Source organism: Thioalkalivibrio sp. HL-Eb18 (assembly GCF_000364985.1).
GTDB lineage: Bacteria > Pseudomonadota > Gammaproteobacteria > Ectothiorhodospirales > Ectothiorhodospiraceae > Thioalkalivibrio.
Genome location: NZ_KB822974.1, coordinates 1 through 57,671, shown reverse-complemented (window position 1 = coordinate 57,671; position 57,671 = coordinate 1). Strand labels below are relative to the sequence as shown.

Sequence of the window (57,671 nt, the reverse complement as noted above, 5' to 3'; positions counted from 1 at the left end):
CCGCCGAGGGGAACGTGGTCTGCAAAACGCCAGCGCGACGGGCCGCTGCGTTATCATTCGCGGCATGACTGAACGCCTGCCCTGCCATATCACCGTCGCCGCCGTCATCGAGCGGGACGGGCGCTTCCTGTTCGTCGAGGAGACCGACGACGGCCGCCATGTACTGAACCAGCCTGCCGGCCATCTCGATGCCGAGGAGGACCTGGTCGAAGCGGTGATCCGTGAGGTCCACGAGGAGACCTGTCTGGACTTCCAGCCGGAGGCCCTGCTCGGCTGCGACCTGCTCGCGCTCGCCAATGGCGCGGTAACGCTGCGCGTCGCGTTCTGCGGCACGGCAAGCGACCCCAGCCATCCGCCGGCCCGCGATCCCGCCATCCATGCCCTCCACTGGCTGACCCCGGACGAGGCGCGTCGCGGCTGGCCGCTGCGCAGCCCGCTGGTCCTGCGCACCATCCGCCGCTATCAGGATGGCATGCGCCTGCCGCTGGCGGCGGCCGGCTCGCTGGTTCATGCGGAGGGGCCGTGAGCGGCCCCGAGCGGGTCATCGTGGGCCTGTCGGGCGGGGTGGACTCGGCCGTGGCGGCCAGCCGCCTGCTGGAGGCCGGCTATCGCGTCGAAGGCCTGTTCATGAAGAACTGGGAAGATGACGATGACGCGGAGTACTGCGCCGCCGAGGCCGATTTTGAGATGGCCCGCGAGGTCGCGGCCTGTCTCGAGATCCCCCTGCACAAGGCGAACTTCGCCGAGGACTATCGCCAGCGAGTGTTTCGCCACTTCCTGCACGAATACGAGGCGGGCCGGACGCCGAATCCGGACATCCTGTGCAACCGGGAGATCAAGTTTCGCTCGTTCCTGGATCACGCCCGGCAGCTGGGCGCGCAAAGGATCGCCACCGGCCACTACGCCCGTGTGCGCCACCTCCCCGGCCACAGCGAGCTGTGCATGGCGGCGGATGCCAACAAGGATCAGACCTATTTCCTGCACACCTTGACGCAGGAGCAATTGCGCCCCGCGCTGTTCCCGCTGGGGGACATCCCCAAGGATCAGGTCCGGGCGCGTGCTCGCGAGCTGGGGCTGCCCAACCACGCCCGCAAGGATTCCACCGGCATCTGCTTCATCGGCGAGCGCCGCTTCCGCGATTTCCTGGCGCAATACCTGCGTGCGCCGGAGGGCGAGATGTGCACGCCCGAAGGTCAGGTCGTGGGGCACCACCAGGGCCTGATGTTCTACACCCTGGGGCAGCGCCAGGGACTCGGCATCGGCGGAATCGACGGGTTTCCCGAGGCCCCCTGGTATGTGGTGGACAAGGATCTGGGGAGCAATCGGCTGATCGTCGCGCAGGACCCGCGGCATCCGCTACTGATGAGCCCCGATATCGAGACGGAGGCGGTCCACTGGATTCATCGCGCGCCCGAGCCGGGGCGGCCGGTCATGGCGCGTCTGCGTCATCGCCAGCCCTTGCAGCCCTGCCGGCTGGAACCCGTCGATGGGGGCCGTCTGCGCGTTCGCTTCGAGACCCCTCAGCGTGCGGCCACGCCCGGTCAGTCGGCGGTTTTTTATGACGGCGACATGTGTCTGGGAGGTGCCGTGATTGCCATCCGCCGCACACTGGCCGGTGAGTCAGAAGCCCCGGTTCCGGTATAGTAGGCGCGTTTTCCGTATCCACCCACTCACGCCTGCTCCGGGAGCCCTCCCGCTTGGACCGTAACGACCACAACCGCACCCTGGCGCTGGCCGCCCTCTTCCAATGCGCGAGTCTGGTCAAGGACCTGGCCTGGCGCGGCAGCTGCGACGAGTACGAATTCGAGATCCTGATTGGCAGCCTGTTCGCGTTCGACGCGGAGAAGCCCGAGGATGTCTACCGCGGCGCTATTAGCTTGCGCCCGGGCCTGGAGCGGGTGCAGAGCCAGCTGCAAAATGGCGGCAAGCCACCGGATATGGAGATCACCCGCTACGCGGTGGGCCTGATTTTTCTGGAGCGCAAGCTGCAAAAACGCCCGGACATGCTGCAAAAGCTGGGCGACGGGCTGCAAGGTGCCCAGCGGCAGGTAGACTATTTCACCATCACGCACGAGAGCGTGATCGCCCGCCTGGCCGAGATTTACAAAGAGACCATCTCCGAGCTGGGCCCCCGTATCGTCGTCCAGGGCGAGCAGAATCATCTTTCCAATCCCGAGATCGCCGCGCGCGTGCGCGCCCTGCTGCTGGCAGGCATCCGTGCCGCCGTGCTCTGGCGCCAGGCGGGTGGATCTCGGTGGAAACTTCTTCTGGGCCGCAAGCGACTGATTCGCCAAGCGGACCATATCCTTCAACGACTGAACACCTGACAGCGGATAACGCATCATGAGCCACGCAGAACCGAAAAAGACCGAAAACCTCTCTGCCGGCGGCCGCGAGTGCCGTTACGTGCCGATTACCGATGACCCGCGCGCCCGGGACCTGCCCTACGCGCTGAAGATCCTGCTCGAGAACCTGATGCGCTTCGAGGACGAGCGCACGGTCCGGCGCGCCGATATCGAGGCGCTGCTCGACTGGGACCCGAAGGCCGAGCCCACCCAGGAAATCGCCTTCCGGCCCGCCCGCGTTCTGCTGCAGGACTTCACCGGCGTGCCCGCAGTGGTCGATCTCGCGGCCATGCGCGATGCGATGGAAGCCCTCGGCGGCGACCCGAAAAAGATCACGCCGCTGCAACCTGCTGAGCTCGTGATCGACCACTCGGTACAGGTCGACGAATACGGCAGCGCAAACGCGATGAACCTCAATGCAGAGCTCGAATATTCGCGCAACCGCGAGCGCTACAGCTTCCTCAAGTGGGGCCAACAGGCGTTCGACACCTTCAAGGTTGTCCCGCCGGACACCGGCATCGTCCACCAGGTCAATCTTGAACACCTGGCGCGCACCGTGTTCGTCGAGGACCGCGACGATGGCAGCTGCCTCGCCTATCCCGACACGCTGGTGGGGACCGACTCGCACACTACGATGATCAACGGTCTTGGCGTGCTGGGCTGGGGTGTGGGCGGTATCGAGGCCGAGGCCGCGATGCTCGGCCAGCCGATCTCCATGTTGATCCCGCAGGTGGTGGGCTTCCGCATGACCGGCCGACTGGCCGAGGGGGCCACGGCGACCGATCTCGTGCTGGTGATCGTCGAGATGCTGCGCAAGAAGGGGGTGGTGGGAAAATTCGTCGAGTTCTTCGGTGACGGCCTGGCGGATCTGCCGCTGGCCGACCGTGCCACCATCGCCAACATGGCGCCGGAGTATGGCGCGACCTGCGGCATCTTCCCGATCGACGACGAGACCCTGGAGTACCTGCGCCTGACGGGGCGCGAGGCGGGGCACATCGAGTTCATCGAAGCCTACGCCAGGGCCCAGGGCCTGTGGCGCAACGATAACGCCCCGATCGCCCGCTACACCGACATGCTCGAGCTGGACCTCGCCACGGTCGAACCAAGCCTGGCCGGCCCCAAACGCCCGCAGGACCGCATTGCGTTGAGCCAGGCCGGAGCCGAGATCAGCCGCCACCTGGATACCATGCTCAAGGAACGTGACAGCGGCGCCGACGAACCCGAGGATGCCGAGCGCTTCGCGGCCGAAGGCGGCCACACCGCGGTGGGCGTGGAGCACCAGGCCGAAGAGCCTCATCACACGGCCATCGAGATGAACGGCGAGACCTTCACCCTCGACCACGGCGATATCGTGATCGCGGCGATTACCTCCTGCACCAACACCTCGAACCCGTCGGTCATGCTGGGGGCCGGCCTGGTCGCCCGCAAGGCCCGGGAACTGGGCCTGCAGGTCAAGCCCTGGGTCAAGACCTCCCTGGCCCCCGGCTCCCGTGTGGTCACGGACTATCTGCAAAAGTCCGGGCTGCTGGAGGACCTGGAGGCATTGGGCTTCCACGTGGTCGGTTATGGCTGTACCACCTGTATCGGCAACTCCGGGCCCCTGCCCGAGCCAATCAGCGAGGCCATCATCAAGGATGACCTGATCGTCAGCGCCGTCCTCTCTGGCAACCGCAACTTCGAGGGGCGTATCCATTCGGAGGTGCAGATGAATTTCCTGGCGTCGCCGCCCCTGGTGGTGGCCTATGCGCTGGCCGGGCGCAGCACGCTGGATTTGTACAACGACCCGCTGGGCGAAGACGCGCAAGGCAATCCGGTATTCCTGAAGGACGTGTGGCCGACGACCGAAGAGGTCCATCAGGCGGTCCAGGCGCATGTCGGCGCCCGGAGCTTCACCACCGCCTATGGCGACCTGTATACGGGCGAGGACCGCTGGCGCAACCTCGAGGCGCCTACCGGCGACCGCTTCGAGTGGCAGGACGACTCCACCTACGTGCGCAACCCGCCCTACTTCGAAGGCATGGGCATGACGCCCGAGCCGCTGACGGACATCCAGGGTGCCCGTGTTCTGGCCCTGCTGGGCGACTCGGTGACCACCGACCACATCTCGCCGGCGGGCTCCATTGCCAAGGACAGCCCGGCCGGACGCTACCTCGAGGAACAGGGCGTGAAGCCCGCCGACTTCAACTCCTACGGCTCGCGGCGCGGCAACCACGAGGTGATGATGCGCGGAACCTTCGCCAATGTCCGCCTGCGCAACCTGCTGGCGCCCGGTACCCAGGGTGGCGTCACGGTGCATCTGCCGGACGGCGAGCCGATGTCCATCTATGACGCCGCGATGCAGTACAAGAAGGAAGACACGCCGCTGATCGTCATCGCCGGGCAGGAGTACGGTACCGGCTCCTCGCGCGACTGGGCCGCCAAGGGCACGCTGTTGCTGGGCGTAAAGGCGGTCATCGTGGAGAGCTACGAGCGCATCCATCGCTCCAATCTGGTCGGAATGGGCGTTCTGCCGCTACAGTTCCTGCCGGGTGACAATGCGGCCAGCCTGGGCCTCACGGGGCGCGAGACCTTCTCGATTACCGGCGTGAACAACGGCGAGGCCCGCGAAGCAACCGTCACCGCCGTTGCCGATGACGGCGAGCGTACGACCTTCAACGTCCGGGTTCGCCTGGATACGCCGCAGGAAGTCGACTACTACCGCCACGGCGGCATCCTGCCCTATGTGTTGCGCCAACTCGCTCAATGAGACTAAGGTCATAGCATGACGCGGCGGGTACCCATAGAGGACGTGAGGTCCGGCCATACACTGGCGACGGCGGTCCATGATCGTTCCGGGCGGCTTCTGATTCCCGCTGGCATGGTCCTCCAGGACAAGCAGATTCGCGTACTGCTGTCCTGGGGGATCACGGCGGTGGAGGTGCTCGAGGAGGGTGCGGACGACGTCCCGATATCCGCCCCCCAAGATGCAGGAGGGCCCCCTGCCGCCGAACCCACCCCCCAGATGGAGGCTCGTGCCGACGAGATTCTCTCCGAGCGATTTCAACACTGCGCGGTAGAGGATCACCCCATGTCCGGCATCTACCGTCTGGCTCGGCAAGCCCTGCTCGATGACCTGTGCCGCTACGCTCCGAAAAGGCAGAGCGAACAGGCATGACCGTCGACGAATTCCTCGCTACGGATGATGCCCTGTGCAGCTTCTCCGGAAGCTACAACACCATCTTCATTCGCCTGAGCGACCCAACGGCCAATGTCGCGGCCATCACCGAGGCCGTCGAGCTCGACCCCACCATCGCGGCCAAGACGCTCAAGGTCGCGAATTCCTCGCTGTATGGCTTCCCGGAACCGATCGACACGCTGCACCGGGCTGTCTCCATCATCGGCCTGCAACAGATGCGCCAGATCGTGATGTCGACCGTTGTGATCGAGCATTTTCGTGGTGTGCCGGTCATCGGCGTGGACATGGAGTCCTTCTGGCGTCACAGCTTGGCCGTCGGCGTGCTGAGCCGCTCGATCGCACGCTTCCGGCGCGAGGCCAATATCGAGCGACTCTATCTCTACGGGATCATGCATGACCTGGGGCGCCTGCTGATGTTTCTGCATCTGTCCAGTCGCACCGAGGAGCTGATCAATATCCGCGAGCGGGAACGGATGCTGCTGTTCGAAGCCGAGACGGAGTTCCTTGGTTTCGACCATGCGACCATTGGCGCGGAGTTGATGGAGCACTGGAACATGTCCCCGGCACAGGTGGAGGCCACCCGTTTCCATCATGCGCCGCGTGACGCACAGGCCTTTCCGGTCGAAACCGCGATCGTCCACGTGGCCGACAGCATCGCCAATGCCTTGCGGCTGGGCTCGTCGGGCGAACGCTTCGTTCCGCCCGTGGAGGCGGAAACCTTCGACCGCATTGGCCTGGAGATGGAGACCTACGAGGCCGTGATCGGCGATGCCCGGAAACAACTCGGACAGATGCAGGCCATCCTGCTGGACTGACGAGGGACGGATGAGCGCACGGATGCAGGTAAAGGACGACCCGGCATGAGCCCTTCGTACAAAACGCCTGAAGAGGTCAATGCGCTGCACGAGCGCATCCGTTTCCTCGAGGAAGCGCTGGAGGCGAATGCCTACGCGATGGACGTGCTCGCCTCGACCACCGCAATCTTTGGCGACACCGACCGCAATCGCAGCCCCGACCTGATCATCCAGAGCAGTCTGGAATCCATACGGCGTCTGCTGCCGGCCCGCGACATGGCCGTCTACATACTCGACAGCGAGTCATCGTTTGATCTCGCCTATCAACTGCATCCTCAAGAGGATGAATACGACCTCGCGGATGCCGTCGAGGTTCTGATTCAGGAAGGTACCTTCTCCTGGGCGCTGCACCAGAATCATCCCGTCTGTCTGCCTTCGCGCTTCGAGGGCGAGAACGTGTTGCTCCATGTCATCTCGACCCGAACCCGCATTCGCGGCATGTTTGCCGCCCGCTTTCGCCAGAACGACCTCCAGCGCCACGAGATGACCCTCTCGACCCTGACCATGGTGCTGTTCAACACCGGCTATGCTCTGGAGAGTGCCGACCTCTTCCAGATGATGGACCGTCGACAGAAGGCCTTGCAGCGGATTACCGAGCACCAGTCACGCGAACTGCTTCATCACCAGTCGCACGACTCGCTGACCAACCTCCCCAACCGGATGCTGTTCAGTGACCGCCTGTCGCAAGCCATTCACCGCCACCAGGGAACCGATCATCACATCGCCTTGATTCTGCTGGATCTGGACAACTTCAAGCGCCTGAACGACTCGCTAGGCCATCGCGCCGGCGACGAGCTGATCCGCAAGGTGGCGCAGGATCTCGGAAAACTGCTGGATCGCAGTCGCGACCGGTCGGGTCGTCCCTTGCGCGCGACCCTGTCGCGCCTGGGGGGCGACGAGTTCGGCATCCTGGTGGAGGATCTACAGGGTCTCGAGGGCTGTGTACGACTGGTCACCGACGTCGTGCGCACAACCGCGGTGGAACGCACGATCTTCGATCGGCCGGTGGTGACCAGCGCGTCCTGCGGGATCGCCGTGTTCCCCTACGACGGAGAAGACTCCGATGTCCTGCTCAGCAATGCCGATGCGGCCATGTACGAGGCGAAGCAACGTGGCCGCAACGGCTTCCGCTTCTACACCCAGGACCTGAATTCCCGGACCTTCCACCATTTCGAGCTGGAAAAGGAACTGGGGACTGCCATTGAGCAAGATCAACTGGTCCTGCACTACCAGCCAAAGGTCGACCTGCATACGGGCGATATCCTGGGCGCAGAGGCGCTCATCCGCTGGCAACACCCGAAACTTGGGCTGTTACCCCCCAGCCACTTCATCGAGCTGGCGGAGGATATGACCCTGATCGAGGCCATTGGGGAGTGGGTGCTGCGCCAGGTCTGCCGGGACCTCAAGCGGCTGCCCTCGCAGGGCCGGGATCACGGCTTCCGTGTCGCCATCAACGTCTCCGCTCGGCAGCTTCGCCAGCCTGACCTCGCCGGAGACTTTCACGCCATCCTGCAGGCCGCGAACGTCGCGCCCGAGTGCATTGAACTGGAGCTGACCGAAACCACCATCATGGATGACCCGAAAGGCGCTGCCCGTATGTTCGGTCGTCTGCGCGAGATCGGCATGCGGTTGGCTGTGGACGATTTCGGTACCGGCCATGCCTCGCTGATTCAGCTGAAGAAGCTCCCGGCGGACACCCTCAAGATCGACCGTTCCTTCGTCCAGGACCTCGAGCGCAGCAACAGCGACGCGCGGATTGTCCAGGCCATCGTCCAGATGGCGCATACCCTGGGGCTGAACATCATCGCCGAAGGCGTCGAAACCGAGCGCCAGGCCGAAATCCTGCGAGAATTCGGCTGCAACGAGGCACAAGGCTACTTCTTTGCGCGCCCCATGGCCTTTAATGACTTCCATGCCCTGCTCCAGGACCAGGCCCGCCTCCCGCGCACTGGGTAAGCCTTACCCGCCTGCACTCTCCGGGCCCGTCAGTTGCGCCGGATCGAGCAGCACTTGCAGCCGCTCGCGCGGGATATCCGTCCGTTCCGCCGCAACGTCCAGGATTGGCCGCCCGGTGGCATAGGCCTCCTTGGCGATACGCGCGCCGGCCTCGTATCCGATCTCGGCATTCAGGGCCGTCACCAGGATCGGATTACGGTCCAGCGCGGCCCGCAGGTTGTCCTCGTTCACGGTGAAGCCCGCGATTGCTCGATCCGCCAGATGGTTGGAGGCCCGTGCCAGCAGGCCCATCTGAGTCAACAGGTTGTCAGCAATCAGCGGGAGGCCGACGTTCAGCTGGAAATTGCCCCCGGCGCCGGCGGCCGCGATCGCCGCATCCAGACCGGTCACCTGTTGCGAGGCCATGATCACGGCCTCCGGGATCACCGGGTTCACCTTGCCCGGCATGATCGAGCTGCCGGGTTGCAGGGCCGGCAGGGCGATCTCCCCCAGCCCCGCCAGGGGACCGGAGTTCATCCAGCGCAGGTCGTTCGCGATCTTGGTCAGCCCCACGGCAACGGTCCGCAACTGGCCCGAAAGCTCCACCGCGGTGTCCTGACTGGCCAGCGCCGCAAAGCCATTGCCCTCATGCACAAACGAAAGGCCGGTTCGCTCGGCGAGGCGACTTGTTACACGCTCGCCGAACGCCGGGGGTGCATTGATACCGGTGCCCACCGCCGTCGCGCCGATCGCCAGACGCTGAATACGCACGCGGGTATGTTCCAGACGATCCACGTCCAGTTCCAGTTGGCGGCGCCAGCCGGAGAGTTCCTGCCCCAGGGTCACGGGCATTGCATCCATCAGGTGTGTGCGCCCGGTCTTGACCAGGGCCCCCACCTCGCGCTCGCGCCGGGCGATCGTGGCAATCAGGTGGCGCAGTGCAGGCACCAGTTCCTGTTCCAGCGCCAGCGCCGCCGAGACATGAAGCGCGGTCGGGATCACGTCGTTGGAGCTCTGCGAGCGATTGACGTGATCGTTCGGATGGACCTCTTCCCCACTACCCGACGCGATCCGCGCGAGCACCTCGTTCATGTTCATGTTGGTGCTGGTGCCCGAGCCCGTCTGATAGACGTCGACGGGGAAGGCATCTGAATGCTCGCCCGCGGCGATCGCCTCGGCCGCCGCCACAATCGCGCTGGACACACCGTCCGGGAGCTGCCCCAGTTCCTCGTTGGCCTCGGCACAGGCCGCCTTGGTCAGCGCGAGGGCCCGAATGAACACCTGCGGCATGGGCCGGCCGGCGATCTGAAAGTTGTCGATGGCACGCTGGGTCTGGGCGCCCCAGAGGGCATCTCTGGGGACTTCCACCGGTCCGAGGCTGTCCTGCTCCTGGCGGGTCGGGGGGTTCGACATGCACTCCTCCAAATGATCGGGCGTAGCTTTGTATTATACTGCGCCGCGTCAATCGACCGTCCGATGGGTGCATTCCCATGCCCCTGACGGACCCATGCAATCCGACTCGAGTGCACCATGTCCCTGAGCCCCCTGTCCGCGATCAGTCCCGTCGATGGCCGCTACGCCCGCCACACCCGCGACCTGGCCCCCTATTTCTCCGAACAGGGTCTGATGCAGGCCCGGGTAAGGGTGGAAATTGCCTGGCTCAAGGCCCTGGCCACCGAGCCCGCCATCCCCGAGGTCCCGCCGCTAACCGCAGAGGCGGAGGCCTTTCTGGACGAGATCGCCCTGGAATTCGACGAAGTCGCGGGTGCCCGGGTGAAGGAGATCGAGGCCACGACTAATCACGACGTCAAGGCCATCGAGTACTACATCAAGGAGCAAATGCGCGGCCGTTCCGATCTGCAAAGCCAAATCGAGTTCGTGCACTTCGCCTGCACCTCCGAGGACATCAACAACCTCGCCTACGGGGTGATGGTCCGCGAAGCGCGCAATCACGTGATGCTGCCGGCGCTCGATGCGGTGCTGGCGCCGCTGCGCGAGCTCGCTCAGCGCTTCGCCGATCAGCCCCTGCTGGCCCGGACTCACGGTCAGCCGGCCTCGCCCACGACCATGGGCAAGGAACTGGCCAACGTGGTCCACCGTCTGGAGCGGCAGCGCGCCGCGATCGCCGCCAACGAGTGCCTGGGCAAGATCAACGGTGCGGTGGGCAACTTCAATGCCCACTACGCGGCCTACCCGGAGGTGGACTGGCCGTCGCTCTCGCGGCGCATGGTGGAAAGCCTGGGGCTGGTCCCCAATACCCACACCACCCAGATCGAGCCGCACGACTTCCTGGCCGAGCTGTTTCATGCCTTCATGCGCCTGAACACGATCCTGCTGGATGCCTCGCGCGACATCTGGGGCTATATCTCGCTGGGCTATTTCAAGCAGAAGGTCGTGGCCGGCGAGGTCGGGTCCTCGACCATGCCGCACAAGGTCAATCCGATCGACTTCGAGAACGCCGAGGGCAACCTCGGGCTCGCCAATGCCGTGTTCGATCACCTGGCGAACAAGCTCCCGGTCTCGCGCTTTCAGCGTGACCTGACCGATTCGACCGTGCTGCGCAACATCGGCATGGGTTTCGCCTGGTCGCTGATCGCCTACAAGGCCTTCCAGCGCGGTCTGGGCAAGCTGGAGATCGAACCCGGCCGGCTGGACGAGGATCTCGACCAGAACTGGGAGGTGCTGGGCGAGGCGGTGCAGACGGTGATGCGCCGCTACGGGATCGATTCTCCGTACGAAAAACTGAAGGCCCTGACCCGTGGCCAGCGCATCACGCCGCAGGCGCTGGCCGAGTTCATCGACGGCCTGGAGATCCCGGACGAGGCCAAGCAGCGCCTGCGCGCGCTGACCCCGGGACGCTACACCGGGATCGCCAGCCAGCTGGCTCGCGACGAGTAAGGCGTGCCCGCCCAAGACCCGAATCAGGGCCTGGAGCTACTGGGCGGGCTCTCGCCGGCGGAGTTTCTGCGCGACTACTGGCAACAAAAGCCGTTGCTCGTACGCGGCGCAGTATCGGGCTTCGCCAACCCCATCGAGCCCGACGATCTGGCCGGGCTCGCCTGTGATCCGGATGCCAGCGCCCGACTCGTACTCGGCGACACCGACCACGGCGACTGGGCAGTCGAATACGGCCCGTTCGAGGAAGATCGCTTCGCCTCCCTGCCCGATCGCGCCTGGACGCTGCTGATCAGCGATGTCGAGCGCTTCTGGCCCGAAGGGCACGACTTCCTGGCCCGGTTCGACTTTGTCCCGCGCTGGCGCCGCGACGACCTGATGATCTCCTACGCATCACCCGACGGCTCGGTCGGGCCCCATGTCGATGCCTACGATGTCTTTCTGTTCCAGGCGGCCGGGCGGCGGCGCTGGCAGATCCAGTCACCACCGGGACCGCTGGACTGCCACGACGACCTGCCGCTGGCGATCCTGCGCGAGTTTGAACCAACCGAGAGCTGGGACCTTGAGCCCGGCGACCTGCTCTACCTGCCCCCCAACCTGCCCCACTACGGTCTTTCACTGGATGACCAGTGCATGACCTGGTCGATCGGTTTTCGGGCCCCGACCTACCTCGACCTGCTGACCGGGTTCCTGGAGGAACGGGCCAACCGGGTTGGCGAAGCGCCCCGATACAGCGATCCCCAGCGCCCGGTGTCCGCCTACACGAGCGAATTGCCGTCACACGACCGCACCCGACTGCGTGACATCCTGCGCGAGATGCTCGCGGCCGACGACACGGAACTGGATGCCTTCCTCGGGCGCTTCCTGACCCGCCCGGTGGGGAACGTCGAACTGCATACAGGTGATCCCCCCGCCGAAGCGAGGGAATGCCGTGTTCACCCGGGTATTCGGCGCCACTGGCTGCAGACACCGGCCGGGCCGATCCTCTGCGCCGCCGGCCACAGCTATCCGGCATCCGGCCTGGCTCCAGGGGATCTGGAACAGCTGTGTGCGACGGAGATCGTCAATCCCGAGCAGTGGGAACACCATTGGCCGGCGGTTCACGACATGCTTCGCGACGGGCTGCAGGAAGGCTGGCTCGAGCCCGCTGACGGCCCGAACTAGCAATCAATCAGGCACAGACGCGCAGGCATGGCTCCGCCGCACGCTCGATCAGCTCCGGTCCGGCATCCGCCCGGTGCGCGCCCTCGGTCAGGATACGCCGCCACTGGCGCGCCCCCGGCTCGCCGTGAAACAACCCCAGCACATGCCGTGTGAGCCGCGCCAGCGGTACGCCCGTGGCGCGCATCTCGCGGGCCATGTCGATCAGACCCTGCAGCACGGCCTCGCGCGTCACCCCACCGGTCTCGTCGAAAAACAGACGGTCGACCTCGGCCAGCACCCAGGGCTGGTGGTAGGCCAGCCGCCCGAACATCACCCCGTCTACCCGCTCGAGATAGCCGTGTGCCACACGAACATCGTCCAGGCCGCCATTCAGTACGATGGTCAGTTCCGGGAATTCCGCCTTAAGGCGGAACACGCGCTCGTAGTCGAGCGGCGGAATATCGCGGTTGTCCTTGGGGCTCAGGCCTTGCAGCCACGCCTTGCGGGCATGCACGATGAAATGCCGGCAGCCGCCTCGCGCCACGGTTTCGACAAAGTGGCGCAGATCGGCCTCGGAATCCTGTTCGTCAATCCCGATACGATGCTTGACGGTCACCGGAACATCGACGGCATCCTGCATCGCGCGCACCATCCGGGCCACCTGCTCCGGCTGCGCCATCAGGCAGGCGCCGAACGTGCCCGACTGCACGCGGTCGGAGGGGCAGCCCACGTTCAGATTGATCTCGTCGAAGCCTCGCTCGGCCGCGATTCGTGCAGCCCGAGCGAGGGTATCGTGATCCGATCCACCGAGCTGCAGCGCCAGCGGGTGTTCGGCCGATACATGGCCCAGCAGCCGGTCGCGATCGCCGTGGATCACCGCGTTGGCGTGTACCATTTCGGTGTACAACAGCGCGCGCCGGGTCAGCAGCCGATGGAAACGCCGGCACCAGGAGTCGGTCCAGTCCATCATCGGGGCCACCGAAAAACGCGGATCGGGAAAACGCAACGATTCAGTCACGGCGCCCCCGCCCTGCGGGTGGTGCCCGGAATGCCAAGGAATGAATACGCATGTCGGAAAACGAAACGCCGGAAACCTTTCTGGACAGTGTCTCACACATGGTCGATCGCGCCATGCATTTCCTCGAGTTGCCCGAAGGTGCGATGGATGCGATCAAGGCCTGCGACTCGGTCATCCAGGTGAGCTTTCCGATCCGCTTTCGCGACCGCATCGAGGTCTTTACCGGCTGGCGTGCCGTTCACTCCTCCCACCGTCTCCCGGTCAAGGGAGGGCTGCGGTTCTCCCCCACCATGGACCAGGAACATGCAGAGGCCCTCGCCGCCCTGATGACGTACAAGTGCGCGATCGTGGATATCCCGTTCGGGGGTTCCAAGGGCGGGCTGCGTATCGATCCACGCCAGTATGACGAGTGGGAGATGGAGCGGATCACCCGCCGTTTCGCCCACGAACTGATCCAGCGCGACTACATCAGCCCCGCGCAGAACGTGCCGGCGCCGGACGTCGGGACCTCGCAGCGCGAGATGGCCTGGATCATGGAGACCTATCGCGAACGCCACCCGGAGGACGTGAACCACAGCGCCGCCGTGACCGGCAAGCCCGTCGACCTGGGTGGTATGCGCGGGCGCCTGGAAGCGACCGGGCGCGGCGTGCAGTACGCCCTGCAGGCCTTTTTCCGCGAGGGCAATGCCGCCCGCGAAGCCGGCCTGGAAGGCGGCCTGGGCGACCAGCGCATCATCGTGCAGGGCTTCGGCAATGTGGGCTATCACGCCGCGCATTTCCTGCAGAACGATGACCACGCGAAGATCGTCGGTGTGATCAAGAGTGATGGTGGGGTCTACTGCGAGGACGGTATCGATGTCGATGCCCTGAACGATTACGTCCGCCGCTCCGGGACCATGGAAGGCTTCGCCGGGGTGGAATTCGAGCGCAATGGCAATCGGATCATGGAGCGCGAATGCGACATCCTGATTCCGGCGGCGCTTGAGGGCGCGATCCATCGCGAGAATGCACCCAGCATCCAGGCCCGCCTGATCGCGGAGGCTGCGAACGGACCGGTGACCTTCGAGGCCGACCGCATCCTGCAGGACCGCGGTATCACCATCCTCCCCGATGTGTTCGTCAATGCCGGCGGGGTCGTGGTCTCGTACTTCGAGTGGGTGCGTAACCTCGCCCATATGCGCTTTGGACGGCTCGAGCGGCGCTACGACCAGTCCCAGGGTCAGCATCTGGTCACTGCGATCGAGATGTCCGCGGACCACAAGCTGCCGGACTGGATACGCGAGTCCATCGTGCGCGGCGCAGAGGAGATCGACCTCGTGCGTTCCGGCCTCGACGACACCATGCGTGAGGCCTTCAGAGAGATGTACGAGACCCGCGAGGTGGAGAGCAATGGGGAGGTACTGGATTACCGCACAGCGGCCTATCTGATTGCCCTGCGCAAGATCGTGCGGGCCCGCAGTGACCTGAAGCTGATTTGACGGACGTCCGGGCGCCGTCGGCCCGGTCAGCCCCGCTCCGCCTCCGAGGCCAGCAGTTCCTGCAACCAATGGCCGCCGCGGTCCGCCTTGGTACTGAGATAGCGCAGGTTGTGCGGATTCAGCGTGCCGTGGACGGGCTCGCGGCCCACTACCCGGATGCCCCCGGCGCGCAGGGCCTCGATCTTCGCGGGGTTGTTGGTCAGTACGCGCACCGTGTCGATGCCGAGAAACTCCAGCATCTCCACGGCCGCATCGTAACGGCGTCCATCAGCCTCGAAGCCCAGTTGGCAGTCGGAATCGATCGTGTCCAGACCCGCCGTTTGCATCGTGTAGGCGCGCAGCTTGTTCGCCAGGCCGATACCCCGCCCCTCCTGGGCCAGATACAGCAGCACCCCGCCACCACTCTCGTTGATCGTCTTCACGCCGAGGCGCAGCTGATCGCCGCAATCACAGCGCAGGCTGCCGAACAGGTCGCCCGTCAGGCAGGCCGAATGCAGCCGTACCGGAACGGCATCCGGCCATTCGTTTGGCTCGCCGATAACCACCGCCACATGTTCCAGGATCCCGTTTCCCTCCCGGAACAGCATGAACCGGGTCACGGGGGCATCCGCGAGGGGTACCGGCGCCTCGCTCACGTAAGCCAGTTCCAGGCGTGGGTGATGCGCAACCGCGCGTGCCTCGCGCTCGCCCACATCCAGAAACATCCCGTCGGCGAGCGCCGAGTGGATGGCCTCGGGTACCGGTTCGGGCACGCGCGCCGATACGACGGCCGGCAGCAGACGACCGGCGCGGGCCAGCTCCAGCGCCGCGACTTCCGCGGGCTCGGCGGGACGAACCTCCGCCTGATCCAGGGCATGGGCCGGGTGCTCCCCCTCGTTCGAGGCCTCCGGGGCACTGGCCAGGGTAAACAGGGCCTCCGGGTCAGTTCCGGACGCAAATTCCAGCGCGACGCCTTCCCAGCCCTCGGCCAGCGGTTGCGGCCAGCCCATTGCGGACGCGCGGTGGGGCGTTAGAATCAGACGTGGGCGACCGCCGGTCATATGCGTCAGGCGATCCAGCAACACCGGGGTCAGACCTTCAACGGCGGCTACCAGTACACTGGATTGCTCGCCGCTTAGCAAAACCGGATGGCCCCGGCGAAGGTCGAAAATCCCACGATCGGCGTTGTGCATCAGGTCCTTCCCAATGGAGTGTTTCTTATGACCAGCCCGCAGGACGCGAATTCCACCTTGTCCAGCCGCGACCCGTCGCCCCTGTTTCCCCCAAGCCTATCGCATGTGCCCCTGGAGGGTCGCGAAACCCGGGTTTTTCAGGCATGACTGCCTATCCGGTGACCGAGGAAGAGGCCTGGCGCTGGCTTCTGGCCCAGCGTGCCGATCCGGGCTGCTGTCCCCTGCCCGGCCCCCTTGCCCCGGCGGCGCACGACCTGCTCGAGCTGTACGGCCCGATCATCGAGGCGGAGAGTATTACCGTAGCGCAACTGGGCCAGAGCCTCGACGGCCGTATCGCGACGCAGAGCGGGCACTCCCAGTACGTGACCGGGCCCGAGGACATCGAGCACCTGCACCGCTTGCGTGCGTTGGTGGACGGCGTCGTGGTGGGCGCGGGCACCGTGGTCGCCGACGACCCGCGTCTCACCGTGCGCAAGGCCGAGGGCGTCCATCCGGTACGTGTCATCCTCGACCCGGACGGTCGCATACAGCCCAACGCCCGCGTCTTCCAGGACGGCGAGGTGAAAACGCTGGTCGTTCACGCCGAGGGCCATGGCCCCTGCGATATGCCCGACAACGTCGAATGCATGGTGATGCCCGTCGATGCCGATGGCCGCTTTGCGCCGCCCACGCTCCGCGACCGCCTGGCGGCCGAGCATGGCCTGCATCGACTGCTGGTCGAGGGCGGAGGCCGGACGGTGTCGCGCTTCCTCGCCAGTGACACCCTGGATCGCCTGCATCTGACGATCGCACCGATGCTGATCGGCTCCGGGCGCCACGGCATCACTCTGCCCGAGATCGACACCCTCGATCAGGCCCTGCGCCCACCCTGCCGCATCTTCCGACTGGGTGGCGACACCCTTTACGACCTGGACCTGCGCAGCAAGCCCTGAACGTTTCAGGGCCGCTCACCGCAGCGCTCAAAGCGCCCCGGGTAGCCTGGCGCCGGGCTAGGCGAGGTTGTCACGGATCGCGCGGGAGACCGCGTCCAGCTCCGCCGGGACCTTGGTCGGCTGGACCACACTCTGTGCGATGGCCGTGTCGGGATCCTTCAGACCGTTACCCGTGAGGGTGCACACCACGGTGGAACCCTCTCGAATCTTGCCCTCGCGGATATCGCGCAGGGCACCGGCCAGCGAGGCCGCCGAGGCGGGCTCGCAGAACACGCCCTCTTTTTCGGCCAGGAGCTTCTGAGCAGCCAGGATCTCGTCGTCCTGACACTCGTCGAACCAGCCGCTGGATTCCTCGCGCACTTTCCAGGCCATGTCCCAGGACTGCGGGTGTCCGATGCGGATCGCCGTGGCCACGGTGTCCGGGTCGTCGACCATCGCCCCGCGCATGAACGGCGCGGAGCCCGCCGCCTGGTAGCCGACCATGTGCGGGCGATTGCCCACCATGCCACCACCCGCATACTTGCAGTGGCCCTTGCAGTAGGAGCAGGCATCGGTCACATCGTCGCTGCTCTTGGCGGCCATTTCGCTGTAGCCGATCCAGTGCGCGGTGATGTTGCCCGCGTTGCCCACCGGCAGGCAGTGATAGTCCGGGGCGCGGCCCAGTTCCTCGACGATCTCGAAGGCCGCGGTCTTCTGGCCCTGCAGACGATACGGATTGACCGAGTTCACCAAGGTCACCGGCGTGTTGGAGGCGACCTCTTTCACCAGGCGCATGCCATCGTCAAAGTTGCCTTCAATCTGAATCACGGTGGCACCGTGCATCATCGCCTGCGCCAGCTTGCCCATCGCGATCTTGCCATCGGGGATGACGACGAACGCGGTGATCCCGGCCCGGGCCGCATAGGCGGCGGCCGCGGCGGAGGTGTTGCCGGTGGAGGCGCAGACAATCGCGCGCGAGCCCTCTTCCACAGCCTTGGTGACCGCCATGGTCATGCCGCGATCCTTGAACGAACCGGTCGGGTTCAGGCCCTCGAACTTCACGTAGATCTCGACCTCTCGCGCCAGATCGCGCGGGATGTTGTTCAGGCGGATCAGCGGCGTGTTGCCCTCGCCCAGCGAGATGATGCGCGTGTCGTCGTGCACCGGCAGGCGGTCGCGGTAGCGCTCGATCAGTCCGGTATAGCGGTGTCCAAAGGCCATGGGTGTTCTCTTTGTCGTTGCGAAAGGAGAGGCTTTAGCGCCCCAACCCTTCCATGCGGATGCGGGTAATTGGGGTCAGCAGGTGGTCCAGTGCCTCGAGCGCGGCGATCGCCTCGTTCATCGCACCCTCTCGGACCTTGTGCGTCAGCATGATGATCGTGGCCTCGCCGCGCTCCGGATCCGGCTCGCGCTGCAGAATCGCTTCGATACTGATGCCATGCTCGCCCAGGATGCGGGTGATATCGGCGAGCACCCCCGGACGGTCCTGGGTACGCAGGCGCAGGTAGAACGACGTCTCCACCTCGGACAGATCCAGCACTGGCTTGTCCGACAGGGCATCCGGCTGGAAGGCCAGATGCGGGACCCGGTTCTCGGGGTCCGTGGTCAGGGCACGCACGACGTCGACCAGATCGGCCACCACCGCGGAGGCGGTGGCCTCGGCACCGGCACCGGCTCCGTAGTACAGCGTCGGGCCCACCGCGTCGGCATTGACCAGCACCGCGTTCATCACGCCGTCGACGTTGGCGATCAGCCGACGTTCCGGGATCAGCGTCGGGTGCACGCGCAGTTCGTAGCCCTTGTCGGTGCGCCGCGCAATGCCCAGATGCTTGATGCGGTAGCCCAATTCGGCGGCGAAACCGACATCCTCGCGGGTGATATTGCTGATCCCCTCGACCGCCACCCGGTCGAACTGCAGCGGGATACCGAAGGCGATGGACGCCAGGATCGCCAGCTTGTGGGCAGCATCGATGCCCTCCACGTCGAAGGTCGGATCGGCCTCGGCATAGCCCAGCGCCTGCGCCTCGGCGAGCACATCGTCGAAGTCGCGGCCCTTGTCACGCATCTCCGTCAGGATGAAGTTGCCAGTCCCGTTGATGATCCCGGCGAGCCACTCGATCTGGTTGCCGGCCAGGCCCTCGCGGATGGCCTTGATAATCGGGATGCCCCCAGCCACCGCGGCCTCGAACGCGACCATCACGCCCTTTTCCTGGGCGCGCTGGAAGATGGTGTTGCCGTGCAGGGCGATCAGGGCCTTGTTCGCGGTGACCACGTGCTTGCCGGCGTCGATCGCGGCCAGCACCAGGTTCAGCGCCGGATCGGTGCCCCCCATCAGTTCGACGACGACCTCGACCTCCGGGTCGTTCACGACCGCCGCGGGGTCCGTGGTCAGGCGGATCTGCGAACAGTCGCAATCACGCTCACGTTCGATATCGCGCGCGGCAGCCGCGACCACCTGGATTCCACGGCCTGCCCGGCGCGCGATCTCGATTCCATTACGGTCCAGCACATTGACGGTGCCACAGCCAACCGTGCCCAGCCCCAGGATTCCAATCTTTACCGGCGTCATAAAAGCCTTGTCTTGTCTGCGTGCGGGCGCTACCGCCCGAATGAATGCCTGATTGCTATTCGCCTCGAGCCGGCTCGGCCGACTCGGTGGTCGCATCCGCCAGGATCGAGTCGGCGCGGAACATGGCCTTGATGCCGCGCAGGGCCTGCCGCGTGCGCTGCTCGTTCTCGATCAGGCTGAAGCGCACGAAGTCGTCGCCGTAGTTGCCGAAGCCAACGCCCGGCGAGACCGCGACCTTGGCATCACGCAACAGCTTCTTGGCGAACTCGAGCGACCCCATCTCGCGATAGGGCTCCGGGATCGGCGCCCAGACGAACATGGTCGCCTTCGGCTTCTCCACATGCCAGCCGAGCTTGCCGAGTCCCTCGCACAGCACGTCGCGGCGAGAACGATAAAGCTCGCGAATCTCGTCGACGCAGTCCTGGGGGCCCTCCAGCGCGGCGATCGCAGCGACCTGGATCGGCGTGAAGGTGCCGTAATCCAGATAGGACTTGATACGCGCCAGGGCGGCCACCAGCGTCGGGTTGCCGCACATGAAACCGACGCGCCAGCCCGGCATGTTGTAGGTCTTGGACAGGGTATAGAACTCGACCGCGATATCCTTCGCACCCGGCACTTCCAGTATCGACGGAGCCTTGTAGCCATCGAAGCTGATCTCGGCATAGGCGAGATCGTGCACGATCCAGATGCCATGCTCCTTGCAGATCGCGACGACCCGCTCGAAGAAGTCCCGGTCCACACATTGCGTGGTCGGGTTGGCCGGGAAGTTCAGGATCAGCATCTTCGGCCTGGGCCAGGAATCCTGAATCGCCCGCTCCAGCTCGGCGAAGAAATCGACGTCCGGCGTCAGCGGCACATGACGGACGTCCGCCCCGGCGATCACGCAACCATAGGGATGGATCGGATAGGCGGGATTCGGAACCAGCACCGCGTCCCCGGGCCCCAGGGTGGCAAGCGCCAGATGCGCGAGACCTTCCTTGGAACCGATGGTCACGATCGCCTCGGTCTCCGGGTCCAGGTCCACATCGAACTCGCTCTTGTACCAGCGCGTGATCGCCCTGCGCAGCCGCGGAATGCCCTTGGACACCGAATAGCGATGCGTATCGCCGCGCTGGGCGGCCTCGCAGAGCTTGTCGACGATGTGGCGCGGGGTCGGCTGATCCGGATTGCCCATGCCGAAGTCGATAATGTCCTCGCCGCGGGCACGCGCCTCGGCCTTCAACTGATTCACGATGTTGAAGACGTAGGGCGGGAGGCGCTCGATACGGGGAAAGACGTCGGTCACAGGTCAGGTCCTGGTTGGGCCAAGCGAGCCGGCAGCAGGTCGGGGGAGACGCCGCGGAATCCCCTTGAATACCGCACCGGAAAGCGCGCCAAAGTATAACCCGGGCCCGCCTCTGTCAACGAATCGGGCACCAAACTGGCCACCCTGCAACTGCCTGATCTTGAGCCTGCCTCGCGCCCGGAGTAGCGTGTAGCGCATGCTGTTTTCAGAAGTCACCAGCGAAGAGTCCTACATTGTGACCGGATACGAGTCGGGCGCCGTGGGAATCAATCAGGTCGGGTACACCCGCAGCCTGATCGTACGGCCGAATGCGCTGCAGCAGGACTGGCCGGTCGATACCATCGATGCGCTGGCGGTCGAACACCTGCAATCCGTGATCGATCATCCCCCGGAGGTCCTGCTGATTGGTACCGGCGAGGTACAACGCTTTCCGGACCGGGCCGTATGGCGCCATTTGCGCAGCGAAGGATTCGGCGTGGAGATCATGGATACCGCGGCTGCCTGCCGGACCTACAACCTGATCATGGCCGAGGGTCGCGAGGTGGCGGCCGCCTTGATCATCGACGGCGGCGACTGAATCCGGCCTCAGGGCGCATCGCCATCAGGAATTGGGCAGCACTTCGTCGCCCTTCATCCCGCGCGATTCAAGCAAACGCCGCAAGCGCTTCAGGGCATCCATCTGAATCTGGCGCACCCGCTCCCGTGTCACGCCGATCTCGGCCCCCACCTGCTCCAGGGTCGAGCGCTCGAATCCATGCAATCCGAACCGTCGCACCAGCACCTCGCGCTGCTTGTAATCCAGTTCACCCAGCCACTCGTCCACCAGGTGCTGAATGTCCTGATCCTCCAGCAGCGACGAGGGCTCCTGTGCATTCACGTCCGCCAGGATATCCGTGAGGGAACGCTCGCCGTCCGGGCCGGGCGGCAGGTCCATGGAGGTTGAGGGCTCGGACATTGCCCGCAGCTTCTGGATCTCGGCCACGGGCTTGCCCAAACGCTGGGCCAGCTCTTCCTCGGTGGGATCGCGACCCAGCTCCTGGGTCAGGTTGCGGGCGATCCGCGCATGCATGCGCAACTCCTTGCTGACATGCACCGGGATGCGAATCGTGCGCCCCTGGTTCATCAGGGCCCGCTCGATCGTCTGGCGGATCCACCAGGTCGCGTAGGTGGAGAAACGAAAGCCGCGTTCGGGGTCGAATTTCTCCACGGCGTGCATCAGGCCCAGATTGCCTTCCTCGATCAGATCCAGCAGCGGTAGACCGCGATTCAGGTAACGCCGCGCGATCTTCACCACCAGCCGAAGGTTGCACTCGATCATGCGTCGGCGCCCGGATTCATCGCCATCGCGGGCCAGGCGCGCATACTTGCGCTCTTCTTCGGGGGTCAGCAGCGGCCGGTATTCAATGTCACGCAGGTAGATCTGGATGGCGTCGAGCTCGGCCGGGCGGGCATCACGCAGTGTTCGGGGACGTACCGGGACATCCTGTTCCGGGGACAGCTCCTTCTCGTCTTCCGGGGCCGGGGCATCGACTTCCTCGGGACTCTCTTCAGTCGCCAGAGGGTCGCCGGTCGCGCCGAGGTGTTCGGCAGGATGCTCCTCACCCGACAGGCCGGTTCCCTCATCCATCAGGTGTTCGTCGTCCAGTTCCGAATCGACCGGCTTCCGGGATTTAGCCATGGATGCCCTGTACTCCCTTTTCTGTCTAGCGATCCGGCAGGTATCGGGTCGGATCCACGGGTGTTCCGTCTACCCGTATCTCGAAGTGCAGCATTGGGCGCTCCGCGCCCGATGAACCCAGACGCGCGATCGTCTCGCCAGCCTCGACCTGATCCCCTTCGGAGACCAGGAGCTCGTCGTTATGGCCATAGGCGCTCAGAAAGCGCGCGTCGTGTTTCAGGATGATCAGTCGACCATACCCCACGAGGCCGCCACCTGCATAGACCACCTCGCCGGACCGCGTGGCTCGCACCTCGTCGCCACGCTCCCCACCAATCGCGAGCCCGCGTCGCGTTCCGCTGCTGGAGAAACCGCGCAGGACGTCACCATCCGCCGGCCACCGCCATCCACCCGGATCGTCTGGCGGGGGATCCGAGCGCGCGGCTTCCCGGGAGCCACCGCTATCATTGTCACTGCGGCTTGCGGTCGTGGGCTCCTGGCGTTGCTGACGCGGGGCCTGTGGCGGTGACGAGCGCGCCGCCCCGCGCAGGCGCAGTTCCTGCCCGGGGTAGATGATGTAGGGGGCGCTGATCGCGTTGCGCTGGGCCACTTCGCGCCAGTCCAGACCGTAGCGCTGGGCAATGCGGTATAGGGTTTCTTCGCGTTGAACCGTGTGGGTCGCAGGCACCGGACCACTGGCGCGCGATGCCTCGCTGGTACCGCTGGGGGCCCGCGTGGCACAACCGCTGATCAACGCCACGACCAGTCCGGCGAGGGCCGCCAGCATGAGCGTTTGCAGGAATCGCCGACTCAAGCCGTCATTCCATCAGCAACACGATCACCATCGCACCCAGCAGTACGACCACACCCGCCCAGCCAATACGCTCCATATAGGGCCGCAGGTGCTGCTCGGCTCGAGGCCCCGCCCAGGCCATCACGAGTGCCACCAGGAAGAACCGCAACCCCCTCCCGATCAGCGATGCAATCACGAATGGGATCAGGGCCATCGACAGGGCCCCGGCGGTCACCGTGAACAGCTTGTACGGGATCGGCGAGAATCCGGCGATCAGCACCACCCACACGCCCCACACCGCAAACCAGGCCTCGGCCTGCGCGAGCTCGGCCCCGTCTCCCCAGCGTTCCAGCCATGGTCCAATCCATTCGAACGCGGCCCACCCGATCAGATAACCCAGCAAGCCGCCCAGTACGGAGAAGATCGTCGTCAGGGCGGCGAGGCGCCAGGCCGCCCGTGGCCGCGCGGCCGCCATCGGCGCCAGCATGACATCCGGCGGCACCGGAAAAAAGGAGGATTCGGCAAACGACAGCGTCGCCAGGTAGCGCGGGGCATGGCGGTGGCGAGACCACTGCATGACCCGATCATACAACGGTTCAAACAGCTTCATGCCGATCCCCGGAGGCTGAAGACATCACGGCTGAGCACCCGTGCACCTCACTGCTCGGCCCCGGGCAACATGGGAACGAACATGACCGCATCGAGGATATCGCGCACATAGGCCTCTTCGGTACGCGTATAGCGCACCAGTTGCTGGCGCCCGTCCGGCCCCTCCACCGGTGCTACGAGGCGGCCATTGAGGGCCAACTGTGTCAGTAGGGTCTCCGGAACGTTGTGCGGTGCGGCGGTCAGGATAATGCCATCGAACGGCGCGCGCTCGGGCCAGCCTTCCGCCCCGTCGCCATGCCGCAGGTTCACGTTGTTGATCCCCAGGCGGCTTAACAGCTCCCGCGCATTCCGGCTGAGCGCCTGGATGCGTTCGACGGAGTAGACGCGGTCCACAAGCTTGGCGAGAACGGCCGCCTGGTAGCCGGACCCGGTGCCAATCTCCAGCACCGTGCTCACAGGACCGCCCTCCAGCAAGGCCTCGGTCATGCGCGCAACAATAAACGGCTGCGAGATGGTCTGACGATGCCCGATCGGCAGCGCGATATTCTCGTAAGCCCGATGGCTCAGCGCCTCCTCGACAAACAAGTGGCGGGGGACATCGCGAACAGCCTCGAGCACCCGGCGATCACGGATGCCCTGACCTTCCAGCAAGCGGATCAGTCGTTCTCTTGCTCGGCCCGACGTCAAACCGGCCCCGCGCGCATCAGGAACCATGGTGGCTCCCGGGCGTTGCATCCTCCAGCCAGCGGCCCACCGTATCGATGGCGTCGTAACGCGTTAAGTCCACCTGAATAGGAGTCACCGAGACATAGCCCTCTCGCACCGCATGAAAATCCGTACCCGGCCCGGCGTCCTGTTCCGAACCCGCCGGCCCCACCCAGTAGATCGGCCGTCCACGCGGATCGGCGTCCGCGATCATCGGCTCGGCTCGGTGCCGATTGCCCAACCGTGTCGCCTGCACGCCGCGAATCTGTTCGCGCGGCAGATCGGGGACATTGACGTTCAGGATCGTGGCCGCCGGCAACGGTACGCGATGAATCCGGTCCAGCAGATCCAGCACGATACGGCCGGCCGCGTCATAGTGCGTGAGGTCCGTACCTACCAGCGAGACCGCAATAGCCGGCAGGCCCAGGAACCGCCCTTCCATCGCAGCCGCGACGGTACCCGAATACAGCACATCGTCGCCCATATTGGCGCCGGAGTTGATTCCGGAGATCACCACATCCGGCTCCCACTCACCCAGCAGGCCGGTCAATGCGAGATGCACACAGTCCGTTGGCGTCCCGTCCACCTGAATCCCGTCATGCCCCACTTCCCGTGCCCGCACCGGACGCACCAGCGTCAGGCTGTTGGACGCACCACTGCGGTCACGATCCGGCGCCACAACGCGCACCTCCGCGACTTCACGCAGACATTTGGCCAGACACTGGATGCCGGGCGCATGGATACCATCGTCGTTGCTTACCAGAATGCGCATGCGGATTGGGGTCGCTGGGGAGTGGCCTAATATACTGGATTCCGAACACCGAGCGCGGTCACGAACCTCACCGTTTGCCTGAGGTTCTTCTCCGTCCACGCCACGGAAAACGCGAGTATCCTGCCATGAACTCTGGTGATGATCCCAACGATATGCCCAATGACGCGGACGAATTCCTGCGTGCGATTGGCGATGTGCGACGCCTGCACCATGACCAGGCCGACACCGGCAAGCCGCGCCCCCCTGCCCGCGCGCACCAGCGCGACCGCGACGAGGCCGCTGCGCATTCCGACTGGCTCAGCGATCCCATCGGCGCCTCCGACCTCCAGCCGGGTGACGAACTGCGTTATGCCCGCGACGGGATCAGCCACCGCATCTTTCGCAAACTGCGTCATGGCCATTACCGCGTGGAAGACGAACTCGACATGCACGGGATGTTCGCGGACGAGGCACGACAGGCGATCGGGCAGTTCCTCGATCAGGCCCGCGCGCATGGGCGTCTTTGCGTCCGTGTGGTGCATGGCAAGGGCATGCGCTCGCGGCAAAAAGGGCCGGTACTCAAGGGGCTCACCGATCACTGGCTGCGCCAGCGTCACGACGTACTGGCGTTTTGCTCCGCGCCTCCCGCAGACGGCGGCACCGGAGCCGTATATGTCCTTCTGAAGCGCCCGAACGCGCAGCGCTGAGACGCGCGCCACCACGCGCACCAACTATACTTAAGTCACATATTCCCATTCGCTGATTATTGGGCTTAGACTGATTCCAGGCTGGGGATTCAGCGTGGGACTGGTTCACGTTTTTCCTATACCAATCCTTGCAATCTTCAGTAATCCGTACCATGCTCTGTACAAGTCTTGTACAGTTCTACGGGACGCAACGGACACTGCATTGGGAGGTCCTGTTCATGAAGAATTGGAAGCTAGCTCCGATCGCCCTTGGCTTGGCCGCGTTCGTTAGCACTAGCGGGCACGCCCTTGGCGACGATCACGCAAAAGAAATGACCGACGCAGAACTGCAAGAACGCATCGCTGAAACACGTGCGGCGATCGAACAGTTCGCAAGTACCCTCCAGGGGGAACTGGTCGCCGCCATGGAAGAAGGCGGACCGACCCAGGCCATTGAGGTCTGCAACCAGCGGGCACCCGAAATCGCGGACGAGATTGCGGCGGACACCGGCTGGGAAGTGGGTCGTACGAGCCTGAAGATCCGCAACCCGGACAACAGTCCGGATGAATGGGAACGCATCCAGCTGGAGCATTTCCAGTCCCAGCATGCCGACGGCACCCCCGCCAACGAGCTTGCGCCGCGCCACGAGGTGGTCGAGGGCGACGATGGCGCCCGGTTCCGCTTCATGGCGGCGATTCCGACCGGCGGCGCCTGCCTGGCCTGCCACGGCTCGGACATCAGCAGCGACGTCAAGCACGCCCTGGAGCGCCTGTACCCCGACGACCAGGCCACTGGCTTCAGCGAGGGTGACGTGCGTGGCGCATTCTCGATTACACAAGAGATGTAAGCGCCAAAGGGTCACCGTGAGGCCGCCTTCGGGCGGCCTTTTTTATGCGTAACGTCCGACAATCGCCCGCGTGTGCGGCCATTCGTGCTATTTTCGAGACGCAGCCTCAACCCAAAGCGGGCATCACCCTCCGACGACCTCGTCCGCTCACCAGAACACGAATCAGACCGAACTATGACGCGAACGATTGATGCCGAACTCCTGGCCCTCGCGGTAGACGCCTCCAACGACGGCGTCGTGATCGCTGAGCGCGAAGGCGACGACAACATCCTGATCTACGTCAATCGCGCCTTTGAAGAGCTAACCGGCTATCGCTCGGAAGAGATCCTCTATCGGGATTGCCGGTTCCTCCAGGGCGACGATACCGACCAGGAAGCACGTACCGAGATTCGCGCCGCGATTCAGGAAAACCGGCCTTGCCGGGTCACGCTGCGCAACTACCGCAAGGACGGCTCCCTGTTCTGGAACGAGCTTTCGCTCACGCCCGTGTTCAATGACGAAGACCATCTGACCTACTATATCGGCATCCAGAAAGACATTACCGCGCGCATCGAGGCCGAGCAGCGGGCCGAGAAAGCCGAGCAGAAACTACAGGACACCAAGGCTCGTTCCGCCTGAGTGCGCAGCCCTGAGCGACGGACCAAACACTAGTCAGTGTTTCCGTAAGCCGTATCCTTGTTCGGTACGCTGTCCATGACGGCATCGAGAATGCTGGTCGCGTACTCCCCGGGGCCGAGGGCGATCTCCAGACGCAGGTCACCCCCCAGCCATTCCCAATCAAGTGACGCGGGAAGTAGCCGCAGCGCCCGGCGGGCCGGTTTCATACCCTGAGCCTCCAAGCCCGATGCCAGGGTCTCGAATTGGCGAGCGCACTCCGCCTCCCGACGGCGCACCTCGCCCGTCGTCAACGGGTCGCCGCGGCCCCATAGGGGGCCTGTCGGGTGGATGACACCCTCGGACAGACGCTGCTCGATATCGACCGTCACCTCGGGAACCGGAAAGACGCTGCCCGACCCCTGAAACGTCGCCACGTCGCCGGGCAGAAACCGTGCCCAGGTATCGTCGGCTACCCGTTCTGCCAGCGCGACATTGAAGATTCCGGAGCGCGCCGCAGAGAGCAGCAGGCTGCGCTGATTACGACCCCGTGGCGCCCTCCCCCCGCTTAGCCATTGCTCGGCCTGTTCCAGGTTGCGGCGGCCGAACCGTTGCTGACCGAAGTAATTCGGGACCCCCTGCTCCCCGATACGCCGAAGGATCTGCTCCGCCATATCGCGATCGCCTGCAACGCCCCTCAGCCAGACGACAAAACGGTTCCCCGCGAGGTGTCCGGTGCGCAGCTTGCGCGAATGCCGCTCGGCCCGCAGCACTCGGGCCTCGCCCTCGGCGTCCTTGCCCAGGCGTTCCATCAAGGTCGCTGGAGTTTGCCAATCCGGTTCGGCAGTGGCCGTGCACTGCACGCTGAACCACTGCCGCGTAACGGCCTGCCGGTCCTTGCGCCCGGCATAGCTCACCTGGCCGCGCGGTACCCCGCAAGCCCGCGCCAGCGCGACAGCGACATCCTCGGTGTTGAGCAACCGCTTTTCGATCTCCAGCCACAGGTGCTCGCCGTTGCCTTCGGGCTCGGTCGCAGGAAGCTCGAACACGCAGAAATCCTCCGGGTCCTCTTTCATGCGCCCGGTAATCGGTGGCGACCACGGATATGCCGGCGTCATGGACCCGCCTCTCGCGGCTTGGGCGGCGCGGCAACGTTATCCCGCAGGTAAACCGGCTGCGCCTGTTCGGGCGGAATCGCCCCGCCTCGCTCCCAGGCATCCACGGCCAGCACGGCGACCTCGCGCGCCCGCGGCAGTGCATCCGAATAGAGCCGCTCCTCGCTCAGGCCGCTGCGTTCGACCAATTCAGGATAGGCAGCGAATCCGGAACCGATGCCCCGATCCGGTGCTCCGCGCCAGGCGGGCAACACCTGACCGGGTACCGAAACCTGCTCCGGCGCTGCCTGCGCACGCCCTTCGACGACCGGATTCAGACTCCAGTACACCTCGCCCATACGGGCGTCGAGAGCCGCGAGGATCTCAACCGGTGGAGTGTCGGGTTGCTCGCTGACCAGTTGCTGCGCCAGCGCCTGCAGGGTCGATATCGGGACCACCGGGCAATTCAGGGCAAAGGCCATCCCCTGTGCCACACCCAGCCCCAGCCGGACCCCCGTGAACGCTCCGGGGCCACGGCCGACGGCAACGGCATCCAGGGACGAGCGGGCGATCTCCGCCCGGGCCAGTAGCTCTTCCACCTGCCGGAGAATCAGTTCGCCATGCTGGCGTGGGGCGCGGACCTCGATACTGTCCAGCGCCCCATCCACCCACAACGCGGTGGAACACATCTCGGTGCAGGTCTCGATCGCGATCAGTCGCATCCGACACGCTCCCGGGCCGTCGCAAGAAACTGCAGGGCCGCGATCGGGTCCCGCGTCCGATAAAACGGCGGAAGGCTGGCCAGGAACCGGCGTCCATAAGGCTTTCCGGTCAAGCGGGGATCACAGATCGCGAGGATGCCGGCATCATCCGCATCACGAATCAGGCGTCCAGCCCCCTGCTTCAGGGCCAGCACCGCCTGCGGCAGGCTGAACTCCATAAACGGCGAGCGTCCTTCGGCCTCCAGGGCCTGCGCGCGGGCCTGCAGCACGGGGTCATTCGGCGCCGCAAACGGCAGCCGATCGATAATCACCACCGACAGCGCCTCGCCGCGGATGTCCACGCCCTCCCAGAAACTGTGGGCCCCCAGCAACCAGGCGTTCCCGCTCTCGCGAAACCGTGCCAGCAGGTCGTTGCGGGGCTGCTCGCCCTGTACCAGCAGCTCGCGGTCCGGCAGCTCGGCCCGTAGCAGTGCCGCTGCCTCCTGCAGGGCACGATGGCTGGTAAACAGAAAAAACCCGCCGCCCGGGTTGTCGCGCAGCAGGGGCCAGGCCCAGGCGACACAGGCGCGCGTGTAGTCGGGGCTGTTCGGGTTGGGCAGCGGTGGCTGCGGATGCACCAGACAAGCCTGCCGGGCGAAGTCGAAGGGACTCTCGAGGCGTTGCTGGGCGACGTCCACGGGCAGGCCCAGACGGCGCGAGGCGTGGGTGAAATCCTCTCCAACCGCCAGTGTGGCCGAGGTAAAGACCCATGCGGCGGGGCGCGCGGCCCGCCGTTGCGCCAGCGGGCGCGCGGCATCCAGCGGCGTCCTGTGCAGGATCAGGCTCTGCGCGAAGCGCTCAACCCAGGCCACGGTATCCGGCGTGTCCTCCCGCCAGCCCTGCAGGCGTTCCCGCATCAGGAGTACACGCCCCTGCACCTGCTCGAGCCCGGGCCCGCGTTCGGTGGCCGGCGCCAGCGCATCGCTCAACGCGCGCAGGGCCTCGTCCAGTTCCTCAAGCGATGGATCCACCTGGCCCTTCTCGTTCACCACGTCCCAGGCGGCGCGCGGTTCCATGCCCTGTGTCGCCTCGAGCAGCTTCTTCACTACGGTCTCAAGTTCGACCGCAGCCTCGCGGATCATGACCATCTCCGGGGCGGCCTGCTCCTGCTCCCGGCGCACATCGCGCGCCAGGTCGCGTAACGCACGGCTCCCGACGGAAACGCCAAAGAACGCCCCGGCAATCTCCGGCAGCTGATGGGCCTCGTCGACGATCACGGCATCCACCTCCGGCAGAAGCTCGCCGAAGCCCTCTTCCTTCAGCGCCATATCGGCCAGCAGGAGATGGTGGTTCACGACTACGATATCGGCATCCTGCGCGCGTTTGCGCGCCTGCACCACGAAGCAGTCGTTGTACTGCGGACACTCGCCGCCCAGGCAGTTGTCGACCGTGGACGTTACCTGTGGCCAGAGGGGCGAGTCTTCGGCCAGAATGCCGGCCTGGCCCAGATCGCCGGTGGGATGGGTGCGCGCGAACTGCCGCAGTGCCTCGATCACGGGCATGCGCTCGCGCTGGGCGCTCCGTTGCGTCTGCCCTCCGGCCTCGGCGGCCGCGAGTTCCAGGCGGTAATGGCACAGGTAGTTGGCGCGGCCCTTAAGCAGTGCGGTGCGCGGGCGATAGCCCAGCGCCTCGCATACGGTCGGCAGATCCCGCTCGAAGAGCTGATCCTGCAACGTCTTGGTCCCCGTCGAGATCAGGGCCTTGCGGCGTGCCTGCAGGGCCGGCACCAGATACGCAAAGGTCTTGCCCACCCCCGTGGCGGCCTCGACCAGCAAGGCGGTGGGGGCCTGCCCCAGGGCCGACTCCACGGCCACTGCCATGCGTTGCTGCGGCTCGCGTGGACGAAACCCATGCAGGGCCTCAGCCAGATCGCCCCCGGGGCTCAGCGCGCGCACCGCCGCCGAACCGGTTGGGGTCGGCGCGGGTGATTCGGCGGACTCAGACAACGCCGGTTTCCAGCCTCTGAATGGCCTCCTGGGCCTCCCGGGCGCCTTCTTCGTCACCCATCGCCTCGCGCGCGGCCTTGATCACTCGCCAGTTTCCCAAAGCAAGCGAGCGATCCCGTTCGCCGCCCAGTTGCAGCGAGCGCCCCGCGAGACGGTCCGCCTGCGGGTAATTGCCCTGCTCCAGCCGGATGCGGGCCATCTGATGCCACAACGAGGCATCGCGCGGCGCAATCCGCAGCGCACGTTCCAGCTGCTGAGCAGCGCGCTCGAGGTTCCCTTCGCTGCGCGAGCCTTCTGCCTGCTCGGCCAGGGCTAACGCGGCCGAAGGCGTAGCTTCCGGCTCCGCAGCCGGTTCAGGCTCGCGCGACTCCTCGTGCGGAATCGCCTCCGGCTCTGGGATCTCGGCCCCTGGCGGCTGCTCGGGCGCCGGGCCCCGTGTCTCCGGCACCGCACAGGCAGCCAGAAACAGGACGACCAGCAGCGCGGTGACCGGGCGAGGTCGAAGCAGCAGGCGCAAGCGTATGGAGTTGTTTGGGATCATTAGCGGAACAATCTCTCAAAAAAGCCCCGCTCATCCGGGGTACGGCCCGTGTCGCAGTCGGCACGGCTCTCGGGGATGGAATTCTGCCAGAACGGGAGCGTTTTCACCGCCTCGCAGGCATGATCGTCCTGCTCGACGCGGAGGCCGGACTTCAGGTCAATCTCCTGATAGGCAATCTCGGGATGACGGCCTAGCTGCAGCGACTGTGCGCCAAGACCGGCCATCACATCGGCCCAGATGGGAGCCGCAGCCACACCTCCGGTCAGGCCGGTCGCCTCGTTGTCGTCCATCCCCAGCCAGACGACCGTGACGTGGCGATCATCGAACCCGGCGAACCAGCTATCGCGGAAGTTGTTCGTGGTGCCGGTCTTGCCGGCCACGACACGCCCCGGGAGGCGCTGGCTGATCTGCCGCCCGGTCCCCTCGGTGGTCACATCATGCAGGGCGTGAGTCAGCAGGCTGACCGCGCCATCGGGTACGGCACCGCGCAGTTCCAGCCCGTAGTGGGACAGAACCTCGTCCTCCAGGTCGAGGACATCGCGAATGGCACGGGTGCCGGTCGCATAGCCGCCATTGGCGAGCGCCTGGTAAAGCCCGGCCACCTCCAGTGGCGACAACTCGATCGCCCCAAGGGCCAGCGAGGGCAACGGGGCCGGGGTGCGCTGCAAACCGAGCGTCTGCAATACGTCGATCAGCTGCGAAATACCGATCTCTTGTGCCAGCTGGACCGTGGCGACGTTGTACGACTGGACCAGCGCCTCCCAGGCCGTTACGTCGCCGCGGTGTTCGCGGTCGAAATTGCGCGGCGTCCAGGGCTCGCCATGCGGCAGCTGGATGGTCATTGGGCTGTCATCGAGCAGGCTCGCCAGCGTATAGCGCCCAGGTTGCGTGAGCGCCGCCAGGTAGACGAAGGGCTTGAGCACCGACCCGACCTGCCGCTGCGCCTCGACCGCCCGGTTATAGCCGGGATACTGCGGATTGCGATCCCCCACCACCGCAAGGACCTCTCCCGCCTGCGGGTCGGTCACGACGGCCGCCGCCTGTAGCCGCTCCAGGTTGGACCCGCGCTGCTCAATCACCCGATCCACCCCCGCCTTCAGGCGCTCCTCCAGCGTGAGCTGCACGACCGGGTCCATGGTGGTGAATATGCGCAGACCCTCGCTGCGCAGGTCCTCGTCCGCGTAGTCGGCGCGCAACTCGCGACGCACCATGTCGAGGAACGCCGGGAATCGGCTGCGGCCCTGCGGCACCACGGGAGACACATCGAGTTCGGTATCCAGTGCGGCCTCTATCTGGTCGGCATCGGCCAACCCGGTCTCCAGCATCGCGCGCAACACCTGATCACGGCGCGCCTTGGCACGCTGGGGGTGACGACGCGGATCGTAGTAGCTCGCACCGCGGGCGAGTCCCACCAGCAGCGCCAGCTGGTCCAGGCGCAGCTCGTTCAGGGGCCGCTGGTAGTAGAACTGAGAGGCCTGGCCGAATCCGTGGATCGCGCGCTCGCCCGACTGACCCAGGTAGACCTCGTTGATATAGGCCTCGAGGATTTCCCGCTTGGAGTAGCGCCGCTCCAGCAACAAGGCCATGACCGCCTCGTTCGCCTTGCGCGCCAGCGTCTGGTCCCGTGTCAGGTAGAAGTTTTTGACCAGCTGCTGCGTCAGCGTACTGCCACCCTGCACCGTCCGCCCCGCGCGCAGGTTCGCCATGGCCGCCCGGGCAATACCCGCCGGGTCTACCCCGCGGTGCGACATGAAGCGACGATCCTCGATCGCAAGCAGCGCGCCGATCAGCTCCCGCGGCACCTCGTCTATGGCCACGAGGATGCGATCCTGGCCATGGGTCGGGTAGATGCTCCCGATCAGCAAGGGCTCGACCCGCATCAGATCGACGCGCTCACCGTTCCCTTGCTTCTGGACGGACTGCACCCTTCCATCCGAAAAATCCACTCGCACCGAATGGGCCGGCTCCGGACCGTCGCCAAAGGTGAACGGGCGCGTGGTAAACGACACCCGGTTGCCGTCCACGCGATACTCGCCCGGGCCGCTTCCCTGTGCACTACTGCGGTAGTTCAGTGTCTCCAGTTCGGTTTCCAGCGCCTGGGGCGTAAGTGCCCGGCCCTCGTACAGCTCCAGCGGTCGCGCGTAGACGCGCGCCGGCAAGGCCCAGCGCTGGCCCTCGAAGCGCTCGCGAATCTCCTGATCGAGCGAGACGACATAGATCGCCCCAACCCCGATACCGGCCAGCGCCAGACCGGCGAACAGCCACACCCCGGCACCAAAGAAATGGCGCAGGCCTCCGGATCGGGCACCTCGGCGGGAACGGGTCATACGTTTTCGGGGCATGAGGGCTTCTGGAAACGGCACAAGGAACGGGATTGGCCCCAATGTTAACCTGAGCCGGAGTATCGGACATGCCGCGAATGCCGCGTTTCCGGGAACGAATCGGCACAAAACCCGTCCACCCGATCGCGATCTGCCAATCCCACGGAGGCGTGATGAGCGCGCTGGAACAACACCAACAACAACTGCAGGCCCTGATTACGACGCTGGGATTCCCGGAGCCAACTCCCCGGCACGACCAGGTGCAGCGCATCGAGACCCACATCTCGACCGTCATTCTCGCCGGCGACTATGCCTACAAGTTCAAGAAGCCGCTGGCACTGGGGTTCCTGGACTTCTCCACGCTGGAGGCACGCCAGCACTTCTGCGAGACCGAGCTCGAGGTGAACCGTCGCCTCGCCCCGCAGATCTATCTCGATGTGGTGACCCTGAACGGAGACGCCACGGCTCCACACATCAATGGCGAAGGCCCGATCCTGGACTACGCGGTGTGCATGCGTCGATTCGATCGCCGCAAGCAACTGGACAACCTGCTGGAACAGGGCCGGTTGCCGACCGAGGCCATGGAGGCCCTTGGCCACTATATTGCCGCCTTTCACGAATACACGGAGCGGGCCGGCGCCGACTCGCCCCACGGCACCCCGGAAGCGGCGACCCAGCCCATGCTGGACAACTTCCCGGCCCTGGGCGAGGCGATCCATGGCGAGGCCGACCGGGCGCGGCTGACCGCCCTGGAGCGCTGGACCCGGAACGAAATCGAACGCCTTGGCCCGCTTCTCGAATTGCGCCACCGCGAGGGCTTCATCCGCCATGGGCATGGCGACCTGCACCTGGGCAACATTGTGTACGTCGACGATCCGGAAAACGGCGAGACCCTGGCGGCGTTTGATGCGATCGAGTTCGACCCCGAGCTGCGCTGGATCGACGTGATCTCCGAGATCGCGTTCACCACCATGGACCTGCTGTCGCGCAAGGCCCGCGCACACGCCTGGCGCCTGCTGAACGCCTATCTCGACGGTCGCGACGACATCGCGGGGCTCCGTCTGCTGCCCCTCTACCAGGTCTATCGTGCCTTGATCCGCGCCAAGGTGCAGGGCATCCACGCGCAGGAGTCGCACCTCCCCTCGGACGAACAGGCAGCGCACCGCGCCGAAATGGGGCGCTACCTCGCGCTCGCGGAACGCCTGACCGAGCCGTCTGCGCCACGCCTGGTGCTGATGCACGGCGTATCGGGCAGCGGCAAGACCGTGATCAGCACGCAGATCGTCGAGGCCCTCGGGGCGCTGCGGCTGCGCTCCGATATCGAGCGCAAGCGCATGGGCGACGCAGTCTCCTACAGCGAAGAGTCCCGCGGGCAAATCTACGACCACCTGCGCACCCGCGCGGACACCCTGCTGGCGCTGGGGCACACCGTGATCGTTGACGCGACTTTCCTGACCCGCGCCCAGCGGGCACCCTTCCAGAAGCTCGCCACCCGCCACCAGGCGGGGTTTGCGGTCGTGGCCTGCCACGCCAGCGACCAAGTCCTGCAGGAACGCCTCGAGCAACGTTCGGCGGCCGGCAACGATGCCTCCGATGCCGATTACCAAGTGATGCAGCAACAGCGCCCGCAACAGGAATGGCCAACCGGAGCGGAGGGTGTCGTGGAGGTTGCCCCGGAACAGCCGCTGGATACCGATGCCCTGGCACGCCAGCTTCTGCAACCGGTTTCCGCCTAGGTCGACGCGTACGTGCCACAATATAGCCTGACTCAACCCCTGCGAATGCCTATGCACCGTTCTCTCACCCTGATCTCGACCACCTGCCTGCTTGCTCTGGCGACCGCCGTGCCAGCGCAGGCCGATGCGCTGCTGCATTACATCGACGACGAAGGGCTCGAGAGCCAGATTCTCGTGCGCGATCACATGATCCGCATGGAACTGAACGAGGCCATCAGCGGGACCTCCGGGTACATGCTGTTCGATGCGCGCAACGACCAGCTCACCGTCGTGGATGACGAGGAGCAGACCTATCTGCCACTGACGCGCGAGGTGATGGACGAACAGATCCAGGCAATGACCGACATGGTCAGCGACCTCCGCCGCCAGATGGAACAGCTCCCACCCGACGTTCGCGACCAGCTCAAACAGCAGTTGGGGATCGGCCCCGAGGGGTTCGAGGCCGAGATCAGCACCCGCGAGACCGATGAGCAACGCGAGATCGGGGAATTTGTCTGCAGCGAAATCGAAGTGCTGATCGACGATCGTCCGCAAAGCACGGTCTGCGTCGCCGACGCCCAGTCTCTGGGCCTGGAGACATCCGATTTTCAGACCCTCGGGGCCTTGATGGATCGCCTGTACGAGTTGTCACTGCGAGCCCTTGAGGCCGGAGGTCCCATGGCCTCCCAGATGGGGGCCTCGCTCCTCCCCCGCGTGGAAGGCATTCCCCTGGAAGTGCGCGAACACGATGGCGTCACGACCCGACTGGCAGGGCTGTCGACGGACCCCCTGAGCGAGGCCTTGTTCCAGGTACCGGAAAGCTATGAAGAAACCGAGATGTTCTAGGGAAACATGGATGAATGGACACCCTCGCGCTCGAGTCACTTTTGCGTGCGAACAAGGCGCGGTGACTGCCGTGCAGTCATTCTGCACAAGGGAGCCGCAACGCCGTTCCCGCGCAAAAGCGGCCGAGCCCCTTCGGGGTTGGCACCCCAGGTTCCCCGATCCTGCATTGGTAGAACCACTACCGGCTGCGCGCCGCGCCTTGTCTCGGAAAACCTGGGGTGCCAACGCGAGGGTGTCCATTCATCCGTGTTTCCCCAGCACTCCGGGGCCCGCGCCCTCCCCGGCCTACGGGTCCCAATCCGGCATGCCATACTCCCACAGGGCTCTCCCCTTACTAGGGGCTGCGCTCATACTGGCCGGGTGTGCGGGCAGTCCCGAGCCGCGCGGGCCTGCACCGGAACCTCTCAAGGTCGACCCGGAACCCCAGGTGGTCGAAGGCCCGATGAGCTATGCCCCCGAAGCTGAGCTGAAGCGCTCCGAAGTCGTACTGGCGGCGCTCGGACACCTCGACACGCCATATCGCTATGGCGGCACCGACGCCAATGGGCTCGACTGCTCCGCCCTGGTCCAGCGCGCCTACCGCGAGGCCGGTCAAGATGTCCCGCGGACCACGGGCGAACAGGCCGCCGCCGCGGTCCAGCGCGATGGTGACCCAAGCCCCGGAGACGTCGTGTTCTTCGCCATCAACGGGAATCAAATTGACCACGTCGGGGTCTATGTCGGTGAAGGCCGATTTGTCCACGCGCCAAGCTCCCGCGGGCAGGTCCGCATCGAGGAACTCGACAATCCCTACTGGGCCCCGCGCACCCGATTCGCGGGCCATTTTTTCGACTAATGGGCCTCGGGCCCCTGGAACCTACTACGAGGAAGGAACCATGAAGGCATTCCCTCATTTGTCCCAACTGCTGCGTCGTTCGGCGCTCGCCCTGACCCTGGGCGCCGGCCTGGCACTGGGTGCCACTGCCAGCGCGTACGAAACCGTCATGGAAACCGACGAACGCGTGATCTTCAAGATCGAAGGCGAGTTCGATCACTACTTTGAAATGGTCGAGGAGGCCATTGCCTCCGAAGGCCTGGTGATCAACAACGTCGGCTACATCGCCGACATGCTGGACCGCACTGCTGGCCAGGAGAGTGGAGAGGGCATCTATCTCAATGGCAAGTCCGTGGACTTCTGTAGCGCCAGCTATTCGCGCGCCACGATGGAGGCCGACCCGCACAACATGGTGTTCTGCCCTTACATCATCACGGTGTACGAGCTAACCGATGAACCGGGCGTGGTGTACATGGGCTATACCCCTGTCCCCGAGGTTGGAGAAAAAGACTCCAAGAAGAGCCTTCGAGACGTCAATGAACTGGTGGAGCGCATCATCAAGGAAGCGCTGTCGTTCTGACCACGCCCTGAACCAAAAAAGCCCGGCAGCCTGCGAGGCCAGCCGGGCTTTTTTGTGCCCCTATTTTCAGCCCATACCCGCTAAGGTGTCTGATCTTCCTCGGCGCCTTCCTTCTTCACAGGGAGCAGTACCTGCCGGTCCACGCCCAGCAGCAATGCCGCGGTAGCGGCAATAAAGATCGACGAATAGGTACCCACAATCACCCCGATGATCAGGGCGATCGAGAAGTTCTGCAGCGCAGCCCCGCCCAGGAACGCCAGCGCGAACAACACCAGCAGGGTTGTCGTACTGGTGATGATGGTGCGCGCCAGGGTCTTGTTCACCGCGATGTTCATGACCTCTTCGGTGCCCTTCTTGCGCAATATCCGGAAATTCTCGCGTATTCGGTCGTACACCACGATCGTGTCATTCAATGAGTACCCGATCACCGCAAGCACCGCCGCCAGGACCCCCAAGTCAAACTCGAGCTGCAGCAGCGAGAAGATACCGAGCGTGATTACCACATCGTGGATCAACGCGAGCACCGATCCAATCGAGAACCGCCACTCGAAGCGCACCGCGACGTAAATCAGGATCCCGGCCAGGGCATAGATCATCGCCAGCCCCCCCTGCTCGCGCAGTTCCTCGCCCACGGCGGGCCCCACGAATTCCACACGCCGCAGATCCGGGTCATCCGGACCACCATCCTGCAAGGCGTTGAGCACCCGGTTCGAAAGCGTGGCCGGGTCGTCGTCGTCCTCGCTCGGGGGCAGACGGATCAGGACATCGCGCGAGGTACCAAAGGTCTGCACCTGGGCCCCGGCGAAGCCGCCTTCGGCCAGCGTCTCGCGGATCGGATCGAGCTCGACCGCCTCGGGATAGCCGACCTCGACCAGCGTGCCACCGGTAAAGTCGATGCCGAAGTTCAGCCCGCGCGTGGCCAGAAGCGCCACGGAAATCAGGATCAGGATCAGGGAGACCGTGATCGTGATCTTGCGTTTCCCGAGAAAATCGAGATTCGATTCGGCGAAATTCAAATGCGGAAGCATGTCGTTCTCCGCCTCAGATAGCCAGACGGTTCAGCCGACGCTGCCGCCCGTAGGTGAGGTTGACGATGGCGCGGGTCACGATGATCGCCGTGAACATCGAGGCGATGATCCCGATCGACAGCGTGATCGCGAATCCCTTGATCGGGCCGGTGCCGAACAGGAACAGTACGAGCGCCGCGATCAGCGTGGTCACGTTGGCATCCGCAATCGTAGTGAACGCGCGGTCATAGCCCGAGGCGATCGCGGCCTGTGGTGACAGTCCGTTCCGCAACTCCTCGCGTATTCGCTCGAAAATCAGAACGTTGGCGTCCACCGCCATACCCACGGTCAGCACGATACCCGCGATGCCCGGCAAGGTGAGTGTCGCCTGCAGCATCGACAACACCGAGACAATGAAGATCAGATTCAACGCAAGCGCAACGTTCGCGATGACTCCGAACACCCGGTAGTACAACACCATGAAGATCATCACGGCGATGAAGCCGATGACCACCGACTGCATACCGCGATCGATGTTTTCCTGACCCAGGCTCGGGCCCACCGTACGTTCTTCCACGATCGACATCGGTGCGGCGAGCGCGCCGGCGCGCAGCAGCAGCGCCAGATTGCGAGCCTCGCGGCTGCTGTCGAGGCCGGAGATCTGGAAGCGACGCCCCAGGGGCTCGTTGATGCGCGCGACGTTGATGACCTCTTCGCTACGGGAGGTACGCATCACCTGCTCGCCGTCTTCCTCTACCGTCTCGGTCGAGGTCTCGATGAACACGGTCGCCATCAGCCGGCCGACGTTGTCCGACGTCACGCGCGAGAAGATCCGCGCGCCCTGGCCGTCCAGATTGATGAACACCGCCGGACCGCCCGTATCCTGGGCAATGCCCGAGGAGGCATCCGTGATGTAGTCCCCCGTCAGCATGACCTGGCGCTGCAGCAGCACCGGTGTCCCGTCGCGTTCGTAATAAAGCCGTGTACCCGAGGGTGCACGCCCGGTTTCGTCGGCCTCCTGAGCATCGCCACTCTCGGACACGAGGCGGAATTCCAGCGTCGCGGTCGCGCCCAGGACCTCCTTCGCCCGTGCCGTGTCCTGCACGCCCGGGAGCTGCACTACGATCCGGTTCTCGCCCTGCTGGGCGATGATCGGCTCCGCCACGCCCAGCTCGTCGACCCGAGAGCGCAGCGTGGAGATGTTTTGCTGCAGCGCCTGACGGCGCAGTTCAGTCAGATGGTCGTCATCCAGTGTGGCTACCAGTCGGCTGGTGTCACCGGACCCACGCGATTCCCAGACCAGTTCCTCGCGATACTGGCGCTGCAGCCAGCCCTCGGCCGCTTCGCGATCCGCCTCGTTCTCGAACATCACGGTCAGATCGCGGGAGCCGCGTTCCACGGTGTCGAACGAAATACGTTCTTCACGCAGGCGCCCGCGCAACTCATTCGAGTAGCGTTCCATCGCGGTGCCAATCACGGCGTCCAGGTCCACTTCCATCAGAAAGTGAACCCCCCCACGCAGGTCGAGGCCGAGGGCCATGGGCTGGCCATTGATGGCTCGCAACCACCGCGGGGTGGCCGGGGCCATGTTCAGGGCTACGGTGTGATTGTCATCCAGCGCGTTGCGCAATATCTCCGCCGCGGTGGACTGCTCGTCCGTGGTCTCGAAGCGCAGCAGGATCTGGCCGTCGTCCTGCTCTTCGACCGTATGCGGCGTGACGCCCTGGGCACCCAGGATGGTGCCCATCAGCTCACGGATGTTCTGATCAATCTCGCCGGTGGTCGGATTCCCGATCTGGACCGACGGGTCCTCCGGGAACAGGTTGGGCGCGGCATACAGCCCCGCACCCAGGATGACGACGACAATCAGGGCGTACAGCCACGCCGGATAGGAATTGCGCATATTCGAAGACCCTGGGGGAACGCTGAAGGGCTGTTTTTAGAGATCCTTGAGGGTGCCCTTGGGCATGACCTGCTGAACCGACTGTTTCTGCACGGCGATGTTCACGCCATTGGCGATGTCGACCTTGATGAAGTTGTCGCCCACCTCGGTGATCGTGCCAGCCACACCACCATTGGTCACAATCTCGTCGCCCTTGGAGAGCGACTCCACCATCGACCGGTGCTCCTTCGCGCGCTTGCTCTGCGGGCGAATGATCAGGAAGTACATGATCGCGAAGAAGATCAGGATCATGATCAGGAACTCGATCATGCCACCACCGGCGGCCCCGCCGTCCTGGGCATGCGCTGCAGAAATCAGAAAATCCATCGAAACACTCCCGTCTAGCCAATCGGTTCAGGGCGCCGAACCACGCGCCCGGCGCCCGCGAGACCCGTGACCGGGCTCGCGAAAATTGCCGCGCGGATTATGGCACAGGCGGCACTTCCATGCCGCGCCGACCATAGAAATCGGCGACAAACGCCTGAAGGGTGCCCGCTGCAATCGACTCGCGCAGACCGCGCATCAGGTCTTGGTAGTAATGCAGGTTGTGGGTCGTCGCCAGGCGCGACCCGAGAATCTCGTTACATTTATCGAGGTGTTTGAGATAAGCTCTTGAATAATTGCGGCATGTGTAACAGCCACACTCCGGATCAATTGGGCCCGTATCGTCACGGAAGCGTGCATTGCGGATACGCAGGACCCCTTCCCGGGTATACAGGAATCCATTGCGTGCGTTGCGGGTAGGCATCACGCAGTCGAACATGTCCACGCCACGGCGTACGGCTTCCACGATGTCCTCGGGCCGCCCCACCCCCATCAGGTAGCGCGGGCGGTCCTCCGGCAGCAGCGGCACGGTCACATCCAGCGTAGCGAGTCGTTCGTCCTCGGGTTCCCCGACTGACAGCCCGCCGATTGCATAGCCGTCAAAGCCGATCTCGCGCAGTCCCGCGGCCGATTCCCGGCGCAGCGCCGGGTACATACCGCCCTGGACGATGCCGAACAATGCCGCCGGATTGTCACCATGCGCCTCGCGCGATCGCGCGGCCCAGCGCAGCGACAGCTCCATCGACTGGCGCGCCTCGTCCTCGGTGGCCGGATAGGGCGTGCACTCGTCGAAAATCATCACGATGTCCGCTCCCAGCTCACGCTGCACCCGCATCGACGACTCCGGCGTCATCAGCACCTTCGACCCGTCCACGGGCGACTGGAACCGCACGCCCTCCTCGCTGATTTTACGCATCTCGGCCAGCGAGAAGACCTGAAACCCGCCGGAGTCGGTCAGAATCGGGCCTTCCCAGTGCATGAAGTCATGCAGATCGCCATGCGCCCGGATCACTTCGGTCCCCGGGCGCAGCATCAGGTGGAAGGTATTGCCCAGGATGATCTGCGCACCGAGCTCGCGCAGCTCCTCCGGCGTCATGGCCTTTACGGTGCCGTAGGTCCCCACCGGCATAAAGGCCGGCGTGTCGACTTCACCACGCGGGAACCGCAGTCGGCCTCGGCGTGCCGCGCCATCCTGCCCCAGGTGTTCAAACTCCATCGTGTTCCTCCCGGACACTCGGCGGCAGATCCGCGGGATCACCCGGTGCGAGCCACATGGCATCGCCGTAGCTGAAAAAGCGATAGCGATTCGCCACTGCATGGGCATAGGCGTCCAGGATCCGCCGATATCCTGCAAAGGCCGCCACCAGCATCAGCAGCGTGCTCTGCGGCAGGTGGAAATTCGTTACCATCCGGTCCACTACGCGAAAGCGATATCCAGGCTGGATAAACAGTCGTGTTTCACCCTGAAACGGCGTCAGCTCGCCCTCCGCCCCGGCCGTCTCGAGGGAGCGCACACAGGTCGTGCCCACGGCCACCACACGCCCACCACGCACCTTGCAGGCCGCCACGGCGGCACAGGCCTCCGGGCCCACCTCCAGCCACTCGGCGTGCATCTCGTGGCGCGAGGTGTCGTCGACCTTCACCGGCTGAAAGGTCCCTGCCCCGACGTGCAGCGTCACCGTGGCCGTCTCGACCCCCTGCGCGCGCAGCCGGCCCAGCAGTGCATCGTCAAAATGGAGCCCGGCCGTCGGCGCCGCTACCGCACCCTCCTTGCGCGCGAATACGGTCTGGTAGCGTTCGGCATCGCTGCCCTCGTCCGCCCGCTCGATGTACGGCGGCAGCGGGATATGACCATGCTGCTTCAGCAGCGCGAGCATATCGGCACCATCCACCAGACGCAGCCGGAAAAACGGCCCCTGACGGTCCGTCACCTCCACCGTAAAGGCATCCGCCAGGTGGAGACGCGTGCCGGGCTTCGGCGCCCGACTGGCCCGCACCATCGCCAGCACCTGGGTGGGTGACTCGATCCGTTCGACCAGGACCTCGACCTGCCCACCGCTCGCCTTCTGCCCGAAGACCCGCGCCGGGATCACGCGCGTGTCATTCAGCACCAGGAGATCGCCCGGGCGCAGCAGAGACTCGATCGCGCCGAACGTGGCATCTTCCGCCTGCTTGTCTTCCAGCACGAGCAGGCGCGAGCTGCCTCGCTCGGGCAGCGGATACTGGGCGATCAGCTCCTGCGGGAGCTCATAGTCGAAATCGGAAACACGCATGGCGCGCGATCCTACCACGCACTGCCGCCACGAATGCGGATCGAGCGAAGACACAATCTCCCTTGCCACACCCGGCTCGTGCGCTACACTAGCGCCTCGAAAGCCGGGATGGCGGAACTGGTAGACGCGCCGGATTCAAAATCCGGTTCTGGCAACAGAGTGCGAGTTCGATTCTCGCTCCCGGCACCACATCTTTTCTGGGCCTGCCGCCAAGCCCGAAACCGCGCACCTGGCCGGTGTAGCTCAGCTGGTAGAGCATCTGATTTGTAATCAGAGGGTCGCAGGTTCGACTCCTGTCGCCGGCTCCATTTCGCACACAGCAAAAGGGCCAGCCGAAACGGCTGGCCCTTTGCTTTTCCACACTCCGCTGGCTGGTCTTAGCGGAAGATGCTTTCGTGGCGCGCTTCGCTCATCTGCGGGGCATCCGCCGGGCATACCGACTCCGGATCGATCCGGGCGGCATCATCCACCAGCCCCAGCTCGGCGGCGGTTGGCATGTCGCCACGCGAGATATCGAGATATTCGAGCAGTCGGCCCATGCCATTCAGCGCCCGCGCCTTGGCAATCTCCATATCGTGCTGGGCGTTGATGTAAGCGCGGCTTGCCTCGAAGTGCTCGTTCTCGGTGTCGAGCAGGTCCAGCAGGCTGCGCTGGCCGATCCCGAACTGCTGGCGATACGCAGTACGCACACGGTCGGACGAATCACGGTGCTGGCGCAGGAAGCGCAGCTGACTGTCTAGCGAACGCATGTCGTTGTACGCCACCGAGACGGTCTGACGCACATTGCGGCAGACCGACTCCTGCTGATCGCGCGCCTGGTTGAACTCTTCGGTGAACTGACGTACCCGCGCCTGGTCGGTGCCGCCGCGGAACAGGTTCCAGGTCATCACCACCAGCGCCGAGGTGTCATGGATACGGATGTCCTCGCGTTCGAGAATGTCGTTCTCGTAGGCATGACGCAGTTGCAGGTCCAGACGCGGATGGAAGGCCGAACGGGCCACGTTGCGCTGTTCCTGCGCCGCTTCCATGTTGCGCAGCGAGGCGAACATGGCCGGGTTCTTGGTGATGGCCTCGGTCAGGGCTTCCTGAACCGTGCCGGGAATCGGCTCGTCCGAGAAGGTGCCAATCAGGTCTACCCGGCCGTCGGCGGGCATCTGCCCCACGATGCGGTAGTACCGCGCGTTCACGTCGTGCAAGTTCTGGCGCTCGGTCAGCAGGTTCGACTCGGCCAGCGCCAGACGCCCCGAGGCTTGCTCGAGATCGACCCCGCGGCCCACGCCACGGTCGGTCTGGTCCACGATCTGGTCGTAAACCTCCTTGTGCGCGTCGTAGTTCTCCTGCGCCAAGTCCACCAGGGCGCGCTGGCGCTGGACATCGGCGAAGGCGCGTACGGCTTCCAGTGCGATCTCTTCGGTCGTCTCGCGCAGCTCGAAGAAACGCACCCGCTGAATCTCACCCAGGCGGCTCACTTCGCTCGCGGTCTCGAAGCCGTCGTAGAGCATCTGCGTCAGCGTGATGTCGACGCCCCGCGGGTTACGCGAGAACGAATCAAAATTGTCGTCGCTGGAGCGCTGGCGCTGGTAACCGGCACGGGCGTTCAGATCGATCTCCGGCAAGAAACGCCCACGTGCGCCGGTTTGTTCTTCCCCCGAGGCGCGAAAGGCATGCCAGCGCGCCTGCACATCGGGGTTGGAGAGTACCGCTTCCATCGCGGCGTCGCGCAGTGGCTCCGGCGCCTCGGCCTGCGCCGAACCGCCCACGACCATCGCCACAGCCGCTGTCAGCGCCAGCAAGCCACCTTTGCCAGTCACACGCCTCGTTCCGTTCATCATTGTTGTCCTCCCATAGCACCTGCCCCCGACCCTCTGGTCAGCGGGCGGGCGGATTCCGTTAACCCGACGAAACGCTTATGTGCGCCTCACACCTTTGAACGATAGGCCTAAGCCCATACCCGCGCAATCATTTTTGAAGTGGTTCACATAACGGAAAACAAACGCCTGATAAGGCGAGAAACAGCGCACAGCACTACGCTTGGGATTTATGTTTCTGGCTTTCCACAAAGGCGTAGCTCATCATTCGGGAAGTAGTGCTTTTTTCACCCACCGGAGAGCGCGCCGACGTGCCTGGCATCTGGCCCCGCAACCCGTCCCGACTGATACGGCGCGCAAGCCTCTTGCTCGTGCTGGTCGTCGGGGCGTGGCTGCTGGGCTCCAGCCATGCAGGCCTCGACAGCTTTGCCCAGCTCGAACGGGTTGCGGCCGACCGCTATGGGCCGGAAACGGCCGAGCGCGTGCGGCGCTGGCGCGAGCTGCTGGAGGATCTCGCCGATGAAGACGAGCAGACCCAGATCACGCGGGTGAACGAGTTTTTCAATCGACAGTTGCGCTACCAGGACGACCAGATCACCTGGGGACAGGAGGATTTCTGGGCGACGCCTCTGGAGGCCCTGAACGAGGGCGCGGGGGATTGCGAGGACTTCTCCATTGCCAAGTACGTCAGTCTGCGCAAGCTGGGGATCCCCGATGAACGCCTCAGGCTGTTCTACGTACGGGCCCGCATGGGCGGCCCCGGTAGCAATCTGAGCCAGGCGCATATGGTCCTGGGTTATTTCACCGACCCCCGAGAGGAACCACTGGTCCTGGATAACCTGATTACCCGGATTGAACGCGCCTCGCTGCGCGACGACCTGACCCCAATCTTCTCGTTCAACAGCGAAGGCCTCTGGCCCGACGGCGCAGCCCAATCCGCGGCCGACCCGACGGCTCGCCTGTCACGCTGGCGTCGCGTCCTCGAACAACTGGACGACTACGGCCTTGATCTCGATCGACCCATCAACCGGACCCCTGAATGAGGGCGCAGCCATGACGCTGAGAAAACAACTCTGGATTGCGGTGGCCATCATCATGCTGCTGGCCTTGCTGGTAAGCATTGTGGTCAGCACCCTGTCGGCGCGCGACTATCTGGCGCAGCAACTGCTGACCAAGAACATCGACAACGCCGCTTCGCTGGCCCTGTCCCTCTCGCAGCTGCCCAAGGACGGCACGACTGTGGAGCTGCAGATCGCCTCGCAGTTTGACACCGGGCATTACCGTCATATCCGCCTGGTGGATCCTGGCGGCGAGCTGATGATCGAACGGCGCAACCCCGAACCACCGCAAGGCGTCCCCGACTGGTTCGTCGAGCTTCTGGCGTTCAATGTGCGCCCCGGCATCGCCCATGTCTCGGACGGCTGGTCGTCGTTCGGCACACTGATCGTCGAGAGCCAGACCAACTACGCCTACGAGTCCCTGTGGGAAGGCACCCTGCGCCTCACCGCTATTTTTGCCGGAGGCCTTCTGCTCATCGGCCTGCTTGGATCCTTCCTGCTCGGACGTCTTATCCGTCCGCTCCGTCAGGTCGTGGATCAGGCCGAGGCAGTGGGCGAACGGCGGTTCGTGACGACACCGGAACCGCGCACCTGGGAGTTTCGCGCGCTGGTACGAGCCATGAACCGGCTGACCGAACATGTCCGGATGATGTTGCAGGAAGAATCCTCTCGGCTGGAACGCCTCAAGAACCGCCTGCAACATGATGATGTTACTGGACTGTTGAATCGAGAATCTTTTCTTGCACGGTTTCAGGCCACCCTCGAGAACCGCCATTCCGGATCCGCCGGGAGCTTTGTCGTGCTGCGTGTCTCGAGCCTTCCCGAACTCAATCAGGCCATCGGACACGACAAACTCGATGCGCTTCTGGCGCGGATTGCAGGTGTCGCCGAGCAGCAGGTCAGCGTAACGGACTACGGTGCGGCCGGACGCCTGAAAGGGTCGGATGTCGCGGTCTTCGGCGACGGCATTGGCGACAGTCGTCGCTTTGCCGAATCCTTGCTGACCGCGATTCGTGCCGAACTGGGACCCGCCGCCCCGGACATGATGGCCCTGCATCTGGCGGGCACGCCCTACCACCCCGACGACAGCACCGGCGAGGTCCTCAGTCGCGTCGATCAGGCGCTGGCTCGTGCGGAGCTGGAACCGGGCGATTCCATTGCCGAGGAGCCACACGCGGTCCTGCCGCACGCCAACCAGAACGAGTGGCGGACCGCGATTACCGTGGCCCTGGCTACCCATGGCGTGCAGCTTGCGCGTTTCCCCGTGATCGACGCCGACCACGAACTGATGCACCACGAGGCCCCGATGCGTCTGCTGCTCGATGGGGAATCCCGGCCGGCGGGATATTTCATGCCCTGGGCCGTACGTCTGGACCTGATACGACAACTCGACGATGCCGTGCTGGAAACGGCACTGGAACAACTTCGAAGCTCCAGCGAGCGGCTCGCGATCAACCTGTCGGTCGACAGCCTGCAGGACACCGACTTTCGCCAGCGTCTGGAATCCCGCCTGGCCTCCGACCCGGAAGTGGCCGGTCGCCTGTGGCTGGAATTCCCGGCCCGAGGCGCCCTGGCCCATCCCGCCGAACTGCGCGACCTGTGCCGTATCGCGCGTGTCACGGGATTTGTGGTCGGTCTGGAACACGCCGGTCCCGAGGCCTTCCGCTCCCATGACCTGACCGCGTACGGGTTGCATTACGTAAAGCTTCAGGCCTCGCTGATCCAGGGTGTTCACCGTTCCACCGAGACCCAGGCGCTGGTCCGGGGCCTTTGCACCCTGGCCCACTCCATTGGCATCCTCGTCGTCGCCGAGGGCTGCGACAGTGCCGACGATATCGAACCGCTCATGGAACTGGGCATTGACGGAGTAACCGGACGCGCGGTGCAAACCCAGAACGCCTGAGCCCTCCACACAAGCGCCCCGCCGGCTGTGGCGGGGCACTGACGACCACCTCCTGGTCGGACACGAAGCCCCACCACCCACGCGAACCATTTGGGCAGGGGCCCACTTTGCCCCCGCCGCCGAAGGGTGCGTGGAGGGAAGCGGAACGCACCTTTTTTTCACGCCGGTGGGACGGTGATGCGTTTCGCTGTGCTCAACGCCGCATCCTGCGATCCTGCACAAGCGCCCTGCCGGCTGCGGTGAGGGCGGGTCCGGGTTCTTCTACTGGTCGATCTTCAGCTGATCGTTGTCCAGCAGGGTCTGGATGATGGCCTCCGAGCTGCTGCCCAGGTTCACCCCCTGCAGGGTGATGATCTGATCGGCATTCTCGCCGTCGGTCCCTAGCTGGCCACTGGAATGCACGAACAGCACGGTGTCCTGGCCCTGTTGTTCGGCGTACAGGTACTGCCCCAGGTCATCGGTCGCCTCTTCGCCCTGCAACAGGTCCGACAGGTCCAGCACGTCGCCGCCGTCGCTCCCTGCCACGTTGAAGTCGGTGATGACATCGTGGGCGGCCGGGCCGCCATCCAGGGTCTGGTCGCCGAAGTGCCAGACAAAGGTGTTGCTGCCACCGCCACCCGTAAGCGTGTCGTTGCCCGCGCCTCCGATAATGACGTCATTGCCCATCCCGCCAATGATCATGTCATCCCCGGCTCCGCCGTACAGGAGGTTGCTGCCATTGCCGCCGACCAGGGTATCGTCGCCGTCACCTCCGAACAGGATGTCGTCCCCGTCATGCCCGATCAGGGTGTCGTTCCCGGCGCCTCCAAGCAGCAGACCTTGCGTCCCGGCGGCGACGGTCAGTTCCGCACCGTCGTCGTTTGCGGCTTCCTGCACCACGTAATGTTCCGGCGCGACCTGCAGCTTGATCGCGTCGTTCAGGGTGATGCTGTCGCCGTCGCCGTCCACGACGGACAGATCCAGCCCGAACCCCAGGGGCGTCCCGAGGACAGTCGTCGTGACCCCGCCAAAGCCCCCGATCTGGAAGTTGCTGCCGCTGACGTAATGGTATTCGACGCTGTTCAGGCCGTCCTCGGCGAACACACCGATGCTGGTGCCCGACTGCACGCCCTGGAAGATGGCGTGGTCACCGGACAGGCGCACGGTGAACGTATTGCCGGCAAGCTCGAAAGTCTCCGACTGGTTATCGCTCCAGCCGGTCATGTCGACGGTGTATGTCTGCCCGCCATACTCGACGAAGGCCCCGGTGATCCGCACGGGGTCACCATCACCCACCAGGTTGTTGCCGTCCGGGTCATCATAGGCCTCGACGCGGATGGTGGTATTGCCGGCCGTCGTGATCTGCGCCGAGGCACCATCGACCCGCACATGGCCATCGAAGGCATGGCCCGGATTCGCCGGGTTGTAGCCGGTGCCGTTGGGCGGATTGCCCGAGGCATTCTCGACATAGTCCACGCGCATGGCCTGGCCGCTACCGACGAACACGTTGCCCACACCGCCCTCGCTGGCGTTCGTGTTCACCGAGCTGGCGCCCACCGGCGTCAACAGGATGTCCGGCAGGTCTTCCGCGCCGGTGAAATAGTTGTAGTGGCGGTTACCGGCGGATCCGGCCAGCGAGTAGCCATCCTCGTCCACCGAGAACCGCTGTTGCTGATCGAGCGGCTGATGCAGCTCGAAGTCGTAGCTGTCCGGGCCGTTCGGATCAAGATTGAGGCTGGCGGTGAACACCTTGGCCGCCACCACATCGGGGTCGTCGACACCGCTGCCACCGGCATGTGTGGAGGCGATCAGGGTCTGCCCGTCCGCGCTGACGTAGTAGTACACCGCCTGCCCGCCGGACGACAGGCCGGAGGCCTGGCCATTTTCGTAGGCGAACTTCACCGTGCCAGCGAAATCGGCGCCGAAGTTGTCATGCACCTCGCCATCGAGATCCAGACGCACCCCCTCGATCTTGCCCAGCGCGTGCCCCGGATCGTTCACCAGGAAACCGAACTCGGGGATGATCGGGCTCGGCCCGTCGTCCACAAAGGACAGGGCGCCACCCAGGGCGATCGGGTCCGTCGCGAGCACGGCGTAGTCACCGTCACCGTCGGTTGCCGTGGCCGTTGCGCTCAGCGTGACCAGGCCACCCAGTGTCTCGATGGCATCGGGCGAGGTACTGTCGGCATGGTCGATCGGACGAAACAGGGTCAGCTGAAGAATGGCCTGCCCCAGGTCGTTGGTTGTGATCTCAAGCCGAAAGACGACCTCGCCACCCGCTGTGCCGGTAACGGTCTGTCCGTCCTCCGAGAGCGCGAGCATGATGGCCTGTCCCTGACTGAACAGGCCGGACGAGCCGTCGTCCACCGCCGAACCGGCCAGGCCCAGCGCATAGCTCCAGGCCAGGCTGCCTTCGCCGTCGGCACCGTAGTGCACGTCCACCTGGAACAGGCCGTCGAGGACAATGGAATCGACACTGGTGCCGTCGCCCAGCGTCTCGCCATCACGCACGGTCAGGCCCAGATCGTCGAGGGCATATGTGATACCCGCGACGTCGAACACCGGGCCGTCATCCGCAAACCGCAGCAGCGACCCCAGATCGGCGTAGACATAGTCCGTCGCCGTGTCGCCATCGCCGTCGGTCAGCGTCACTTCGCCACGCAGTTCGATCTGGCCGGACGACAACGCCAGCACGTCGTCCCCATAGTCCGCGCCATCGTCCGAATGATGATCCAGCGGCTGATACTGACTGAGCACCAGTTCGCCGGTGTCGGCGTCAATCCAGACGCGGAAGACGGTATTGGCCTCGGTGATCGGTTCCGCACCACTGGCCGTCGTCCCGATGATGACGCCGCCCACCACAACCAGGGCCACCGCGACACCGCCGCTGGTCAACCCGCGCTTGTCATCGCCCTCTCCGGTCTGCGCTTGTTGCCCGGCGACACCCTCCTTCAGGCCTAGGATGTACACCCAGCTTTCGGCGGCATCGTCCGCGGGCCCATCGGCACCAAAGGTACTGCCAGCGCCCAGCGTGAACAGATCCTGCAGCAGCACGCGGTCCTCGCGGCCCTCCGGATCCGTCTGAGTACCGCCCTCAAGCGCGGCATCCGATGTCTGCAACGCCAGACCGCCCAGATCGGCCACCTCCGCCTCGGCCACCGGCCCGTCGTCCGCGAACCGGGCCAGGGCGCCCACATCGAGCACGGCGTAAGCGGACGCCGTGTCGCCATCGCCGTCGGTGAGCGTGACCGTTCCCGTGAGCTGGATCTGCCCGGGTGCGAGGGTCAACACGTCCAGCGCGTGGTTCTCACTGTCCGCGTTCGGATGGTCCACCGGCTGATATTGCATCAGTACCAGATCGCCATCCTCCAACGTGATGCGGAAGACGGTATTCGCCTGCGTGATGCCATCGAGACTGGATGCGGTACTGCCCACGACGGCACCGCCATCGGCGTACAGATACACCGCCATTCCGGCGCTGGTCAGTGGAGCGGATTCGTCACCCGCTCCGGTCCGGGCGATACTCCCTTCCACCCCGGCCACAAGCGCCAGGGCATGGCTCCAGGATTCCGCCGCGGTCGCGGCGGGGCCATCGGCGCCATAGGTATGCCCGACCCCCAGCTGGAACAACCCGTCCAGCGACAGTCGGGCCTCACGCCCTTCGGGGTCCGGCGCGTTACCATTCGGCAACGCGGCCTCGAGCACGAGCAGATCGACGGCATCGAGGGCCACCACTTCGGCCACCGCGATGGGCCCGTCATCCGCGAACTGGCTGATCGACCCGACATCCACGCTCAAGCTGCCGCTCGCCACATCGCCATCGGCGTCGGTGAGGGTTACCGTCGCCGTCAGCGTAATCAATCCGCCACTAAGCGCGAGTGTGTCGCCACCGTAGTTCTCGTGATGGCTGACAGAGTGATCCAGCGCCCCGTACTGTTCCAGCACCAGTTGTCCGTCTTCCAGCCAGAAGCGGAACACGGTATTGGCCGCGTTCACCTCGCCCGTCTGCGCGGCGGTGCTGCCCGCGATCGAGCCATCCGCCAGGGCATGGAGATAAACGGTCTCACCGCCGCTGGTCAATGGATCCCCACCCGCGCCGGTCGTGGCGACCACCGGGCCACCGCCAACCACACTCAGTGCATAGGTCCATTGGATCGTCCCGGGTCCGTCCGGCCCGAAGTCCACATCGGCTTGAAAGATCTCCGCCAGGGCGATCCTGGCGATATTCAGCCCCCCTTCCTCGACCCCGAAGCGAGTGCCCCCTTCCACCAGGGCGTCCGATGTGCCCAGTATCTGACCGGAGAACTCCGGCGCGATGGAAAGGGCTACACTCGGCTGTCCGTTCGACACCTCGGTCGTCTCGGCCAGGCCTGCGCCATCCAGCAAAAACTCCGGCTCCGCGAACACATTGCTTGGAAATTCGTAACCGACAGAGGGCACTTCCTCTACATTTCGCGCAATTCGGACGAAGCTCACACCTCCCTCGCCACCCCCTTCAAGACCGGCCGCCGGTGCTTCCAAAAGGTCGTCCAGGCTCTCGCCCCGTTCCAGCGCGGCGATGATCGCCTCCACCGTGGCATCCCCGATCTGCGACTCCGTCGGATCCGCACCCGTGGTCTGCGCCAGGTCTTCGGTGATCACCGCGGCCTCGCCCTCCGCAAGGGTCACCGTCGAGCCATCGGCAAAAGCCAGCTCGACCAGACCACCGGCGTCGACCTCGACCGTCTCACCCGCCTGGATGACATCACCCGTCTGAAGAACCCGGGTATTGCCCTCGGCGTCCCGCGCCATCGCGGTACCGATCAGCGTTTGAACCGTTGCAACAGTGGTTTGGGTGGACATGGTCGTATCCCGGTCAGGTACCCCAACATGGGGTGCTCATGACCTTCTAGATACGCCCACCGTCAAAAACCCGTTAGCTGTACTGAAGTACAGGGAATGGGTTTCGCCATACCCTGTCAAGACAATGGCGGAAAGCCGGGCGGCTCACGCCAGCAAGAAAGCGCCAAGGCATCGGGAAATACCCGTACAGTGTTGAAACGGCGGGCCCGTCAGCACCACCGCGAGGCGCAAACCCCGTACCGAGTTGCACCTCGAACGACCATTCAAAGCAAGCCTTCGTCGTCTTCCACCAGGCTCAGGCGCTGCGCGGAGGCACGCAGGTCCTTGCGCCCCAGCAGCTTCTTCTGTGCCGCGTCCGGCAGATCCGTAAACCGGATCACGCCCTTGTCCGTCAACACCTCGACCAGATCCTCCAGCACCCGGACAAGCTCAAGGTCCGAGGCCTGCAACGCCGCGGGCTCGGCCGCCTCGCCACCCAGAAAGGCAACCAGCTCCGGCGAGTCCGCATCCAGCCACTCGCTGCAGTCCGCGCGCGCCTCCCGGCTGACCATCTCGATCCCGCCACTGGCATCTCGCTTCACGTACATGCCCGCTCCTTCATCCCGTGCCAACCACAAAAAGCCCCACCGGATACTACACCCGGTGGGGCCCTGTCTGCTCCCTCTCAGCGACCAGCTACTGGTCAATCTTCAGCTGTTCGTTATCCATCAATTGCTTGACAAACTCAGCCGAACTCTGGCCATCCATGCTTACCCCTTCCAACACAATGGACTGATTGTGCGCCCAGTCATCATTGTTGTTATTCGGGTTGCCATTATTGTTATTGCCTGGCGAAGTGTCACCTTCCGTTCGTATTTCCAGAACCGTGTTTCCTTCGCCATCCTCTTGCGCGAGGATGTATTCGTCCACATTGTCGGCGTCGGCCCCCACCAAAAGGTCCGAAAGATCGAGTTGGTCGGCGTCACCTTCACCGGTGAAGCCTTGTTGCGAATCGACCGTGAAATCACGCACCACATCCCGAGGCATTGCGTCTGGATCATAGGCCCCGCTATTGAGATCACCGGTCGACGGGACATCTCCGGCCACGTCACCGGGCCAGATGAACGTATCGGCTCCATCATCACCGATCAGCACATCATTGCCGGCGCCCGCCTTGATCTGATCCGCACCCGAGGTGCCCACCAGGATCTCGTCCGCCTCGGTACCCGCAATTGGCGAACCCTCTTCAAGGTCCGTGCCCCAGATCACGTTTAGATCCGGGCTGTCGATTCGGATCGAAAGGGTCGCAACCGCTTCGTCACCGTTCGGATGCGTCAGCTTGTAATCGAAGGTGTCGATGCCCCCGGCATTGGCGACATCATTGGATGCTGTATAGGTGTATGTCCCGTCATCCGTGATGGTCAGATCACCAAACTCTCCAGCCACCCAATGCTCACCCTCGACTTCGACGTACTCGTTCCCGTCAAAGATGCTCAGGGTGGTGTCATCGCTGCCTGGCTCATCGGTACTGCCATCGGCGTTCTCATCCGTAATGACATTCCCTGTAACCGTGTTAGACGCCTGCTGGTCTACTACGATCTCCGAGAATCCGGCTTCTCCGCCCCGAGATCCCCCGAACCAGCTGAAATCATTCGTTTCTCCGGTCAGTTCGAGCCGGTAGTCACCGGGCTCCAGGCCGTCCGGGAAATCTACTGGCACATTAAACTCTGCCCCCTGCGATGATGACGAGCTTCGGGTTATTTCGCCACTCTCAAGCAGCTGTTCACCTTCATCCGGGCCGTCAAAGTACAGTGCCCACGTGAGTTCGGCTTCCCCGCTTTGAGCGATCCCGCTAGAAAACGCCGAAAGCTCGGCCGTCATTGAAACGGAGCCCGAATAACCCTCTTCAATCGTGAATTCGCGGCTCTCCGTCCAATCCGTGCCCTTTTCACGGCCATCGAGCTGCTCCTCAAAGGACTCACCTACAAAGGCCGTATTCAGATTGTCGACCGCGCTCACTGCGCTGGCGTACACAACCTCGGTGCTGTCGACGTCGACATCGCTCCACACACCATCCGTGGAAACTGCTTGGGCCGACACCTCGATCTCATCGGATCCAGCATCGGGACGTACCGTCAATCCATCGATATCGGCCGGGTTCACCGTATAAAGGCCATCGACCGCTGACTGTACGTTGCCGTTCACCAGGAGTTCGCCGCCCTGTACCTCCAGCTGGTAGTAGTCGATCTCGCCCGGGTCATCGATGCTGCCGTCGAGCGAAACCGTGTAGATAGTGGACGTGACATCCAGCTGCCCCTGGATGTTGCTGACATCGACGACTTCGTCCGGATGCGTAGAACGCACCTCGAACACAACCTCCGCTTGACCGTTTTCATCCAGCGTCACCGTCAGCGACTCGTCCTCGGCAGGGAACACGGTGCTATCCGAATTGGCCGGGTCGTACCACGAGGTCTCGTAGAGCTCCTCGCCGTTCACAAAGACCTTAAAGGTGTCCCGCGTACCGCCACGATTCGCCCAAGACGGAAGCCCATCCGGGTTTCCATCTTCCCAGCCACCTTTCGCTTGCTGCGTCCAGCTGAGGTTGAAGGTTTGCCCGGCATTGGCCTGCCCAAAGTCGAACATCAGTGTCTCGGTATCCGCCGGCGGATTGGGATCGTTAATATTCCCATCACCGGAACCGCCGACACCCAGGTCCGCGAAACCATCCTTGAGGACAGTCTCTTGGCCCTCCTCGGAATCGACCGAAACCGAAACCGTCGGAATCAACAGGGTCTCGACCTCAGGCAAATCGACCAGCGCAGGATCAAAGATGATCGGAATCTCATAGCTGGCGGCATCACCATCACCATCTTCCGCATGGAAGGTCACCGGAAGCTCGAAGCTTTCCGACGCATCCATGTAAGTCCCGGACATACCCTTGATGTTGTAATGGCTCCCCTGCCCCGAGGAACCCAGGAAACGGATCTCGTCAAATCCACCTGGTTCACTGATCGACAGACTGTCACCGGACCCTACAAGGTCACCATCGCGGTAGATTTCCCAGCTCGGCGAACCCTGGTTCCCCATCGTGAAATCCAGATCCGTGACGTACTGATTAAAGCTCGCAGACAGGGTTTGCCCGCCATTGATCAGGTTATTTGCGACGCCAATACCACTTCCAGACCAATTGACTGCACCATTTTCTGATGAGAACTGGACCTCCAGACCGTTATCGAACACAAACAGGTCATCATCGATCCCGCCACCAGAGGTCAGGCTTTCCTCGTCGAAGCTGCCCCGCGCCACCGGGTCGAGCGGTTCCAGCACATTGACGATGTAGCTACCATCAATATCCGCCTGAATCGTGAAGACCGGGTCTCCATTTGAATTGTTAGCGGTCAGTGTCGCCGTATCGGCATCGAAACTGAACGTTAGCTTATCGCCTCGGGAGGTCAGAAGGACTTCATCCCCATCGAGCAGCGCCACGAGATACCCGTCGTCATCAACGGATAGTTCGATGTCCTGAATGAATGCTCCATCCTCGTCCGCACCGATGTTGAGGCCGTTGTTGCCTTCTATTGGGCTTTCGGTTATTTCACCGGTAAGGGTGATTCCTTCACCGTCCTTGAATACCGGCGCATCGTCGCGGATCAACACGTCGATGGTGTCATCAGCAACCTGGCCGTTATCGTCGGTCAGCGTGACCGCAATCGAGTCCTTCCAGTCCAGGTTGCGCCCCTGGCCATCGGGATGCTCGATCGGTTCACGGAACTCCAGATCGAAACTGACCTCCCCGGTGTCGCTGTCAAAACCATTAAGGATCAGCAAATTGCCATTGTCGGTTTCGATATCGACCGTGTTGGAGTCATCAAGCGCTTCGAGTTGATCGAGTGTCAGGAGCACAGAGCCATTTTCATCTGTGGCCCCGGCAGCGTTGCTCCCGCTCAAGGTTCCTGCGATTGCCAAGCTGGCGATACCCGCCGGCGCATTGAGTGCGAAGCTGCCTGACTTCACCAACTGGGCGGGATCTGGACTTGTGCCGTTCTCCAGATGCTTCTCGTCGAAGAAGAAATCCTTCTCGCCCAAGCCCGTGATTTCCGGCCCAGGGACCGGAACCCCAGTGACTGCCGACGCCTGGTCACTCAGCTCGAACGGATTTACCCCGTCCTCGGCGATGGTCACCGAGCCTTCAACAGTCGCCGCGAGCTCGTTGCCCGAGACCTGGCCATTACGGATGGCCGCCGCACCGTCCTCGGTCAGCACCACATTGGTACCGTCCAGCGCCAGATAACCGTTGCTGTCCTCGGTCAGACTCAGCTCGATCTCGCCCGCCAGGTCGCCGTCGATGCCGTCCAGGTCCAGATCCGCAGTGACTTCGAACACCACTTCACCCTCGCCCGCCGACTGCGGCCAACCATCGGTGGCACCATCCGCCAGGGCAAGATCCACCGTCAGCTCCGGATTCGGCACCGGCACTTCCACCGATGCATCATCCACGCCGGTAACCGTGAAGGT

Annotated in this window: 46 protein-coding genes and 2 tRNA genes; 23 read left to right on the top strand and 25 right to left on the bottom strand. The window is 64.4% G+C overall.

Annotation, left to right across the window (positions count from 1 at the left end; genetic code table 11):
* The first annotated feature begins 64 nt into the window (after positions 1-64).
* From F813_RS0111265 to F813_RS0111235, 7 genes are read left to right on the top strand one after another with little or no spacing between them, the layout of a single operon-like run.
* On the top strand, positions 65-526 hold the full coding sequence (locus tag F813_RS0111265) for an NUDIX hydrolase (RefSeq protein WP_012982664.1): 462 nt from the start codon (positions 65-67) through the stop codon (positions 524-526).
* Positions 523-1,644, top strand: coding sequence for a tRNA 2-thiouridine(34) synthase MnmA (gene mnmA, locus F813_RS0111260; RefSeq protein WP_017926648.1), 1,122 nt, complete (start codon positions 523-525; stop codon positions 1,642-1,644). Before F813_RS0111265 ends, mnmA begins: the two co-directional genes overlap by 4 nt.
* Positions 1,645-1,697: 53 nt before the next feature.
* Positions 1,698-2,327: a high frequency lysogenization protein HflD gene (hflD, locus tag F813_RS0111255; RefSeq protein WP_017926647.1), complete on the top strand. Its 630-nt coding sequence runs from the start codon at positions 1,698-1,700 to the stop codon at positions 2,325-2,327.
* A 16-nt stretch (positions 2,328-2,343) separates the two neighbouring features.
* Positions 2,344-5,091 (top strand): aconitate hydratase AcnA, encoded by a 2,748-nt coding sequence (gene acnA / locus F813_RS0111250; protein WP_012982667.1) that lies wholly within the window; start codon positions 2,344-2,346, stop codon positions 5,089-5,091.
* A 15-nt stretch (positions 5,092-5,106) separates the two neighbouring features.
* On the top strand, positions 5,107-5,499 hold the full coding sequence (locus F813_RS0111245) for a hypothetical protein (RefSeq protein ID WP_012982668.1): 393 nt from the start codon (positions 5,107-5,109) through the stop codon (positions 5,497-5,499).
* Positions 5,496-6,335, top strand: coding sequence for an HDOD domain-containing protein (locus tag F813_RS0111240; RefSeq protein WP_017926646.1), 840 nt, complete (start codon positions 5,496-5,498; stop codon positions 6,333-6,335). The genes F813_RS0111245 and F813_RS0111240 overlap by 4 nt, the downstream gene beginning before the upstream one ends.
* A gap of 45 nt (positions 6,336-6,380) precedes the next feature.
* A complete protein-coding gene (locus tag F813_RS0111235; RefSeq protein ID WP_017926645.1) occupies positions 6,381-8,330 on the top strand; it encodes a bifunctional diguanylate cyclase/phosphodiesterase in 1,950 nt (649 codons plus the stop codon).
* Positions 8,331-8,333: 3 nt separating this feature from the next.
* On the opposite strand, the gene F813_RS0111230 is transcribed toward F813_RS0111235, so the two are convergent.
* Positions 8,334-9,722: a lyase family protein gene (locus F813_RS0111230; RefSeq protein ID WP_012982671.1), complete on the bottom strand. Its 1,389-nt coding sequence runs from the start codon at positions 9,720-9,722 to the stop codon at positions 8,334-8,336.
* Positions 9,723-9,839: 117 nt separating this feature from the next.
* Here F813_RS0111230 and purB point away from each other — a divergent pair, with 117 nt between their 5' ends.
* Together purB and F813_RS0111220 are read left to right on the top strand one after the other, a co-directional pair.
* Positions 9,840-11,207 (top strand): adenylosuccinate lyase, encoded by a 1,368-nt coding sequence (purB, locus tag F813_RS0111225; protein ID WP_017926644.1) that lies wholly within the window; start codon positions 9,840-9,842, stop codon positions 11,205-11,207.
* Between the two features lie 3 nt (positions 11,208-11,210).
* On the top strand, positions 11,211-12,368 hold the full coding sequence (locus F813_RS0111220) for a cupin domain-containing protein (RefSeq protein ID WP_017926643.1): 1,158 nt from the start codon (positions 11,211-11,213) through the stop codon (positions 12,366-12,368).
* A gap of 7 nt (positions 12,369-12,375) precedes the next feature.
* On the opposite strand, the gene dusA is transcribed toward F813_RS0111220, so the two are convergent.
* Complete coding sequence (dusA, locus tag F813_RS0111215) at positions 12,376-13,317, bottom strand: tRNA dihydrouridine(20/20a) synthase DusA (RefSeq protein ID WP_026148261.1); 942 nt, start codon at positions 13,315-13,317, stop codon at positions 12,376-12,378.
* A gap of 98 nt (positions 13,318-13,415) precedes the next feature.
* Here dusA and F813_RS0111210 point away from each other — a divergent pair, with 98 nt between their 5' ends.
* Positions 13,416-14,843, top strand: coding sequence for a Glu/Leu/Phe/Val dehydrogenase (locus F813_RS0111210; protein ID WP_017926641.1), 1,428 nt, complete (start codon positions 13,416-13,418; stop codon positions 14,841-14,843).
* Between the two features lie 26 nt (positions 14,844-14,869).
* Here the strand turns inward: F813_RS0111210 and ribA are convergent, their stop codons facing one another.
* Positions 14,870-16,015, bottom strand: coding sequence for a GTP cyclohydrolase II RibA (gene ribA, locus F813_RS0111205; RefSeq protein WP_017926640.1), 1,146 nt, complete (start codon positions 16,013-16,015; stop codon positions 14,870-14,872).
* A gap of 143 nt (positions 16,016-16,158) precedes the next feature.
* Between ribA and F813_RS0111200 the strand changes: the two genes are divergently transcribed.
* Entirely contained in the window at positions 16,159-16,947 is a 789-nt protein-coding gene (locus F813_RS0111200; protein ID WP_017926639.1) for a dihydrofolate reductase family protein, read from the top strand.
* Positions 16,948-17,004: 57 nt separating this feature from the next.
* Here F813_RS0111200 and thrC read toward each other — a convergent pair whose 3' ends face one another.
* From thrC to alaC, 3 genes are read right to left on the bottom strand one after another with little or no spacing between them, the layout of a single operon-like run.
* Positions 17,005-18,147, bottom strand: coding sequence for a threonine synthase (gene thrC, locus F813_RS0111195; protein WP_012982677.1), 1,143 nt, complete (start codon positions 18,145-18,147; stop codon positions 17,005-17,007).
* A gap of 34 nt (positions 18,148-18,181) precedes the next feature.
* Positions 18,182-19,495: a homoserine dehydrogenase gene (locus tag F813_RS0111190; RefSeq protein WP_012982678.1), complete on the bottom strand. Its 1,314-nt coding sequence runs from the start codon at positions 19,493-19,495 to the stop codon at positions 18,182-18,184.
* Positions 19,496-19,550: 55 nt separating this feature from the next.
* Positions 19,551-20,780, bottom strand: coding sequence for an alanine transaminase (gene alaC, locus F813_RS0111185; RefSeq protein WP_012982679.1), 1,230 nt, complete (start codon positions 20,778-20,780; stop codon positions 19,551-19,553).
* A gap of 196 nt (positions 20,781-20,976) precedes the next feature.
* Between alaC and F813_RS0111180 the strand changes: the two genes are divergently transcribed.
* Complete coding sequence (locus F813_RS0111180) at positions 20,977-21,357, top strand: Mth938-like domain-containing protein (RefSeq protein ID WP_017926638.1); 381 nt, start codon at positions 20,977-20,979, stop codon at positions 21,355-21,357.
* 24 nt (positions 21,358-21,381) lie between these two features.
* On the opposite strand, the gene rpoS is transcribed toward F813_RS0111180, so the two are convergent.
* From rpoS to surE, 5 genes are read right to left on the bottom strand one after another with little or no spacing between them, the layout of a single operon-like run.
* A complete protein-coding gene (rpoS, locus tag F813_RS0111175) occupies positions 21,382-22,458 on the bottom strand; it encodes an RNA polymerase sigma factor RpoS (RefSeq protein WP_017926637.1) in 1,077 nt (358 codons plus the stop codon).
* 25 nt (positions 22,459-22,483) lie between these two features.
* The gene (locus tag F813_RS0111170; RefSeq protein ID WP_017926636.1) at positions 22,484-23,224 is read right to left on the bottom strand and encodes a peptidoglycan DD-metalloendopeptidase family protein; all 741 of its coding nucleotides are present in this window, start codon (positions 23,222-23,224) and stop codon (positions 22,484-22,486) included.
* Positions 23,225-23,255: 31 nt separating this feature from the next.
* Positions 23,256-23,840 carry a YqaA family protein gene (locus F813_RS0111165; protein ID WP_017926635.1) on the bottom strand — a complete coding sequence of 195 codons (585 nt, stop codon included), beginning with the start codon at positions 23,838-23,840 and terminating at the stop codon, positions 23,256-23,258.
* A gap of 47 nt (positions 23,841-23,887) precedes the next feature.
* Positions 23,888-24,553, bottom strand: coding sequence for a protein-L-isoaspartate(D-aspartate) O-methyltransferase (locus F813_RS0111160; protein ID WP_026148260.1), 666 nt, complete (start codon positions 24,551-24,553; stop codon positions 23,888-23,890).
* A complete protein-coding gene (surE, locus tag F813_RS0111155) occupies positions 24,543-25,316 on the bottom strand; it encodes a 5'/3'-nucleotidase SurE (protein ID WP_017926633.1) in 774 nt (257 codons plus the stop codon). Before surE ends, F813_RS0111160 begins: the two co-directional genes overlap by 11 nt.
* 125 nt (positions 25,317-25,441) lie before the next feature.
* Here surE and F813_RS0111150 point away from each other — a divergent pair, with 125 nt between their 5' ends.
* From F813_RS0111150 to F813_RS0111140, 3 genes are all read left to right on the top strand, one after another.
* A complete protein-coding gene (locus tag F813_RS0111150) occupies positions 25,442-26,002 on the top strand; it encodes a Smr/MutS family protein (protein ID WP_017926632.1) in 561 nt (186 codons plus the stop codon).
* A gap of 218 nt (positions 26,003-26,220) precedes the next feature.
* A complete protein-coding gene (locus tag F813_RS0111145) occupies positions 26,221-26,829 on the top strand; it encodes a DUF3365 domain-containing protein (RefSeq protein ID WP_038060242.1) in 609 nt (202 codons plus the stop codon).
* A gap of 174 nt (positions 26,830-27,003) precedes the next feature.
* On the top strand, positions 27,004-27,447 hold the full coding sequence (locus F813_RS0111140; protein ID WP_017926630.1) for a PAS sensor domain-containing protein: 444 nt from the start codon (positions 27,004-27,006) through the stop codon (positions 27,445-27,447).
* Positions 27,448-27,476: 29 nt separating this feature from the next.
* Here the strand turns inward: F813_RS0111140 and truD are convergent, their stop codons facing one another.
* Genes truD through mrcB form a run of 5 tightly spaced genes read right to left on the bottom strand, consistent with a single transcriptional unit; the run spans position 27,477 to position 34,107 of the window.
* Positions 27,477-28,541, bottom strand: a complete 1,065-nt coding sequence (gene truD / locus F813_RS0111135) for a tRNA pseudouridine(13) synthase TruD (RefSeq protein ID WP_081601314.1) — start codon at positions 28,539-28,541, stop codon at positions 27,477-27,479.
* On the bottom strand, positions 28,538-29,239 hold the full coding sequence (tsaB, locus tag F813_RS0111130) for a tRNA (adenosine(37)-N6)-threonylcarbamoyltransferase complex dimerization subunit type 1 TsaB (RefSeq protein WP_017926628.1): 702 nt from the start codon (positions 29,237-29,239) through the stop codon (positions 28,538-28,540). Before tsaB ends, truD begins: the two co-directional genes overlap by 4 nt.
* The gene (locus F813_RS0111125) at positions 29,230-31,173 is read right to left on the bottom strand and encodes an ATP-dependent DNA helicase (protein ID WP_026148259.1); all 1,944 of its coding nucleotides are present in this window, start codon (positions 31,171-31,173) and stop codon (positions 29,230-29,232) included. The genes tsaB and F813_RS0111125 overlap by 10 nt, the downstream gene beginning before the upstream one ends.
* A 43-nt stretch (positions 31,174-31,216) precedes the next feature.
* The gene (locus F813_RS0111120) at positions 31,217-31,765 is read right to left on the bottom strand and encodes a tetratricopeptide repeat protein (protein ID WP_017926627.1); all 549 of its coding nucleotides are present in this window, start codon (positions 31,763-31,765) and stop codon (positions 31,217-31,219) included.
* Positions 31,765-34,107, bottom strand: coding sequence for a penicillin-binding protein 1B (gene mrcB, locus F813_RS0111115; protein ID WP_012982693.1), 2,343 nt, complete (start codon positions 34,105-34,107; stop codon positions 31,765-31,767). Before mrcB ends, F813_RS0111120 begins: the two co-directional genes overlap by 1 nt.
* Positions 34,108-34,259: 152 nt before the next feature.
* On the opposite strand from mrcB, the gene F813_RS0111110 reads away from it, so the two are divergent.
* From F813_RS0111110 to F813_RS0111095, 4 genes are all read left to right on the top strand, one after another.
* The gene (locus tag F813_RS0111110; protein WP_012982694.1) at positions 34,260-35,822 is read left to right on the top strand and encodes a bifunctional aminoglycoside phosphotransferase/ATP-binding protein; all 1,563 of its coding nucleotides are present in this window, start codon (positions 34,260-34,262) and stop codon (positions 35,820-35,822) included.
* Positions 35,823-35,873: 51 nt separating this feature from the next.
* Entirely contained in the window at positions 35,874-36,647 is a 774-nt protein-coding gene (locus F813_RS0111105; protein WP_017926625.1) for a hypothetical protein, read from the top strand.
* A gap of 304 nt (positions 36,648-36,951) precedes the next feature.
* A complete protein-coding gene (locus F813_RS0111100; RefSeq protein ID WP_231289557.1) occupies positions 36,952-37,482 on the top strand; it encodes a C40 family peptidase in 531 nt (176 codons plus the stop codon).
* Positions 37,483-37,522: 40 nt separating this feature from the next.
* Positions 37,523-38,041 (top strand): DUF302 domain-containing protein, encoded by a 519-nt coding sequence (locus tag F813_RS0111095; protein ID WP_012982697.1) that lies wholly within the window; start codon positions 37,523-37,525, stop codon positions 38,039-38,041.
* Positions 38,042-38,121: 80 nt separating this feature from the next.
* Here the strand turns inward: F813_RS0111095 and secF are convergent, their stop codons facing one another.
* The 5 genes from secF to queA all read right to left on the bottom strand — a co-directional run bounded on the left by secF (position 38,122) and on the right by queA (position 43,587).
* Positions 38,122-39,069: a protein translocase subunit SecF gene (gene secF, locus F813_RS0111090; protein ID WP_017926623.1), complete on the bottom strand. Its 948-nt coding sequence runs from the start codon at positions 39,067-39,069 to the stop codon at positions 38,122-38,124.
* A 13-nt stretch (positions 39,070-39,082) separates the two neighbouring features.
* The gene (gene secD, locus F813_RS0111085; RefSeq protein WP_017926622.1) at positions 39,083-40,951 is read right to left on the bottom strand and encodes a protein translocase subunit SecD; all 1,869 of its coding nucleotides are present in this window, start codon (positions 40,949-40,951) and stop codon (positions 39,083-39,085) included.
* A gap of 36 nt (positions 40,952-40,987) precedes the next feature.
* Positions 40,988-41,317, bottom strand: coding sequence for a preprotein translocase subunit YajC (gene yajC, locus F813_RS0111080; RefSeq protein WP_017926621.1), 330 nt, complete (start codon positions 41,315-41,317; stop codon positions 40,988-40,990).
* 97 nt (positions 41,318-41,414) lie between these two features.
* Complete coding sequence (gene tgt, locus F813_RS0111075; RefSeq protein ID WP_017926620.1) at positions 41,415-42,530, bottom strand: tRNA guanosine(34) transglycosylase Tgt; 1,116 nt, start codon at positions 42,528-42,530, stop codon at positions 41,415-41,417.
* Positions 42,520-43,587, bottom strand: coding sequence for a tRNA preQ1(34) S-adenosylmethionine ribosyltransferase-isomerase QueA (queA, locus tag F813_RS0111070; RefSeq protein ID WP_017926619.1), 1,068 nt, complete (start codon positions 43,585-43,587; stop codon positions 42,520-42,522). Before queA ends, tgt begins: the two co-directional genes overlap by 11 nt.
* 102 nt (positions 43,588-43,689) lie before the next feature.
* Here queA and F813_RS0111065 point away from each other — a divergent pair.
* Positions 43,690-43,776 (top strand) — tRNA-Leu (locus tag F813_RS0111065).
* Positions 43,777-43,819: 43 nt separating this feature from the next.
* Positions 43,820-43,895, top strand: a tRNA-Thr gene (locus F813_RS0111060).
* Between the two features lie 69 nt (positions 43,896-43,964).
* Here the strand turns inward: F813_RS0111060 and F813_RS0111055 are convergent.
* Positions 43,965-45,353 carry a TolC family outer membrane protein gene (locus F813_RS0111055; RefSeq protein WP_026148256.1) on the bottom strand — a complete coding sequence of 463 codons (1,389 nt, stop codon included), beginning with the start codon at positions 45,351-45,353 and terminating at the stop codon, positions 43,965-43,967.
* Positions 45,354-45,760: 407 nt separating this feature from the next.
* On the opposite strand from F813_RS0111055, the gene F813_RS0111050 reads away from it, so the two are divergent.
* Together F813_RS0111050 and F813_RS0111045 are read left to right on the top strand one after the other, a co-directional pair.
* The gene (locus tag F813_RS0111050) at positions 45,761-46,438 is read left to right on the top strand and encodes a transglutaminase-like cysteine peptidase (RefSeq protein WP_017926617.1); all 678 of its coding nucleotides are present in this window, start codon (positions 45,761-45,763) and stop codon (positions 46,436-46,438) included.
* Positions 46,439-46,448: 10 nt separating this feature from the next.
* A complete protein-coding gene (locus tag F813_RS0111045) occupies positions 46,449-48,356 on the top strand; it encodes a LapD/MoxY N-terminal periplasmic domain-containing protein (RefSeq protein ID WP_017926616.1) in 1,908 nt (635 codons plus the stop codon).
* 261 nt (positions 48,357-48,617) lie between these two features.
* On the opposite strand, the gene F813_RS0111040 is transcribed toward F813_RS0111045, so the two are convergent.
* The 3 genes from F813_RS0111040 to F813_RS13690 form a co-directional block, all read right to left on the bottom strand.
* Entirely contained in the window at positions 48,618-53,177 is a 4,560-nt protein-coding gene (locus F813_RS0111040) for a retention module-containing protein (protein ID WP_017926615.1), read from the bottom strand.
* A gap of 263 nt (positions 53,178-53,440) precedes the next feature.
* Positions 53,441-53,764 carry a hypothetical protein gene (locus F813_RS0111035; RefSeq protein ID WP_017926614.1) on the bottom strand — a complete coding sequence of 108 codons (324 nt, stop codon included), beginning with the start codon at positions 53,762-53,764 and terminating at the stop codon, positions 53,441-53,443.
* Between the two features lie 88 nt (positions 53,765-53,852).
* Positions 53,853-57,671: type I secretion C-terminal target domain-containing protein (locus F813_RS13690; RefSeq protein ID WP_017926613.1), on the bottom strand; the 3,819-nt coding region annotated here is incomplete at its 5' end.

Bases quoted from the DNA above. Each gene is read 5' to 3' on its own strand.
- thrC (WP_012982677.1), bottom strand. From the start codon at position 18,147: ATGGCCTTTGGACACCGCTATACCGGACTGATCGAGCGCTACCGCGAC.
- F813_RS0111105 (WP_017926625.1), top strand. From the start codon at position 35,874: ATGCACCGTTCTCTCACCCTGATCTCGACCACCTGCCTGCTTGCTCTG.
- F813_RS0111245 (WP_012982668.1), top strand. From the start codon at position 5,107: ATGACGCGGCGGGTACCCATAGAGGACGTGAGGTCCGGCCATACACTG.
- F813_RS0111035 (WP_017926614.1), bottom strand. From the start codon at position 53,764: ATGTACGTGAAGCGAGATGCCAGTGGCGGGATCGAGATGGTCAGCCGG.
- acnA (WP_012982667.1), top strand. From the start codon at position 2,344: ATGAGCCACGCAGAACCGAAAAAGACCGAAAACCTCTCTGCCGGCGGC.
- rpoS (WP_017926637.1), bottom strand. From the start codon at position 22,458: ATGGCTAAATCCCGGAAGCCGGTCGATTCGGAACTGGACGACGAACAC.
- queA (WP_017926619.1), bottom strand. From the start codon at position 43,587: ATGCGTGTTTCCGATTTCGACTATGAGCTCCCGCAGGAGCTGATCGCC.
- F813_RS0111265 (WP_012982664.1), top strand. From the start codon at position 65: ATGACTGAACGCCTGCCCTGCCATATCACCGTCGCCGCCGTCATCGAG.
- F813_RS0111230 (WP_012982671.1), bottom strand. From the start codon at position 9,722: ATGTCGAACCCCCCGACCCGCCAGGAGCAGGACAGCCTCGGACCGGTG.
- ribA (WP_017926640.1), bottom strand. From the start codon at position 16,015: ATGCACAACGCCGATCGTGGGATTTTCGACCTTCGCCGGGGCCATCCG.
- F813_RS0111210 (WP_017926641.1), top strand. From the start codon at position 13,416: ATGTCGGAAAACGAAACGCCGGAAACCTTTCTGGACAGTGTCTCACAC.
- F813_RS0111100 (WP_231289557.1), top strand. From the start codon at position 36,952: ATGCCATACTCCCACAGGGCTCTCCCCTTACTAGGGGCTGCGCTCATA.
- F813_RS0111160 (WP_026148260.1), bottom strand. From the start codon at position 24,553: ATGGTTCCTGATGCGCGCGGGGCCGGTTTGACGTCGGGCCGAGCAAGA.
- F813_RS0111120 (WP_017926627.1), bottom strand. From the start codon at position 31,765: ATGATCCCAAACAACTCCATACGCTTGCGCCTGCTGCTTCGACCTCGC.
- F813_RS0111150 (WP_017926632.1), top strand. From the start codon at position 25,442: ATGAACTCTGGTGATGATCCCAACGATATGCCCAATGACGCGGACGAA.
- secD (WP_017926622.1), bottom strand. From the start codon at position 40,951: ATGCGCAATTCCTATCCGGCGTGGCTGTACGCCCTGATTGTCGTCGTC.
- F813_RS0111240 (WP_017926646.1), top strand. From the start codon at position 5,496: ATGACCGTCGACGAATTCCTCGCTACGGATGATGCCCTGTGCAGCTTC.
- tgt (WP_017926620.1), bottom strand. From the start codon at position 42,530: ATGGAGTTTGAACACCTGGGGCAGGATGGCGCGGCACGCCGAGGCCGA.
- F813_RS0111145 (WP_038060242.1), top strand. From the start codon at position 26,221: ATGAAGAATTGGAAGCTAGCTCCGATCGCCCTTGGCTTGGCCGCGTTC.
- truD (WP_081601314.1), bottom strand. From the start codon at position 28,541: ATGACGCCGGCATATCCGTGGTCGCCACCGATTACCGGGCGCATGAAA.
- F813_RS0111170 (WP_017926636.1), bottom strand. From the start codon at position 23,224: ATGCTGGCGGCCCTCGCCGGACTGGTCGTGGCGTTGATCAGCGGTTGT.
- surE (WP_017926633.1), bottom strand. From the start codon at position 25,316: ATGCGCATTCTGGTAAGCAACGACGATGGTATCCATGCGCCCGGCATC.
- dusA (WP_026148261.1), bottom strand. From the start codon at position 13,317: ATGATGGACTGGACCGACTCCTGGTGCCGGCGTTTCCATCGGCTGCTG.
- F813_RS0111190 (WP_012982678.1), bottom strand. From the start codon at position 19,495: ATGACGCCGGTAAAGATTGGAATCCTGGGGCTGGGCACGGTTGGCTGT.
- F813_RS0111200 (WP_017926639.1), top strand. From the start codon at position 16,159: ATGACTGCCTATCCGGTGACCGAGGAAGAGGCCTGGCGCTGGCTTCTG.
- F813_RS0111235 (WP_017926645.1), top strand. From the start codon at position 6,381: ATGAGCCCTTCGTACAAAACGCCTGAAGAGGTCAATGCGCTGCACGAG.
- F813_RS0111040 (WP_017926615.1), bottom strand. From the start codon at position 53,177: ATGTCCACCCAAACCACTGTTGCAACGGTTCAAACGCTGATCGGTACC.
- F813_RS0111045 (WP_017926616.1), top strand. From the start codon at position 46,449: ATGACGCTGAGAAAACAACTCTGGATTGCGGTGGCCATCATCATGCTG.
- F813_RS0111055 (WP_026148256.1), bottom strand. From the start codon at position 45,353: ATGGTCGTGGGCGGTTCGGCGCAGGCCGAGGCGCCGGAGCCACTGCGC.
- yajC (WP_017926621.1), bottom strand. From the start codon at position 41,317: ATGGATTTTCTGATTTCTGCAGCGCATGCCCAGGACGGCGGGGCCGCC.
- F813_RS0111140 (WP_017926630.1), top strand. From the start codon at position 27,004: ATGACGCGAACGATTGATGCCGAACTCCTGGCCCTCGCGGTAGACGCC.
- F813_RS0111165 (WP_017926635.1), bottom strand. From the start codon at position 23,840: ATGAAGCTGTTTGAACCGTTGTATGATCGGGTCATGCAGTGGTCTCGC.
- F813_RS0111110 (WP_012982694.1), top strand. From the start codon at position 34,260: ATGAGCGCGCTGGAACAACACCAACAACAACTGCAGGCCCTGATTACG.
- F813_RS0111095 (WP_012982697.1), top strand. From the start codon at position 37,523: ATGAAGGCATTCCCTCATTTGTCCCAACTGCTGCGTCGTTCGGCGCTC.
- tsaB (WP_017926628.1), bottom strand. From the start codon at position 29,239: ATGCGACTGATCGCGATCGAGACCTGCACCGAGATGTGTTCCACCGCG.
- mrcB (WP_012982693.1), bottom strand. From the start codon at position 34,107: ATGCCCCGAAAACGTATGACCCGTTCCCGCCGAGGTGCCCGATCCGGA.
- F813_RS0111180 (WP_017926638.1), top strand. From the start codon at position 20,977: ATGCTGTTTTCAGAAGTCACCAGCGAAGAGTCCTACATTGTGACCGGA.
- purB (WP_017926644.1), top strand. From the start codon at position 9,840: ATGTCCCTGAGCCCCCTGTCCGCGATCAGTCCCGTCGATGGCCGCTAC.
- secF (WP_017926623.1), bottom strand. From the start codon at position 39,069: ATGCTTCCGCATTTGAATTTCGCCGAATCGAATCTCGATTTTCTCGGG.